General features: G+C 54.6%; 49 protein-coding genes and 2 CRISPR repeat arrays (2 of these 51 running past the window's edge). Of the genes, 26 read left to right on the top strand and 23 right to left on the bottom strand.

Going from position 1 to position 57,671, the window contains the following annotated elements:
* Positions 1-1,616, bottom strand: the 5' portion of a protein-coding gene (cueO, locus tag SD961_RS02675; protein WP_318788853.1) for a multicopper oxidase CueO. 70 nt of this gene lie to the left of the window's left edge; only the first 1,616 of its 1,686 coding nucleotides appear in the window; it begins with the start codon at positions 1,614-1,616; the stop codon falls past the left edge of the window.
* Between the two features lie 188 nt (positions 1,617-1,804).
* On the opposite strand from cueO, the gene SD961_RS02670 reads away from it, so the two are divergent.
* The 3 genes from SD961_RS02670 (at position 1,805) to speD (ending at position 3,954) form a co-directional block, all read left to right on the top strand.
* Positions 1,805-2,152, top strand: coding sequence for a YacC family pilotin-like protein (locus tag SD961_RS02670; RefSeq protein ID WP_318788852.1), 348 nt, complete (start codon positions 1,805-1,807; stop codon positions 2,150-2,152).
* 108 nt (positions 2,153-2,260) lie between these two features.
* Complete coding sequence (gene speE / locus SD961_RS02665; protein WP_318788851.1) at positions 2,261-3,130, top strand: polyamine aminopropyltransferase; 870 nt, start codon at positions 2,261-2,263, stop codon at positions 3,128-3,130.
* Between the two features lie 14 nt (positions 3,131-3,144).
* Positions 3,145-3,954 carry an adenosylmethionine decarboxylase gene (speD, locus tag SD961_RS02660; RefSeq protein ID WP_318788850.1) on the top strand — a complete coding sequence of 270 codons (810 nt, stop codon included), beginning with the start codon at positions 3,145-3,147 and terminating at the stop codon, positions 3,952-3,954.
* Positions 3,955-4,005: 51 nt separating this feature from the next.
* On the opposite strand, the gene SD961_RS02655 is transcribed toward speD, so the two are convergent.
* From SD961_RS02655 to dtnK, 3 genes are read right to left on the bottom strand one after another with little or no spacing between them, the layout of a single operon-like run.
* Positions 4,006-4,770 carry a DeoR/GlpR family DNA-binding transcription regulator gene (locus SD961_RS02655; protein ID WP_318788849.1) on the bottom strand — a complete coding sequence of 255 codons (765 nt, stop codon included), beginning with the start codon at positions 4,768-4,770 and terminating at the stop codon, positions 4,006-4,008.
* A 6-nt stretch (positions 4,771-4,776) separates the two neighbouring features.
* Entirely contained in the window at positions 4,777-5,757 is a 981-nt protein-coding gene (locus SD961_RS02650) for a D-threonate 4-phosphate dehydrogenase (RefSeq protein WP_318788848.1), read from the bottom strand.
* A complete protein-coding gene (dtnK, locus tag SD961_RS02645) occupies positions 5,750-7,060 on the bottom strand; it encodes a D-threonate kinase (RefSeq protein ID WP_318788847.1) in 1,311 nt (436 codons plus the stop codon). Before dtnK ends, SD961_RS02650 begins: the two co-directional genes overlap by 8 nt.
* A 208-nt stretch (positions 7,061-7,268) precedes the next feature.
* On the opposite strand from dtnK, the gene SD961_RS02640 reads away from it, so the two are divergent.
* From SD961_RS02640 to SD961_RS02610, 7 genes are all read left to right on the top strand, one after another.
* On the top strand, positions 7,269-8,417 hold the full coding sequence (locus tag SD961_RS02640) for an iron-containing alcohol dehydrogenase (protein WP_318788846.1): 1,149 nt from the start codon (positions 7,269-7,271) through the stop codon (positions 8,415-8,417).
* A gap of 17 nt (positions 8,418-8,434) precedes the next feature.
* A complete protein-coding gene (locus SD961_RS02635; protein ID WP_318788845.1) occupies positions 8,435-9,319 on the top strand; it encodes a dihydrodipicolinate synthase family protein in 885 nt (294 codons plus the stop codon).
* Positions 9,320-9,368: 49 nt separating this feature from the next.
* Positions 9,369-10,319, top strand: coding sequence for a phosphoglycerate dehydrogenase (locus SD961_RS02630; protein ID WP_318788934.1), 951 nt, complete (start codon positions 9,369-9,371; stop codon positions 10,317-10,319).
* A gap of 84 nt (positions 10,320-10,403) precedes the next feature.
* Positions 10,404-11,723 carry an MFS transporter gene (locus SD961_RS02625; RefSeq protein ID WP_318788844.1) on the top strand — a complete coding sequence of 440 codons (1,320 nt, stop codon included), beginning with the start codon at positions 10,404-10,406 and terminating at the stop codon, positions 11,721-11,723.
* Between the two features lie 80 nt (positions 11,724-11,803).
* On the top strand, positions 11,804-13,135 hold the full coding sequence (locus tag SD961_RS02620; RefSeq protein WP_412916646.1) for an MFS transporter: 1,332 nt from the start codon (positions 11,804-11,806) through the stop codon (positions 13,133-13,135).
* Positions 13,132-14,172: a cyclase family protein gene (locus tag SD961_RS02615; RefSeq protein WP_318788842.1), complete on the top strand. Its 1,041-nt coding sequence runs from the start codon at positions 13,132-13,134 to the stop codon at positions 14,170-14,172. Before SD961_RS02620 ends, SD961_RS02615 begins: the two co-directional genes overlap by 4 nt.
* Before the next feature lie 78 nt (positions 14,173-14,250).
* On the top strand, positions 14,251-15,597 hold the full coding sequence (locus SD961_RS02610) for an Nramp family divalent metal transporter (protein ID WP_318788840.1): 1,347 nt from the start codon (positions 14,251-14,253) through the stop codon (positions 15,595-15,597).
* A 75-nt stretch (positions 15,598-15,672) separates the two neighbouring features.
* Here SD961_RS02610 and yacL read toward each other — a convergent pair whose 3' ends face one another.
* Positions 15,673-16,035 (bottom strand): protein YacL, encoded by a 363-nt coding sequence (yacL, locus tag SD961_RS02605; RefSeq protein WP_306207913.1) that lies wholly within the window; start codon positions 16,033-16,035, stop codon positions 15,673-15,675.
* A gap of 212 nt (positions 16,036-16,247) precedes the next feature.
* Between yacL and SD961_RS02600 the strand changes: the two genes are divergently transcribed.
* The 8 genes from SD961_RS02600 (at position 16,248) to SD961_RS02565 (ending at position 25,361) form a co-directional block, all read left to right on the top strand.
* Complete coding sequence (locus tag SD961_RS02600; protein ID WP_318788839.1) at positions 16,248-17,165, top strand: LysR family transcriptional regulator; 918 nt, start codon at positions 16,248-16,250, stop codon at positions 17,163-17,165.
* 136 nt (positions 17,166-17,301) lie between these two features.
* Positions 17,302-18,729, top strand: coding sequence for a M20 family metallopeptidase (locus SD961_RS02595; protein ID WP_318788838.1), 1,428 nt, complete (start codon positions 17,302-17,304; stop codon positions 18,727-18,729).
* Between the two features lie 25 nt (positions 18,730-18,754).
* Entirely contained in the window at positions 18,755-20,350 is a 1,596-nt protein-coding gene (locus SD961_RS02590) for an ABC transporter substrate-binding protein (RefSeq protein WP_318788837.1), read from the top strand.
* 11 nt (positions 20,351-20,361) lie between these two features.
* Positions 20,362-21,426: an ABC transporter permease gene (locus tag SD961_RS02585; RefSeq protein ID WP_318788836.1), complete on the top strand. Its 1,065-nt coding sequence runs from the start codon at positions 20,362-20,364 to the stop codon at positions 21,424-21,426.
* Entirely contained in the window at positions 21,423-22,358 is a 936-nt protein-coding gene (locus SD961_RS02580) for an ABC transporter permease (protein ID WP_318788835.1), read from the top strand. Before SD961_RS02585 ends, SD961_RS02580 begins: the two co-directional genes overlap by 4 nt.
* Entirely contained in the window at positions 22,351-23,217 is an 867-nt protein-coding gene (locus SD961_RS02575) for an ABC transporter ATP-binding protein (protein ID WP_318788834.1), read from the top strand. The genes SD961_RS02580 and SD961_RS02575 overlap by 8 nt, the downstream gene beginning before the upstream one ends.
* Positions 23,214-23,972, top strand: coding sequence for an ABC transporter ATP-binding protein (locus tag SD961_RS02570; protein ID WP_318788833.1), 759 nt, complete (start codon positions 23,214-23,216; stop codon positions 23,970-23,972). Before SD961_RS02575 ends, SD961_RS02570 begins: the two co-directional genes overlap by 4 nt.
* An 81-nt stretch (positions 23,973-24,053) precedes the next feature.
* Positions 24,054-25,361: an MmgE/PrpD family protein gene (locus SD961_RS02565; protein WP_318788832.1), complete on the top strand. Its 1,308-nt coding sequence runs from the start codon at positions 24,054-24,056 to the stop codon at positions 25,359-25,361.
* A gap of 39 nt (positions 25,362-25,400) precedes the next feature.
* Here SD961_RS02565 and acnB read toward each other — a convergent pair whose 3' ends face one another.
* The 16 genes from acnB to pdhR form a co-directional block, all read right to left on the bottom strand.
* Entirely contained in the window at positions 25,401-27,998 is a 2,598-nt protein-coding gene (acnB, locus tag SD961_RS02560) for a bifunctional aconitate hydratase 2/2-methylisocitrate dehydratase (protein WP_318788831.1), read from the bottom strand.
* A gap of 635 nt (positions 27,999-28,633) precedes the next feature.
* Positions 28,634-28,723, bottom strand: coding sequence for a hypothetical protein (locus SD961_RS21675; protein WP_412916645.1), 90 nt, complete (start codon positions 28,721-28,723; stop codon positions 28,634-28,636).
* Between the two features lie 29 nt (positions 28,724-28,752).
* Positions 28,753-30,428: a CRISPR direct-repeat array (repeat unit 29 nt; unit sequence CGGTTTATCCCCGCATGCGCGGGGAACCC).
* Between the two features lie 84 nt (positions 30,429-30,512).
* On the bottom strand, positions 30,513-30,806 hold the full coding sequence (gene cas2e, locus SD961_RS02555; RefSeq protein WP_318788830.1) for a type I-E CRISPR-associated endoribonuclease Cas2e: 294 nt from the start codon (positions 30,804-30,806) through the stop codon (positions 30,513-30,515).
* Positions 30,803-31,726 carry a type I-E CRISPR-associated endonuclease Cas1e gene (cas1e, locus tag SD961_RS02550; protein WP_318788933.1) on the bottom strand — a complete coding sequence of 308 codons (924 nt, stop codon included), beginning with the start codon at positions 31,724-31,726 and terminating at the stop codon, positions 30,803-30,805. The genes cas2e and cas1e overlap by 4 nt, the downstream gene beginning before the upstream one ends.
* 46 nt (positions 31,727-31,772) lie before the next feature.
* Positions 31,773-32,372, bottom strand: coding sequence for a type I-E CRISPR-associated protein Cas6/Cse3/CasE (gene cas6e, locus SD961_RS02545; protein WP_318788829.1), 600 nt, complete (start codon positions 32,370-32,372; stop codon positions 31,773-31,775).
* Positions 32,363-33,028, bottom strand: coding sequence for a type I-E CRISPR-associated protein Cas5/CasD (gene cas5e / locus SD961_RS02540; RefSeq protein ID WP_318788828.1), 666 nt, complete (start codon positions 33,026-33,028; stop codon positions 32,363-32,365). Before cas5e ends, cas6e begins: the two co-directional genes overlap by 10 nt.
* A gap of 1 nt (position 33,029) precedes the next feature.
* Complete coding sequence (gene cas7e / locus SD961_RS02535) at positions 33,030-34,130, bottom strand: type I-E CRISPR-associated protein Cas7/Cse4/CasC (RefSeq protein ID WP_318788827.1); 1,101 nt, start codon at positions 34,128-34,130, stop codon at positions 33,030-33,032.
* Complete coding sequence (gene casB, locus SD961_RS02530; RefSeq protein ID WP_318788826.1) at positions 34,127-34,603, bottom strand: type I-E CRISPR-associated protein Cse2/CasB; 477 nt, start codon at positions 34,601-34,603, stop codon at positions 34,127-34,129. Before casB ends, cas7e begins: the two co-directional genes overlap by 4 nt.
* Positions 34,587-36,110: a type I-E CRISPR-associated protein Cse1/CasA gene (gene casA, locus SD961_RS02525; protein ID WP_318788825.1), complete on the bottom strand. Its 1,524-nt coding sequence runs from the start codon at positions 36,108-36,110 to the stop codon at positions 34,587-34,589. The genes casB and casA overlap by 17 nt, the downstream gene beginning before the upstream one ends.
* A 153-nt stretch (positions 36,111-36,263) precedes the next feature.
* On the bottom strand, positions 36,264-38,885 hold the full coding sequence (gene cas3, locus SD961_RS02520; RefSeq protein WP_318788824.1) for a CRISPR-associated helicase/endonuclease Cas3: 2,622 nt from the start codon (positions 38,883-38,885) through the stop codon (positions 36,264-36,266).
* A 264-nt stretch (positions 38,886-39,149) separates the two neighbouring features.
* Positions 39,150-39,503 carry a type II toxin-antitoxin system HicB family antitoxin gene (locus SD961_RS02515; protein WP_318788823.1) on the bottom strand — a complete coding sequence of 118 codons (354 nt, stop codon included), beginning with the start codon at positions 39,501-39,503 and terminating at the stop codon, positions 39,150-39,152.
* Positions 39,500-39,763 carry a type II toxin-antitoxin system HicA family toxin gene (locus SD961_RS02510; protein WP_318788822.1) on the bottom strand — a complete coding sequence of 88 codons (264 nt, stop codon included), beginning with the start codon at positions 39,761-39,763 and terminating at the stop codon, positions 39,500-39,502. Before SD961_RS02510 ends, SD961_RS02515 begins: the two co-directional genes overlap by 4 nt.
* 519 nt (positions 39,764-40,282) lie before the next feature.
* Positions 40,283-40,739: direct repeats of the CRISPR family, unit length 29 nt; unit sequence CGGTTTATCCCCGCGCATGCGGGGAATAC.
* 421 nt (positions 40,740-41,160) lie between these two features.
* Positions 41,161-42,585, bottom strand: a complete 1,425-nt coding sequence (gene lpdA / locus SD961_RS02505; RefSeq protein WP_318788932.1) for a dihydrolipoyl dehydrogenase — start codon at positions 42,583-42,585, stop codon at positions 41,161-41,163.
* A gap of 183 nt (positions 42,586-42,768) precedes the next feature.
* A complete protein-coding gene (gene aceF / locus SD961_RS02500) occupies positions 42,769-44,670 on the bottom strand; it encodes a pyruvate dehydrogenase complex dihydrolipoyllysine-residue acetyltransferase (RefSeq protein WP_318788821.1) in 1,902 nt (633 codons plus the stop codon).
* Positions 44,671-44,683: 13 nt separating this feature from the next.
* Entirely contained in the window at positions 44,684-47,347 is a 2,664-nt protein-coding gene (gene aceE, locus SD961_RS02495) for a pyruvate dehydrogenase (acetyl-transferring), homodimeric type (protein ID WP_318788820.1), read from the bottom strand.
* Between the two features lie 144 nt (positions 47,348-47,491).
* The gene (pdhR, locus tag SD961_RS02490) at positions 47,492-48,256 is read right to left on the bottom strand and encodes a pyruvate dehydrogenase complex transcriptional repressor PdhR (RefSeq protein WP_318788931.1); all 765 of its coding nucleotides are present in this window, start codon (positions 48,254-48,256) and stop codon (positions 47,492-47,494) included.
* Positions 48,257-48,761: 505 nt separating this feature from the next.
* On the opposite strand from pdhR, the gene aroP reads away from it, so the two are divergent.
* The 3 genes from aroP (at position 48,762) to SD961_RS02475 (ending at position 52,816) form a co-directional block, all read left to right on the top strand.
* Positions 48,762-50,117, top strand: a complete 1,356-nt coding sequence (gene aroP / locus SD961_RS02485) for an aromatic amino acid transporter AroP (protein ID WP_318788819.1) — start codon at positions 48,762-48,764, stop codon at positions 50,115-50,117.
* Positions 50,118-50,450: 333 nt separating this feature from the next.
* The gene (locus tag SD961_RS02480) at positions 50,451-51,857 is read left to right on the top strand and encodes an MFS transporter (protein WP_318788818.1); all 1,407 of its coding nucleotides are present in this window, start codon (positions 50,451-50,453) and stop codon (positions 51,855-51,857) included.
* Positions 51,857-52,816 carry a family 43 glycosylhydrolase gene (locus SD961_RS02475; RefSeq protein ID WP_318788817.1) on the top strand — a complete coding sequence of 320 codons (960 nt, stop codon included), beginning with the start codon at positions 51,857-51,859 and terminating at the stop codon, positions 52,814-52,816. The genes SD961_RS02480 and SD961_RS02475 overlap by 1 nt, the downstream gene beginning before the upstream one ends.
* Here the strand turns inward: SD961_RS02475 and ampE are convergent.
* A complete protein-coding gene (gene ampE, locus SD961_RS02470) occupies positions 52,808-53,662 on the bottom strand; it encodes a beta-lactamase regulator AmpE (RefSeq protein ID WP_318788816.1) in 855 nt (284 codons plus the stop codon). The two genes, SD961_RS02475 and ampE, sit on opposite strands and share 9 nt — an antisense overlap.
* Positions 53,659-54,234, bottom strand: a complete 576-nt coding sequence (gene ampD / locus SD961_RS02465) for a 1,6-anhydro-N-acetylmuramyl-L-alanine amidase AmpD (RefSeq protein WP_318788815.1) — start codon at positions 54,232-54,234, stop codon at positions 53,659-53,661. The genes ampE and ampD overlap by 4 nt, the downstream gene beginning before the upstream one ends.
* Positions 54,235-54,422: 188 nt before the next feature.
* On the opposite strand from ampD, the gene SD961_RS02460 reads away from it, so the two are divergent.
* The 5 genes from SD961_RS02460 to ppdD all read left to right on the top strand — a co-directional run.
* The gene (locus tag SD961_RS02460) at positions 54,423-54,983 is read left to right on the top strand and encodes a fasciclin domain-containing protein (protein ID WP_318788814.1); all 561 of its coding nucleotides are present in this window, start codon (positions 54,423-54,425) and stop codon (positions 54,981-54,983) included.
* Positions 54,984-55,052: 69 nt separating this feature from the next.
* Complete coding sequence (locus SD961_RS02455) at positions 55,053-55,616, top strand: RNA polymerase sigma factor (protein ID WP_318788813.1); 564 nt, start codon at positions 55,053-55,055, stop codon at positions 55,614-55,616.
* On the top strand, positions 55,613-56,275 hold the full coding sequence (locus SD961_RS02450) for an anti-sigma factor domain-containing protein (protein ID WP_318788812.1): 663 nt from the start codon (positions 55,613-55,615) through the stop codon (positions 56,273-56,275). The genes SD961_RS02455 and SD961_RS02450 overlap by 4 nt, the downstream gene beginning before the upstream one ends.
* Before the next feature lie 91 nt (positions 56,276-56,366).
* The gene (gene nadC / locus SD961_RS02445) at positions 56,367-57,257 is read left to right on the top strand and encodes a carboxylating nicotinate-nucleotide diphosphorylase (protein ID WP_318788811.1); all 891 of its coding nucleotides are present in this window, start codon (positions 56,367-56,369) and stop codon (positions 57,255-57,257) included.
* A 193-nt stretch (positions 57,258-57,450) separates the two neighbouring features.
* Positions 57,451-57,671 carry the start of a prepilin peptidase-dependent pilin gene (gene ppdD, locus SD961_RS02440; RefSeq protein ID WP_318788810.1) on the top strand. The gene runs 229 nt beyond the window's last position, so 221 of the gene's 450 nt are visible here — the first part of the coding sequence; its start codon is at positions 57,451-57,453; its stop codon lies beyond the right edge, outside the window.

Raw genomic sequence — 57,671 nt, 5'->3', positions numbered from 1 at the left:
CAATGCGCCATATAGGCGTGCTCTTTACTGGCGGTGTGGTCGAAACGAACCAGCACCTCGCTGCGCCAGCCTTCCACCCGCACGATATCCTTCCAGCCGCTGCGGTGCGGTGCCGGTGGCTTGCCGTTTTCCGAGAGAATACGGAACTGCATGCCGTGAATATGGAACGGATGCAGCATCTCATCCCCTTCACCAGAAATTGTCCACTTTTCGACAACGCCACGTTTTACGTCAAATGAAGGCTGCGACATATTGAAGGCCGCCCCATTAATCTTGTTACCGTTGTGGAAATCATAAGCAGCCGTCTGGGATTTGGCCTCTCCGGACGAATGATCTCTACCAGCCGCAGAATTCTGCTGCATCTGGCTGTGGTCCATGCCAGCCGAAGCACTCTGTTCCGCCATCGTACCGTGGTCCATGCCAGCCATCTCGCTCTCTCCGCCAGCAGCCTCATCATCATGCGCATCGCCACTCATACCCGCCATGGCCGCATGGCCATATTTTTCCATCAGCGCCAGCATGCCGCGGCGATCGAGTTCAGGGTCCATGGTCAGCTGAAGCCAGCGCTCTTTAACTCCCTGAGTAGCCGGTAAGGCTGGCAGATCGACCAGCTTATCAGGCAGCGTACCGCTGGCTAAAATTTGCAGCGGAAGGATATGCAGCACCGGCAGCGGCTGATTGAAAGGCGCCAGCGACATGCCCATCTGACGCACGGGCAGCGTTTGTAGATCGAAGGCTTTGCCGTCGTGAGTATCAACAAGGATTTCAAAGCGCTCACCGGGCATCATCGCCAGCTCGCTCATCCGCACCGGCTCAGCCAGCAGTCCGCCGTCGCTGGCAATCACATACATTGGACGACGATCGCTGGTAGTCAGATTCAGCGAGCGTGCATTGCAGCCGTTCAGCAAACGGAGGCGTAGCCAGCCCCGTGGCACCGCGTGCTGAGGAAAGATCTCGCCATTGGTAAGCATGGTATCGCCAAACCAGCCTACCGCCGCGCTCATAACGTCCAGCTCGTACTCTATTTTACTGCCGTCGTTGCTTAGCCGCTTGTCCTGCAAGATGACCGGAATGTCATCCACGCCCCAGATTTTGGGCAGCAGCAGCTTTTCACCCGCGATATCTTTAACAATGATCAGCCCGGCCAGCCCCTGGGCAACCTGATACCCCGTTCTGCCATGCAGATGGGGATGGAACCAGCAGGTAGCTGAGGGTTGATTAGGAGTGAAAGTCACCGTGCGGCTTTGGCCCGGCGCAATGACTGCCTGTGGCCCGCCGTCCACGTCGCCGGGAATAGCTAAGCCATGCCAGTGAACAGTGGTGGCTTCCGGCAGACTATTTCGCACGTTAAGCGTCACCGGTTTACCGCTTTCCAGCGCTATAGCCGGGCCGAGCAGATCGCCGTTGTAGCCCCAGGTTGGAACGGTTTTGCCACGCCACGCTTTACTGCCGGTACGGGCAGTAATATTCATCACGCCGCGTGGATCGGGCGTTAAAAGCTGGGGAATGGGCAGTTCCGGACGGCGATCGTCAGCGAGGGCGGTGCGGCTCCATAAAGGTAGCGCGCTGGCCGCACCCATTGCGGCGGTTAGCTTAATAAAATCACGGCGTTGCATAATTCTAATCCAGACTTAGCAGGAAATTCTTATCGGGAAGCATAAACCCTTCCCTACCGGGAAGGTCAAGCATTGCCGTCCGGCAGCAGATAAAATGACCTTATCCGGCGTTTTCTGCCGCAAAATTGTCTGAACCCTGCGAATAACTGTGCTAACGTCACTCTTATTACAATCGATTGAGATCAATTATGAAGAAGAGCATCAAGGCTCTGTTGTTACTGAGTCTCTTTGGCTTCTCGTCGACAAGTTTCGCACTTAGTGAGTCAGAAGCTGAAGATTTGGCGGATTTGACGGCGGTCTTTGTCTACCTGAAAAATGACTGTGGTTATCAGGAGCTGCCGGATGGCCAGATCCGCCGGGCGCTGGTCTTTTTTGCTCAGCAGAATCGTTGGGATTTAGCGAACTACAGCAGCTTTAATATGAAAGCGCTGGGTGAAGAGAGTTATCGTGATCTCAGCGGTATTGCCGTGCCTAACGACACTAAATGTAAATCTCTGGCACGTGATTCACTCAGCCTGCTCGCCTACGTGAAGTAATCCCCCCTTTTCATCCCCAACTGTTGATAATTTGACCGTGCAACCACGGTCAGAGTTAGCTACTATATTGCGCCCATTTTTTGTGGCAGTGATAAGGAGAATTCCACCTTGGCCGATAAAGAGATGTGGTATGAAACCCTTCATACCGGATTTGGACAATATTTTTCTGTTGATAAGGTTCTGTACCGTGAGCAAACCGGCCACCAGGATCTGATTATCTTTGAAAATGCCGCTTTAGGCCGCGTTATGGCGCTGGACGGCGTGGTCCAGACCACCGAGCGCGATGAGTTTATCTATCACGAAATGATGACGCACGTGCCGCTGTTTGCGCACGGTAACGCCAGGCGCGTGCTGATCATTGGCGGCGGCGATGGTGCCATGCTGCGTGAAGTGAGCCGCCATAAGGGGATAGAGCAGATCACCATGGTGGAAATCGACGCGGGCGTGGTGACCTTCTGCCAGCAGTATCTGCCGAACCATAGTGCAGGCGCTTATGACGATCCCCGCTTCAGGCTGGTGATTGAGGATGGCGTCAACTTTGTCAGCAGTTGCCGTGAAAAGTTTGATGTGATTATCTCTGACTGTACTGACCCGATTGGTCCGGGCGAGAGCCTGTTTACCTCTGAATTTTATCAGGGCTGCCGCCGCTGCCTTAATGAAAATGGCATCTTCGTGGCGCAGAATGGCGTCAGTTTCCTGCAGCAGGATGAAGCCGTTAACAGCCACCGTAAGCTGAGCCGCTATTTCAGCGACGTCAGCTTTTATCAGGCCGCGATCCCGACCTATTATGGCGGCATCATGACCTTCGCCTGGGCCAGCAACAACCCGGCGCTGCGCCAGCTTGATACGGCTACGCTGCAGTCGCGTTTCGACGCGGCAAATCTGACCTGTCGCTATTATAATCCGGCGATCCACACCGGCAGCTTTGCCCTGCCGCAATATTTGTTGAATGCGCTGGCTGACCAGCCGGGCGTTTAAGGGGGTGAACGAAATTGCAAAAGCTTAAACTACATGGCTTCAACAACCTGACAAAAAGCCTGAGTTTTTGTATCTACGATATCTGCTACGCCAACACAGACGCAGAGCGTGACGGATACATTGCCTATATTGATGAGCAATATAATGCTAACCGCCTGACGGAGATCCTGAGCGAGACCTGTTCGATTATCGGGGCAAACGTCCTGAATATCGCACGCCAGGACTACGAGCCGCAGGGTGCCAGCGTCACCATCCTGGTCAGCGAAGAGCCTGTTGATCCGAAAGATATCGATAACTCGGAACATCCTGGCCCGCTGCCAAACTCGGTGGTTGCGCATCTGGATAAGAGCCATATCTGCGTGCATACCTATCCGGAAAGCCACCCGGAAGGCGGACTCTGCACCTTCCGCGCCGATATCGAAGTCTCGACCTGTGGCGTTATCTCTCCCCTCAAGGCGTTGAACTATTTAATACACCAGCTTGAATCTGACATTGTCACCATCGACTATCGCGTGCGTGGTTTTACGCGTGACGTTAACGGCGTGAAGCACTACATCGATCACCAGATCAATTCCATCCAGAACTTCATGTCTGAAGATATGAAAGCGATGTATGACATGCTGGACGTCAACGTCTATCAGGAAAATATCTTCCATACCAAGATGTTGCTGAAAGAGTTCGATTTGAAACACTACCTGTTCAATACCCGACCGGAAGAGCTTAGCCCGCAGGAGCACAAGCGTATTACCGATTTGCTGTGGAAAGAGATGCGCGAGATTTATTACGGTCGTAACATTCCGGCTGTAGGATTAAAAACGCAGTAAGGGTGATAATTCTGAGAAGCGGGTGGCCTGAGGCCGCCCGTTTTTTTTGCTTCAGGAGTGGGTTAGCGTCAGGCTGAAGGCCTGCCCACGTAGCGCCGTAAGCCCCTCTTCGCTAAGATGCGAATCGGTAATGATATCGGTGAGATTTTGCAGCGGCGTAACGCAAAAGAGTGACCAGGAGCCATATTTGCTGCTGTCTGCCAGCAGCACGCGACGGCGGGCATTCCCCAGCAGATCCTCTTTCAGCACCGCCTTCTCCTCCGTTGGCGTGGTTATGCCCTTCTCCAGGCTCCAGGAGTTACAGCTGACAAAGGCCACGTCCGGATAGATATTTTTCAGCAGCCGGCGGCCATGATCGCCCACGCAGGACTGGCTGGAATCATCAATGCGTCCGCCAATAATCGTCACCTCAATTTGCTTAAATTCCGACAGGAACAGCGCAATATGCAAATCAGAAGTGATGACCCGCAGTTGTAAATGGGTCAGCTGGCGGGCCAGCTCCAGCATGGTCGTTCCTGCATCCAGAACCACAGAGTCGCCGGACTTCACCAGACTGGCGGCAGCCAGCGCAATGGCCTGCTTTTCAGCCAGATTGCGCTGCATTTTCTCAAGCGTGGTGGGCTGCGCAGGAATAAAACGGTTCAGCGTGACACCGCCATGCGAGCGGCTGATAACGCCTTCCCGATCAAGCTTGATTAAATCCCGCCGGATGGTGGCTGGTGAGGCAGAAATGGCTGCCACCAGCTGATCGACGGTTACCAGATTATGGCTTTTCAGATAGTCCATAATCTGATCGAGGCGACTTTGTCCCTTCATAGGTCCTTATGCGAGCTGCATGGCTAGCTGGATGGAAATCGCCATGCTCTCAGACTTCGCTTTTCCTGTCCAGGCAATATCAAAGGCCGTTCCATGGTCTGCCGATGTCCTGATAAACGGCAGTCCGGCGGTGATATTTACCCCGTCATAGAAGCCCAGAAGCTTCAGCGGGATATGCCCCTGATCGTGGTACATCGCTACCACAATGTCATACTGTCCTTCGTAACACTGCAGGAAAACCGTGTCCGGCGGGCAGGGTCCAGCCACGTTCAGTCCTTTGGCTTTCATCGCTTCAACCGAAGGGGCAACAATTTTGATCTCCTCATCGCCAAACAAGCCATTTTCGCCAGCATGCGGGTTGACCCCGGCGACGGCAATACGGGGATTTTCAAATCCGACGCGCCTCAGGAAGGTATCTGCCATGCCGATGACCGTTTCAATGCGCTCACGGCCCAGCGTGTCCAGGAACTTACGCAGCGCAATATGGGTGGTAACGTGAATGACCTTGAGACGGTCGGTGTAGAGCACCATCGCATAGTCTTTGCTGTTGGTCAGTTTCGCCAGCAACTCTGTGTGTCCCGGATAGATATGCCCGGCAGAGTGCAGCGCCTCTTTATTCAGCGGCGCGGTAGCGATCGCCTGAACTTCCCCCGCCATGGCCAGCTCCGTTGCGCGTTTTACGCAGCGGTAGGCTAAATCACCCGCCTCCTTCTGCACAACGCCTGGCTTCAGCGCCTCAGGATCGGCCAGCGGCTCGTCGATAATGTTGATAATGCCTGGCGCAAAATGCGCCTCGCTGACCTTATCCAGCACGCGTAGCTCCGCCTGAGGGGTAATGCCCATCGCCATGATGCGACGCAGCGTACTGGCGCAACCTACCACCACAGCTGGCGCCCCGGAAAGCTCGCCTTCAGCCAGTGATTTGATGATGATCTCCGGGCCAATACCTGCCGGGTCGCCCAGGGTAACCGCAATAATTTTACTCACTCGCCTTCTCCTCAATAAAACGAAAAACGTCCACCAGAGTGGTGTCATCACCAAAGCCGCCAGCCTTAGTAAGCACCAGCAGATCCTCTCTTACCTTCAGCAGATGGCCATACGGCACGCAGCCAGCCACCTGCCCTTTAATCTGAAAGCCCTCTGCGCCCAAACCTTTAGCGACGGCGATAGCTACGTCACCGCCTGAGAGATAGAGGGCCGAGGGGGAAAACGCCTGCAACAGCTCGCGCGTCGAATCAGCCAGAAAAGCGCAAATCCGTTCGCCCAACTGCCGGCGGCTCAGGTTATAACGCTCACAGAGTGCGGTAATGTCCTGCCGCTGGCCGGGCTGCTGACAGGTACGGATCACGCAGTGCTGCCCCCGTTGCAGGGCGCTCAACGCGCTCTGACGCCAGCGTCCGGCATCCGGCCAGCCGGTAAAAAGTTGCCGGATATCAACATCCACCACGGTAAAGGGATGATATGAACCAAGCCTGGCTATCTGCCGCTGGGAGATCTCACTCATCGACCCGATAACAGCCAGAACGGGCGCGCGCCTAATCGTGGGTGCAACGGTGGAGCGCGCATGACTTCCACCTGACAGAAAAAGACTCAGAGCATCGCTCAGCCCCGCAGCCCCCGCCAGTAATGGGCGCTGAGGAAGTGCTGCCGCCGCCGCCATGATGCGCTGCAAATCCTCTTCGCTTTCGGCGTCGATCACGATAAACCGTTCGCCACGCGCTATGGCGCTGGTCAGCGCGTGGCAGAGATCCGGCTGGCGAACCTGATGCAGTGAAATCAGCCCGCTGACGAGCCCGCTCTGCTCCGCCAGCCGCTTGCTGATGTTGGCATGGAGGACCGGGGTTTTAGGATCGCTGGCGTATTCCGTTTCGGTCAGCAGCACGCCGTTAATTAAGCACTGCCCTGCTACCGTGGTGCGCCCCAGCTTCGGTACCGCAGGCACCACCAGTGCGGCAGGCGCGCCGCTGGCAAGCAGCGCTGCTTCAATTTCCGCGCCCGGATTACCGCGAAGCGTGGAGTCTATTTTTTTGAATATCCAACCCAGCCGGGCGATATCATGCCAGCGATCGACTGCGGAACAGGTTCGTTCAGCGGCCTTCTCCGCGCTGACAGCCCGACTGTCGGTGCTGATCGCCCAGACGTCCGCCTGCTGTTGCTCAGCCTGCGTAGCAACGTCAAACAGGACGTTAACTCTTGCGCCCGCTCTGGCAAACCCGCTGCCGGCATCGTTGGCACCGGTAAAGTCATCAGCGACTACCAGCACTGGCGTGCTCCACTGCTGCTGCAACATTTCCTCTCCTGAATCGTGGCTGGGCGTGAGTCGCCTTCTCTGGTAATGATTATATTCAATCATGATTGATTATATGTGAGCAAGATCAAATTAATCAAAATCAATTTGTCCTATAAAATTAGGCACTGCTCGTGAGACTAAGGCGAGTAAATGACGAATTACAATCACCCAGCACTTCCGTGGCGTGGGCAGAGATAAGGTAAGAGGAATGAATATCAACAGCACGGTAATCAGTGGCTATCAGACGCTCAATGATATTGGCTATCTGCTTGAGCACAAACAACACGTCCTGTTAGTGACGGACAAAAACATTGCCGGGATCCCGGTTGTACAGGCGTTGATCAAACAGATCTGTGCCAAAGTGGCAACGGTAAAACTGATCGACTCCGTACCGCCAGAACCGAGTCAGCACGATGTCGCCGCTCTTCTCTCCACCCTTAACACCCGGGGCGTTGATATGGTGATCGGCGTCGGCGGCGGCAGCGTCCTGGACGTGGCTAAGCTATTGTCCGTGCTGTGCGTGGAGCAGCCTCCAACGCTGGAAGCGCTGCTGGCGGGTGAAAAACCGCAGAGCCGCACCGCTTCTTTACTGATCCCGACTACGGCAGGTACCGGTTCAGAAGCCACGCCAAACGCGATCCTCGCCATTCCGGAAAAAGAGACCAAGGTCGGTATTATCTCTCCGGTTATGCTGCCTGATTACGTGGTGCTGGCACCTGAGCTGACCACCAGTATGCCTGCCCACATCGCTTCATCCACCGGCATTGATGCGCTGTGCCATTTAATCGAATGCTTTACCGCAACGGTCTCTAATCCGGTCAGCGACAACTATGCGCTGATTGGCCTGAAAAAGCTGTTTACCAGCCTTGAGACGGCAGTGGCCGAACCTCACAACCTGGCGGCACGTCTGGATATGCTCTGGGCCTCTTATTATGGCGGCGCAGCGATTGCCCATGCCGGAACACACCTGGTGCATGCCATGTCCTATCCGCTGGGCGGCAAATACCATATTCCGCACGGCGTGGCAAACGCCATCCTGCTGGCTCCCTGCATGCAGTTTGTCCGTCCGGCCGCCGTAGCCAAATTCGCTCAGGCATACGATCTGATCCCAGGGGCAAATCTTTCGCTGAGTGAAGAGGAGAAATCCGTAGCGCTGGTGGACTATTTCTCTGCGCTGGTGAAACGCCTGCAGCTTCCTGCCAGCCTGGATGAACTGGGGATCAACGCCGATCATCTGCCCTACCTGGTGGAAGCAGCCCTGGAGGTGCAGCGCCTGATGAAAAATGTTCCGGCTCCGGTCACTGCCAGCGACGTCCGCAACGTCTACCTGACGCTGTTCCCGACCCTGACCCACTAACTGATTACGAGGACACCATGAGTAAAAAAATTACTGGCGTGCTGACCGCTATCGTCACTCCGTTCACCGCAGAAGGCGACTACAACGAACCGGCAATGCGCCAGCAAATTCAGCGTCAGCTGGCGGCAGGCAACGGCATTTTCTGCGGCGGCACCAACGGCGAGTTTTTCGTGCTGAATGAGCAGGAAAAGCTGGCCGTAACCAGAACCTGCGTGGCAGAGGTAGCGGGAAAGGCTTCTGTTGTGGCGCACGTTGGCGAGATTTCCACCCGGGAAACAATTCGCCTTGGCAGACAGGTTGCGGCGCTGGGCGTCGATGCCGTTTCGGTCATTACGCCTTATTTTGTCCCGCTTAAACAACAAGAGCTGATCGCCCATTACGAAGCGGTGGCAGATGCACTGGAGGTGCCGCTCTTCCTCTACAACATTCCGGCTCGTACCGGCAATACGTTGCAGCCAGAAACAGTTCGCAAACTGGCCGCGCACCCGAACATCATCGGCATCAAAGACAGCGCGGGCAGCTATGAAAGCCTGAGCGGCTTTCTGAAGGCGGCAGAAGGCATGGAGAATTTTGATGTGCTTAACGGCCCCGATTCGCTGATTCATCAGGGCTTTGTCGAGGGTTGTTCAGCCTGCATCTCCGGGCTGGCTAACGTCGCCCCGAAAGAGATCAATGCTATCTGGGCGCACTTCAGCGCCGGGGATATTGAGGGGTCACGTAAAGCGCAGGAGAACGTAACCGGCCTGCGTACCGATCTCTACAGCGTCGCCTTCTCCCCTGCTGCGGTGAAAAAAGCCGTGGCATTAATGGGCCATGATGTGGGCGAAAGCCGCTATGCCGTGCGCTTCAGCGCTGAAGAAGAGCAGCGCATTCGCCAGATCGTTAATCAGTATACCCAATAATTTTGCGCCAGCGCGCGAGTGCTGGCTGCCCGACACCAGGGAAACCATGATGAAAGTGATTTGTACTTCACCCTCATTCGCTAAATATGACGACCAGCCGATCAGGGATCTGCAGGCGCAGGGATTTGAACTGATCGCCTTGCCTGCCGATGCCCCGCTCAGCGCACTGGCGCCGCATCTGCCAGAGACCGTGGCGATGATAGTGGCGTTTACCGAGATTAACGAGGCGCTGCTGGCGCTGGCGCCGCAGTTAAAGATCGTCTGCAAGCATGGCGTGGGCGTCGACAATATCGACCTGAACGCTACCCAGGCCAGAGAGATTTTTGTTACCAACGTGCCGGATGCCAATAAACATGCGGTAGCTGACTTTGCCTTTGCCCTGATCCTCAATGCCGCCCGCCAGGTTACCACGGCAGCGACAGAGACCCGCGCAGGCAACTGGCCGCGTATCTTTGCCACCGATGTTTATGGCAAAACGTTGGGGATCATCGGCCTCGGTAACATTGGCAAACAGGTTGCACTGCGCGCCAGCGGCTTCGCTATGCGGGTTATCGCCTTTGATTTTTACCCGGATGAAAAGTTTGCCGCTGAACACAATATCGAGTTCGTCACCCTGGATGAGCTGACCGGACAGAGCGACTTCATCACGCTGCATACGCCGCTGACCGATGAAACCCGCAACCTGTTTAATGCCGCCCGGCTCCGGCGCATGAAGAAAACGGCATTTCTGATTAACGTTTCGCGCGGCGGCGTAGTCAGCGAAACCGATCTCTGTCAGGCGCTGCTCGACAATGTTATTGCCGGTGCCGCAGCCGATGTGTTCGACCATGAACCTCTGACAGAACATCCGCTGTTCTCGCTGCCAAACTTTATCCCTACCTCCCATATCGCGGGCTATACCGACGGGGCGATCAGCGCCATTGGCGAGCGCTGCGTGCAGCAGATTATTCAATGCATTAAGCAGCAGCAGCGTCCGCCGAACGTGATGAATGCGCTTTAACGATCCCGGAGCGTCGTTCCCGCTCCCGGCAAGAAAGCTGAACCACGATTCAGCCAATAATAACCTCTGTACCGGGCTATAACTATGAAGACTCAAGCAGGTAACACCCGTGTTCGCTGGTGGATCGCAGGCCTGATGTGGCTGGCGATCGCCATTAACTATATCGACCGTACCGTGCTCTCCGCCGCTGCGCCTCATCTGATTGATGAACTCAGTCTGGATCCGGAGATGATGGGCTTTATCATGGCGGCGTTTTTCTGGTCCTACTCGCTGCTGCAAATTCCGGCAGGCTGGTTTGCTGACCGCTTCGGCCAGAAGAAAGGCCTCGGCCTGGCCGTGGCCTGGTGGTCGATCGCTACCTCAATGATGGGCCTGGCCACCGGCTTTAAATCGCTGCTGGCGCTGCGTCTGGCGCTGGGCGTCGGCGAAGCGGCGGCCTATCCGAGCAATGCCGGGATTACCGCGCGCTGGTTCCCGGACAAAGAGCGGGCAACCGTCTCCGGCCTGTTCGACAGCGCCTCTAAGTTTGGCGGTGCCGTGGCTATGCCGCTGATCGTCTGGATGATCTACATGTTTGACTGGCGTCTGACCTTCCTGATTATTGGGGCGGTCGGCCTGTTCTGGGTTATCGCCTGGTACTTTATCTACTCTGAAAACCCGGAAGAGCATAAGAGCATCAGCGAGCAGGAAGTCCGGCTGATCCGCGACGGTCAGTTGCGCAAGCATGGCGACAAGGACGTCCGGCCAATGAAGTGGTATAAGCTGCTGCGCTACCGCAATATCTGGGCAATGTGTATCGGCTTTTTTACCATCAACTACACCTCCTACTTCTTTATTACCTGGTTACCAACCTATCTGGTGAAAGAAAAAGGCATGGACTTCATTAAGATGGGAATGATCGCCGCGCTGCCATTATTGTGTGGCATGGTGATTGAGGTGATTGCTGGCTGGGCATCGGACCGTATCGTGCATAAAAAGATCCTGTCGCTGACAGCTACTCGTAAGCTGTTCCTGACCATTGGCCTGCTGATGGCGCTGTGCATCGGCTTCGCACCTTTCACCGACTCTGTCTTTATGACCGTGCTGCTGCTCTGTATTGCCAAGTCAGGCACTACCGTGGCCGCTTCCCAGGTCTGGGCGCTGCCGGGCGACGTGGCACCGCAGAACAGCGTTTCTATTGTCGCCGGTCTGCAAAATACCGTTTCCAATATGGGCGGCGCTATTGGTCCTGTCGTCACCGGGGCTATCGTTGCCGCTACTGGCTCCTTCACCTGGGCGCTGGTGTTCTCCGCCGCACTGGTGGTGATCGGCATCCTTAACTATCTGTTCCTGATGGGCAAAGTCGAACCCATCGTGGACCTTGAGCAGATGCACAAACACCAGGCGGTGACCAGCGGGGCCTGATCGCCACCTGACCTGACGCCGCAGGCGTTCTGCCTGCGGTTTTTTCTGTATCCCACTATAAAAATGAATTGGAGGCGATGATGTCGCTGAATTCCAATGGATCGCCTGTTTCGGCAAGTAAAAGTACAGGGAAGTTTCGTTTCGTCATCCTGACGGTGCTCTCCGTGGGCATCGCTATTAACTATATCGATCGGGCAGCAATGAGCGTTGCCATCCCGTTTATGAGCCAGGATTTGCACTTTTCACCCACAGACAGTGGCTTGCTGCTGTCCGCTTTTTTCTGGAGTTACGTCCTGTTTCAGCTACCCGGAGGCTGGTTGGTTGACCGCCTGGGCCCGCGGATTACCTTTGGGCTGAGTAGTCTGGGATGGGGGCTGGCGACGGCAGCCTGCGGGCTGGCCAGCAGTATAGCGGCCTTAGTGGGGTTCCGTGTGGTGCTGGGCGCAGTGGAAGCGCCAAGCTATCCCGCCAGCTCCTCCACAGTGACCCGCTGGTTCCCCCGTCAGGAGCGGAGTTTTGCGGCGGCTACGTTTAATAACGGCAGCAAAATTGGCGGCACCCTCGCTATCCCAATTATCTCCTTCCTGATTGCTATGGTCGGTTGGCGCATGACTTTTGTGCTCTCCGGCGGCGTGGCGATACTCTGGGCGCTGGGATGGTATCTGTGGTATCGGGATCCCCGCGAACATCCGTCGGCAACCGCAGAGGAAGTGAATTTTATCGAAGCTAATCAGGACCCGGAAACTGGTGCCCCGATGAGCATTCGCCAGCTGCTTGCACAACGCACCGTGCAGGCGATGATGGCGGGCTTTTTCTGCATTAACTTCGTTTCGTACTTCTTTTTCACCTGGTTCCCGACCTATCTGGTGGAAACGTTTCATCTCTCGCTGATGAAATTCGGCCTGCTGGGCATGCTGCCCGGACTTGCTGCTATCGTGGGCGGCTGGTGCGGCGGCCTGCTGTCAGACAGCCTGGTTCGTCGCGACTACTCGTTGAGTACGGCACGTAAAATTCCGCTGGTGGGCGGCATGCTGGGCAGTGCCACTATCGGGCTGGCGGCCTTTTCACCCACGGTAGGCCTGGCGCTCACCGCGCTCTGTTTCGCTAACTTTGCCGCTACCTTTGCCTCCGCAGCGCTGTGGGCATTACCCTCGGATGTGGCTCCCAACCGCGCTAACGTGGCGACTATTGGTGGTATTCAGAATATGGCGGCGAATCTTGCCGGTATCATCTCGCCGATCATGATTGGCATCATCATGCAGTACACCCACTCCTTTACCCTCCCGCTTGAGATCGCCGGCGTGGTTGGAATTGCAGGTGCACTGATTTATGGCTTCTGGCTCCCCCGAGTAAAACCGATGGCGCTGGACACTACAGGTCCCGCCGACTCATCCGTAAGGAGTGGAATATGACAACCCGCTGGAAAAAACGTCCGCCGCTGTCAACCTGGGGCGATTTTGGACCCGACGATCAGTTGGGGAGGCTGAATTTACTGACTGCCGAAAAGGTACTTGAAGGCGTTGCTGAAGTTCATGAAGGGCAAACGTTCTGCCTGAGTTTGCCGCTGGATTTACCCGGCGGAACCGGCATGAATCCTCGTCGCCCACCGCCGCAGCTGGCCGCCACTCGCCGTGGTGAGCATGCCAATATGACCTATCCCCTTTCGCGTGATGACGCGCGTCTCAGTGATGTAATTTGCGACGATACCGTGACCCTGGCGCTGCAATATTCCACACAGTGGGACAGCCTGGCGCATATGGGTCAATGGTTTGACGTCAACGATAACGGCAAGCCAGAGATGGTGTTTTACAACGGCTATAAAGCCGGAGTGGATATCGTGGGTGAGACGGACTACCGCAGCAGCTGTTGTAAAGGCGGCTCGCATCTGGGAGCGAAAGCGCTGGGAATAGAGAACATGGCGCAGCACGGGATTCAGGGCCGGGCGGTGATGATCGACATCAAGCGCCATTTTGGCATTAAGCGCTTCGCTTTTGGTTATGCTCATCTGCAACAGATCCTTGAGGCGGACAACATCACTATCCGCCCCGGCGATCTGGTCTGCTTCCGCACCGGCATGGATGAAGCCATTCTCGCCATGAACGGCGAACCGGATATGGCCTTTCTCAACGGCCATTTTGCCGGGCTGGACGGCAGCGATGCCCGGTTGCGCCAGTGGGTATATGACAGCGGCGTCGTCGCGCTGCTGGCTGATAACCCGGCAGTAGAAATCCTGCCCGCCACGCCGCTGAATGACGATTTCTATCCCTCTCATCCTTTGCACGACCTCTGCCTGTTTCGTCTGGGCGTTTACCTGGGCGAACTCTGGCTGATGAGCCCGCTGGCTGAATGGCTGGCGGCTAATCATCGGCATGCTTTCCTGCTGACCGCACCGCCTTTACGTCTGCCTGGCGCCGTGGGATCGCCGGCAACGCCTGTCGCTACCGTGTAGCGCTTTTACCCTAACCCCTACCGTGAACGGCAAAAGAGCACAATGCCATGCCGTTCGCCCTCATCGTGAGGTGTCACCATGAGTACATCGCAACAGGAAGTGAACATCCCGGCGGCAGATCACCACCTGCCCACCAATGTGCGCGGCTACGTGCGCAGTTTTGGGCCAGGATTAGTGCTGGCCATGACTTTTTTAGGCACCGGCGATCTCGTCGCCTCCACCGTGGCGGGCGCCAACTATGGCTATGACCTGCTCTGGACGCTGGTGATCGCCCTGCTGGCCCGCGGCTTTATGATCTCTTATATCGCCAAATACACGCTGATGAACCGCTTCGGTGATAATGACATCGTGCAGGGCTATAAGCGGGTCTGGCGGGGATTCCCGCTGTTTTTCGGTATCCTGATCGCCATCGTGGCGCTGGTGGTGCAGATGAGTTTTCTGCGTGCGGGCGCGGTGGGACTCTATCAACTTTTTAATAAGACGGGCGGAGAAACCTGGGGCGTCTTTTTGTGGAGCGTGGTGATTGTTGCCATCACGCTGCTGATGATGATGACCCGCAATCAGTATCGCCATCTGGAAACGCTGGCGCGCATCGCTTCGGTGATCATGATTGGCTCATTCCTGTTTGCGATGTACAAAGTCGGCCATTTTGATTTCAGCAGCTTTATGAAAGGGCTGACCTTCGGCCTGCCGGAAAATGCCGGTCCGTTTTTTGCGGTGTTTATCGCCGTCTCCACCATCGGCGCCATCGGTGGCTCCACCAGCAACCTGCTCTACCCGGGTTTTATGCGTGATAAGGGTTGGGTCGGCCCGAAATACCGTAAGCTTCAGCAGCTGGATCTGCTGTTTGGCATGCTGCCGATGCTGGTGATCAACGTGCTGTTCTGGAGCGTGGCGGCGGAGGTGATGCACGGCTCCGGCAACACTATCGCGGATGAAAATGATCTGTCGGCCATGATGTCCAGTGTGGTGGGGCCAGCCGGGCCCTGGCTGCTCTGGACGTGCATCTTCCTTGCCAGCTTTACCAGCTTCCCTTCTCAGGCGAGGGGCTTCTGCTCTCTGATTTTCAGTTGCGTGCACCATGCAGGCAAACTGAGCGAACGTTACGCCACGCCGGATGATAATCCCTGGTTCAAGCGGGTACAGATTGCGGTCTATATTATTCTGCCGGTGATCGTTACCTTGCCCGGTGCGCCAGATTTAGTGGTGCTTAATATCCTGGGCACCAGCGTGGCTACTTCGCTGGTATTGCCACCGCTACTCATTGGGCTGTTTCTCATGACCAGCCGTAAATCCTTTATGCTGCCGGGCCAGGCAAACCGTCTGTGGGAGCAGGGGCTGCTGGGGATTATCTCCCTGATTGGTATCTGGTCGACGTTCGAAATCGTGCGCAACTTCTTCCGGCAGGTGCTGCATATTCTTTAAGCGTCACGCCTTCGGCCCCAGCTTTATGCCTGAAGCCGTGATAACAGATCAGAGAGCGGATATCTGCTCTCTGTTTTAACGCCCCTGCAAAAACGCCCGGTAAGCGGCGATCACCGCCAGGAAATCCTCCACGCCGCAAAAGCAGAGGCTCTCTTCGTCATAGTAGTTCATTCCCTCCTCCATCTCGTCACCTTCCACGCTGAGCAGGTTGGCCCGGACGATGACCTCTTCCTCATCCAGCCACAGCGTATATTCATGGCCGATGCGCTGCCATTGCCGTTCGCTGCCTTTCACCTCTTTAACAGCGGCCTCTACCTCATCCAGCAAAGCCAGGTTGCCTTCCACTTCTTCATTAAACCAGTGGCCGACGGCTTCATGTCCCATCGACATGCGCACCTTCACACCGCCGGTTAGGTCGCGTAAAAATTCATATTCCATGTTGCTGTCCTCTTGCCTGCCTGACTTTTCCTGCACTGACAGAGTGCATTTTCCGCGCATTGTGCGCTTTTAATGGGGGATGTCCCGCATTATCGCAGTCTGACCGGCGAAAAACAGCGATTTCAGGCCGTTTCTCACAGTGGCGCGTTTTTTGCGTGTTTACTGCGTCAGTTGAAAACCCCTTCCCTTTTCATCCAGAACGAGGCTTTCCTATGGAATTGAAATGGTTCGAAGATTTCCTGAGTGTTGCACGCTGCTCTACCTTTACTCGCGCTGCCGAAGAACGGCACATTACCCAGTCCGCACTCAGTCGCCGTATTCGTCAGCTGGAGGAGTGGCTGGGCGTCCCGCTGTTTTGCCGTAAGACTTACCCGGTAACCTTAACGCCTGAAGGTCAGGCCTTCCTGATCACCGCCAGCGAAACGGTGTTCTCCCTGGGCCATCTGCGCAGCGATCTGCATCAGCGCTATGAAAAGCGTACCTCCGTGCTGCGCTTTGCCATGCTCAATACCCTGTCGCTGACCTTTTTCCCCGACTGGATAGAGCAGTTGAAGCAACAGAGGCAGTTGGGCTATATCCGGCTTTGCGATCAGAAACCCACTTTTGTAGAGCATATTGCCCTGCTGCACTCGGACGAGACGGACTTCCTGCTGACCTATGCCCACGACTCGGTGGCGTTGATCCAGCAGTTAAAACACTATCCGATGCTGCAACTCGGCACGGAGCGGGCCATTGCGGTCTGTCGTCCGGACGGTGCAGGCAAGCCGCTCTATCCCATTGGCGTGAATAACGATCCCATTCCGTTCCTCAGCTATGGTCATCACTCCTTCTTCGCCCATGCGCTGGCCCGCTCAGAGCCGATCAACTCGCTGCCGCTGGAAGCTATTTATGAAAACGGCATGTCGATCAACCTTAAGGCAATGGCTATGGCTGGCAGCGGCGTGGCCTGGCTGCCGGAGAGCCTGCTCACGGCTGAACTCGCCAGCGGTGCGCTGGTGCGGGCAGGCGGGACCTGCTGGGATATGCCGCTGGATATCCGGCTTTATCGCCAGCCGGTGCTTCGGGCGGGATCGGCAGAAACGTTCTGGCAATGCGCGCTGGAGTGCGAGCAAGCGCCGTCTGCCGCCTGACGAGCAAAAACTATGCAGTTCCGGAATGGGTCAGGCAAATTGCTCATTGGTAATTGGCCGCCTCTCTCTTGCATGCTGAAACCAGCCGGGCCATACCGGCTCCTTTCTCACCCAATCACGTTCTCTGGGGACAGCCATGCAAAACAAAGAGTTAGTCTGGAAGTTAGTGGATGAACACCGTGCCGAATTCTGCGACCTGAGCGATCGCGTCTGGGGTATGCCTGAGATTTGCTATACCGAATACCGGTCGGTGGCGGAACATACCGCCATGCTGAAACAGCAGGGCTTTCGCGTCACGGAAAATGTGGCCGATATTCCCACGGCTGTGATGGGCGAAGCGGGAGAAGGCGGTCCAGTGATTGCCATTCTGGGGGAATACGATGCGCTGCCGGGGCTGAGCCAGCAATCGGGCGTGGCTTATCACTCTCCATTACCAGGCAACGGTCAGGGCCACGGCTGTGGTCATAATCTGCTGGGTTCTGCCGCGATGCTGGCGGCAACGGCACTGAAAGAGTGGCTGGCAGAAAGCGGCCTGCCGGGGCGCGTTCGCTATTATGGCTGCCCGGCGGAGGAAGGCGGCGCGGCGAAATCATTTATGGCGCGTGCCGGCGCCTTTGATGGCGTTGACGTGGCGATCACCTGGCACCCCAGCGGGCATCATGAGGTGGCTAAAGCGCTGTCGCTGGCTAACACCCGCATGGACTTCTTCTTTACCGGCCGCTCTTCACATGCGGCCGCCTCTCCTCATCTGGGACGCAGCGCGCTGGACGGCGTGGAGCTGATGAACGTGGGCGTCCAGTTCCTGCGTGAGCATGTGCCGCAGGATTCGCGTATTCACTATGCAATGCTCGATTCAGGCGGCATTGCGCCGAACGTCGTGCAGGCTAAAGCGGCGGTACGCTACGCCATCCGCTCCCGCGATGTACAGGGTATGTTCGACCTGAACGAACGCGTGAAGCGTGTGGCACAGGGCGCCGCGATGATGACCGATACTCAGGTCGGGATCAGCATTATGAGCGCCGTCTCTAACCTGTTGGGCAACCGTCCGCTGGAAGAGGCGATGCAGCGTAATTTTGAAGCGCTGGGAACCGTGCAGTTTGACGAAGCAGATTTGGCATTTGCCGCCGAGATCCAGGCCACGCTCAGTGCGGAAGAGATCGCCAGCGATTACCGTAAAGCTGGGGTTAAGCCCACCCATCCAAAACCGCTCAGCGACTTTATCATTCCTCTGGATACCCACGGCGAAACCATGATCGGCTCAACTGACGTTGGCGACGTAAGCTGGGTGATCCCTACCGTTCAGGCGCACGTGCCTACTATGGCGCTGGGCACGCCGGGCCACTCCTGGCAGTTAACAGCGCAGGGAAAGATGCCTGCTGCGCATAAAGGCCTGACCCACGTTGCCAAGATTATGGCCGCTACGGCCATTGACGTACTGACCGACAAGGTTCTGCTGGCGCAGGTGAAAAAAGCCCATTTTGAGCAGACCAGCGAAACCCCTTATCACTGCCCTATTCCTGCAGAGGTGAAGCCGCCGGTTCAGCCGCGCCCCGAAACCCTGTAATTCGCTTTTCCTCCGGGAGTTATCAATGCCTAAAATAACGACGCTTGCCGCAGCCCTGATGGCTACGGCTGTTTTCAGCGCGGCCTCTGAGGCCGCCACGCCGCCAGATTCGCTGGTGATGGCCTGGAATATTGATGCAATCAGTACCTGGGATCCGGCACAGATTGGCGAAGTGGTGACCAATGAAATTGTGTTAAATACCTGCGATACCCTGGCAGCCTTTGACAGTCAGGATGAGAAGAAAGTGGTGCCGGATCTGGCGAAAAGCTGGGACGTTTCTGACGATCGTAAGCAGATCACTTTCCACCTTCAGCCCAACCTGAAATTCCCGGACGGCTCCGCCGCCAGCGCCGGTGATTTTGCCTGGTCGCTGCAACGCGTGGTGAAGCTGGGGTACGGCAACGCCGCTACCCTGAAGGAGTATGGCTTCACCAAAGAGAACGTTGACCAGACTATTATCGCGCCGGACGCCTCCACGCTGGTAATGAAGTTCGACAAAGCCTATCCGACCACGCTGATCCTCCAGGCCATTGCCGCGAATAACGTTGCTACGCTGCTGGACCGTAAGCTGCTGGAAAAACAGGCGGTTGGTAATGATCTTGGACATAAATATCTCTCCACGCACACCGCCTGCGTTGGCCCTTATCAACTGATGCGCTGGAATGCGGGCGAAGGGGTGGTATTACAGGCTACCGCTCACTACTGGGGCACGCAGCCGAAGCTGAAGCGCATCCTGATCCGCCACGTCGCAGAAACTGGCACGCAGCGCCTGCTGTTAACTCAGGGGGATGTGGATATCGCCCGCGACCTCTCCGCCGATGACCTGAAAACACTGGATGAAGGTGGCAAGGTGAAGGTAGAGAAAGTCCTTAAACCGCAGCTCTTCTTCTGGACCTTTAACAACGAAGATCCCATCTTCAAAAATGAGAGGGTCCGGCTGGCGATGCGCTATTTGATCGATTATGACGGTCTGGCAAAAAGCGTCATGCCTTATCTGGGCGTGCCACGCGCCAGCTTTGCGCAGCAGGGCGCATTTGGCGCACTGGATGCCAAAGAGGGGCAGCCGTTCAGGCTCGATTTGGTTAAAGCCAAACAACTGCTGACCGAAGCGGGCTATCCCGATGGCTTCTCAGCCTCGGTGATTTTCGGCACCCTTCCCCACTCCGCGCCTATAGCGCAAAGCATTCAGCAAAACGCGGCGAAGGTCGGCGTAAAGCTCACGCTGGAACGCATGGCGAATGCTCAGCTGTTCAGCCGTGCGCGCGGGCGGGAGTTTCAGAGTGCGATGATGGCCTGGCAGACCTCGGTACCGGACGCCTACGGTAACGCTTCCCGCCTGGTCTATAACCCCGATAATCGCAAAGAAGCCCGCGCCACGCAGTATCCGAGCTGGCGAGCCGCTTACTACGACGAAGCGATGAACAAAGCAGTTAACGCCGCACTGCTGGAGCCTGATGAGAGCAAACGTATCGCTAAGTATGCTGACTTGCAGCGTGAGCAGATGCAGAAAGGCCCGATGGCGATCATGTTCCAGATGTATAACTCCGCAGGCATCAGCCCGGCCGTGAAGAACTGGACGTGGAACGGGTTCCGCGTCTGGTACGGCGCTGCGGCTAAATAAAGGGGGCGGTCATGTCGCAAGTTTTTACTGAGGTGTCAGAACCTTCGCCGTTGTTCAGGCGGCTGAAACGGCTGCTGAAAGGCGCATTCTCCATCTTTTGCACGCTGCTGGGACTGGCGGCACTGACTTTCTTTATTGGCCGTTTGTTGCCGATCGATCCCGTTGTGGCGGTTATCGGCGACAATGCCAGTCAGGAAGCATACAACCAGATGTTTCATCAACTGGGGCTGGACCAGCCACTGTGGAAACAGTTTACCGACTATTTGTGGCAGCTGGCGCAGCTGGATTTTGGCACCGCGCTGACCACCAGCCAGCCAGTGGCGCAGGATATCGCCCGCGTCTTTCCAGCTACGCTGGAGCTGGCGACGGTGGCGGCTATTATCGGCGTGGGTCTTGGCATTCCGGCAGGCGTGCTTTCCGCTATGTATCGCAACTCCTGGTTTGACCATCTGATCCGCTTTATTGGCCTGCTCAGCTACTCCACGCCGCACTTCTGGCTGGGGCTGATGGGGCTGCTGCTGTTCTACGCCTCGCTGGGCTGGACCGGTGGGCCAGGCCGCATCGATTTTATCTATGAATTCGACCTGCAACCGGTGACCGGCTTCTGGCTGATCGACAGCGCCCTGAGCGGCAACATGGCGATATTCAGGAACGTCTTTGGCCATATCATCCTGCCTGCCGCCATTCTGGGTCTCAGCTCGCTGGCCTACATCAGCCGCATGGTACGCAGCTTTATGATCGAACAGCTGTCGCAGGAGTACATCATTACCGCCCGCGTCAAAGGCTTATCCTGGGCGCGCTGCGTTTGGGTTCATGCGCTACGCAATATCGCCGTTCCTACGCTCACCGTGGTCGCGCTCTCCTGGGCCTGGCTGCTGGAGGGTGCCGTGCTGACGGAAACGGTGTTCGCCTGGCCGGGATTTGGCCGCTATCTTACCAACGCCCTGCTGGCGGGAGACATGAATGCCGTTGTCGGCTGCACGCTGCTGACCGGGGCGATTTTCGTGGCGCTCAACCTGGTTTGCGACCTGCTTTATCGCCTGTTCGATCCACGTACACGTCAGGAGGATCAATGACCGACTCTGTGAACAAATCGCTGCCGGTAGCTGCCCGTATAACCTTACGCAGCTGGCTCAGCGCGCCCGTCCCCGGCACCCCTTTTCAGGCACGGATACAGCAGCTCTGGCTCCAGTGGCTGCGCTTTTGCGCCAACCACTCCGCGCTGTTTGGCCTGGTGGTACTGCTGGTGATTATCTTTGCCGCCCTGTTCGCGCCCTGGCTCAGTCATCACGACATCTTTACCCAGGATCTGGCGCATCGCCTGCAGCCACCCAGCGCCAGCTTCTGGCTGGGCACCGATGAGCTGGGGCGCGATATCTACAGCCGACTGCTCTATGGCGCACGGATTACGCTCTATATCGCCTGTCTGACCGCTGTCATCATCACGCCGCTTGGTCTGATTGTCGGCACCAGCGCCGGCTACCTGGGCGGCTGGGTGGACAGGGTGCTGATGCGCCTGGTTGATATTTTCCTCGCCTTCCCCAGCCTGATCCTCGCGCTGGCGTTTGTGGCCGCCTTAGGGCCGGGGATCGAGAATGCAATTATTGCCATTTCGCTCTCTTCCTGGCCGCCGATTGCCCGTCTGGCGCGGGCCGAAACGCTCTCAATCCGCAAAATGGACTATATTGCCGCCGTACGTTTGCAGGGTGCCAGCTCGCTGCACATCATCCTTCGTCACATCATACCCATGTGCCTGCCTTCGGTGGTGGTGCGCGTCACGCTGAATATGGCCGCCATTATTCTGACCGCGGCCGGACTCGGTTTCCTTGGACTGGGCGCGCAGGCGCCCAGTCCGGAATGGGGAGCGATGCTCGCCTCTGGTCGTGAATTTATGCTGAACAATGGCTGGATAGCCGCCATTCCGGGTCTGGCTATTCTGTTCACCAGCCTGGCCTTTAATCTGCTGGGCGATGGCCTGCGTGACGTAATGGATCTCCGCCATGACTGATACTCTGCTACAGGTTGAGAACCTGAATATCGTTTTCAAAGGGGCGCATCAGGATCACCACGCGGTGCGCAACGTCTCTTTTACCGTGGGCCGCGAGAAGCTGGCGATTGTAGGCGAGTCTGGCTCCGGCAAGTCGCAAACCTGCCGGGCGCTGCTGAAGCTGACGCCGAAAATTGGCCGCATCAGCGCCGATGTGATGCGCTTTGGCGATATCGATCTGCTGAACGCCAGTGAACGCCAGATGAGAACCGTGCGTGGAAACCGCATTTCGATGATCCTGCAGGACCCCAAATTTTCCCTGAACCCACTGATGCGCATTGGAGACCAGATCACCGAAGCGTACCGCCTGCACAGCAAAGCCTCTAAAAGCGTGGCGAAAGCGCGGGCGCTGGCGATGCTGGAGTCGGTTCACATCCGCGAAGTAGAGAAGGTTTATCGCCTTTATCCCCATGAAATTTCCGGCGGCATGGGTCAGCGCGTGATGATTGCGATGATGCTGATCCCCGAACCCGATCTGATCATTGCCGATGAGCCGACTTCCGCGCTGGATGTCACCGTGCGTCAGCAGGTGTTGAGTATTCTGGACGAGCTACTGGCGCGGCGAAATACCGGCCTGCTGTTTATCACTCACGACCTTAATCTGGTATCACGCTTTTGCGATAGGGTACTGGTGATGTACGCCGGACGCATTGTCGAAGAGATAGCCGCAAACCGGCTGCATGAAGCGCAGCATCCTTACACCCAGGCGCTGTTAGCCAGCCAGCCGCGCCTGCATCACCCCATCGCGACGCTGAGCGTACCAACGCGCGATCCCGCCTGGCTGAATGGCCCCGCTTTTCGTCATGGAGTCGCGCTATGATCCCCTCTCATCAACGCAGTATTGAAACCGTGGATCTCACCATCGCCTTTGGTCAGGGCAGCCAGCGCCGTCACGTGGTGGAGAGGGTCAGCTTTACCCTGGCTGCCGGAGAAGCTTACGGATTGATTGGCGAGTCCGGCTGCGGTAAATCCACTATCTTGCGCGCGCTGGCCGGGTTGAACAGCGATTATCAGGGCGCGATCCTCTTTGATAACAAAGAGCAGCAACCGCTGCGCGACAAACCTTTTTACCGCCAGGTGCAGATGGTGTTTCAGGACCCCTATGCCTCGCTGCACCCGCGCAAAATGGTCTGTAACGCCCTGCTGGAGCCGCTCAAGCTCCACGGCATGGACAGGCAGCAGGAACGCATCAGCGAGGTGCTGCACTCGGTTGGGCTGAGCGATGCATTTCGCTATCGCTATCCGCATCAGCTTTCTGGCGGTCAGCGGCAGCGCGTGGCTATCGCGCGCGCGCTGATTATGGAGCCTTCCGTATTGCTGCTGGATGAGCCTACCTCGGCGCTGGACGTCTCGGTGCAGGCGGAGATCCTTAATCTGCTCTCCAGCATGCGCAAACAGCGGCAGCTTACCTATCTGCTGGTGACTCATGACCTGGCCGTAGTTACCCATCTCTGCCAGCGGGTAGCAATTATGCACCAGGGAAAACTGCTGGAAGAGCTGACGGCGGAGGCCATCCGCCACGGCCACGCCCGTGAGGCTTACACACAGCGTTTCCTTGCCGCCAGCGAAGCCTGAGGAAACCATCCGCGGAACGGAAGTAAACCGTTTGCGGATGAGCCTACGGCAACTGCTGCTGAACGATCCTGAGGATGAAAAATGACCGTGATTGAAACCATTGCCGCCTGGTGTGCCCGTGAGCCTCGCTTCAGCACCACCGCTCACCGACTGGCACGCGAAGCTATCAGTGACACCCTGGCCTGTCTCTGTGCAGGAAGGAGAGACTTTTCCACCCTGGCGGTGAAACAGGCGTGGAAATATGATGCTCATTCTTCGCCAGCGGTCATGGCGCTGGTCAATGCCACCGCTGCCCATGCCATTGATTATGATGATAACTTTGGGCCGGGCATGAGCCACGCCTCGGCGGTGCTGGTTCCCGCCCTGCTGGCCGTGGCGCTGGAACAAAAGGCCAGCGGCGAGGCTCTGGTAAAAGCTTATCTGATTGGCCTTCAGGCTCAGGCCTTTGTCGGCGATGTGGTCAGCCCTTCTCATTACACCGCAGGCTGGCACGGCACCTCCACCATCGGCTGTATTGGCACCGCGGCAGGCGTTGCCTGGCTGAAAGGGCTGGATGAAGCCGGGATCGCCAGAACGCTCAGCATTGCCGTGAGCCTGGCCAGCGGCGTTAAAGGCCAGTTTGGCACACCGCTCAAACCTTTTCATGCGGGCATGGCGGCGCGCAACGCGGTGGAAGCGGCCCAGCTGGCGGCTACTGGCATGAGCGGGAGGCTGGATATCCTGGAAGGCGCAATGGGCTTCTGCCAGCTCTTTGCTGGCTCGCCATTTTCGTCAGAAAAAGTGCAGGCGTGGGCAGCAACCGATCAACATATTATTGAAACCGTTGGCGTGATGCCGAAAAAGCATCCCTGCTGCGGTTCTACGCATCGGGTGCTGGATGCGATTGCTGACCTGCAGGCACAACACCGCTTCAGTGCGGCAGAGGTGGAGTCGGTGAGCTGCAAAGTTGGCCTCTCTAACCTGCGCAATCTGGCCTATCCCGCGCCGGAAGATGAGATGCAGGCGCGCTTTTCCATGAACTATTGTGTGGTGAGAATGCTGGAGGCTGGCTCGCTGAGCGTGGCTGATTTCACGCCTGAGCAGGTAAGCATGCAGGCCGGCCATCCACTGATGAGGCGGATAACGATGCAAAGCTGGCAGCCGGAAGAGGAAGCGGAATCTGCGGATCTGCCGCATCTGGTCAGCATTACGCTGCTGGATGGGCGCGTACTGCACCATCAGCGGTTCAGCGCGAAAGGATCGTTGTCCGAGCCGTTTAGTGAACGTGAACGGCAGGAAAAATTCGCCGACTGCTGTGCGCCGTTATCGGGAGCGGAAGCGCTTTATCAGCGTATCGGGAAACTGGAGAAAGAGTTCGATCTCGCATTTCTGCAAGAAATGTTGGTCTGACAGGCGAAAAAAAGGGAGGTCAGCGACCTCCCTTCTCTGTTACACGGCGGTCTGGAAGATCACGCCGTCAGCTTTGTCCGTATACTGCGACAGCTGATCGAAGTTCAGATAGCGGTAGGTATCTACCGCCGTCTTATCAACCTGTAACATAAACTGCTGATACTCGTCCGGGGTCGGCAGCTTGCCTAACAGTGAAGAGACGGCAGCCAGCTCGGCTGAGGCCAGGTAGACATTGGCTCCCGTACCGAGACGGTTCGGGAAGTTACGGGTTGAGGTGGAGACCACCGTCGCACCGTCTGCCACGCGCGCCTGGTTACCCATGCACAATGAACAGCCCGGGATCTCAATACGCGCCCCGCTCTTACCAAAGACGCTGTAGTAGCCCTCTTCCGTCAGCTGCGCGGCATCCATCTTGGTTGGCGGAGCCACCCAAAGACGCGTCGGCAGCTGGCCTTTATGGCTGTCCAGCAGCTTACCGGCCGCACGGAAGTGGCCGATATTGGTCATGCACGAGCCGATAAAGACTTCATCGATCTTCTCGCCCTGCACATCAGAGAGCAAACGGGCATCATCGGGATCGTTTGGTGCGCAGAGAATTGGCTCTTTGATTTCCGCCAGATCGATCTCGATCACTGCCGCGTACTCTGCATCCGCATCGCCTTCCAGCAGCGTTGGCGCAGCCAGCCATTTTTCCATGCCCTGGATACGACGCTCCAGCGTACGACGGTCGCCGTAGCCTTCGGAAATCATCCACTTCAGCAGCACGATGTTGGAGTTGAGGTACTCGATAATCGGTGCCTGACCCAGCTTGATGGTACAACCGGCAGCAGAACGCTCGGCAGAGGCATCGGAAAGCTCAAACGCCTGCTCCACTTTCAGATCCGGCAGCCCTTCGATCTCCAGGATGCGGCCAGAGAAGATGTTTTTCTTGCCTTTCTTCTCAACGGTCAGCAGACCCTGTTTGATAGCGTAGAGCGGGATGGCGTGAACCAGATCGCGCAGAGTGATCCCTGGCTCCATTTTCCCTTTGAAGCGCACCAGCACTGACTCCGGCATATCCAGCGGCATTACGCCGGTAGCAGCCGCAAAGGCAACCAGACCGGAACCTGCCGGGAAAGAGATGCCGATAGGGAAACGGGTGTGGGAGTCGCCGCCGGTGCCAACAGTATCCGGCAGCAGCATACGGTTCAGCCAGCTGTGGATAATGCCGTCGCCAGGACGCAGCGAAACGCCGCCGCGGTTCATAATGAAGTCTGGCAGCGTGTGGTGCGTGGAAACGTCCACAGGCTTAGGATAGGCCGCGGTGTGGCAGAAGGACTGCATCACCAGATCCGCAGAGAAGCCCAGACACGCCAGGTCTTTCAGTTCATCACGGGTCATTGGACCGGTGGTGTCCTGAGAGCCGACAGAGGTCATTTTCGGCTCGCAGTAGGCACCAGGACGAACCCCTTCGGTACCGCAGGCACGGCCAACCATTTTCTGTGCCAGCGAGAAGCCACGGGTACTTGGCGCCACGTCTTTCGCTATGCGGAACACCTTGCTCTCTGGCAGCCCCAAAGCTTCACGGGCTTTGGTGGTCAGGCCGCGACCGATGATCAGTGGGATACGGCCACCTGCGCGAACTTCATCCAGCAATACTTCGGTTTTCAGTGAGAAAGTTGCCAGCACTTCGCCGGTTTCATGGTTCTTCACTTCACCTTTGTAGGGATAGATGTCGATAACATCGCCCATGTTCAGGTTTGACACATCCACTTCAATCGGCAGGGCGCCTGCATCTTCCATAGTGTTGAAGAAGATAGGAGCAATGTTGCTGCCCAGCACCACGCCACCGCCTTTTTTATTCGGCACGTAGGGGATGTCATCGCCCATAAACCACAGCACCGAGTTGGTGGCAGATTTACGGGAAGAGCCTGTTCCTACCACGTCGCCCACATAAGCCAGCGGGAACCCTTTTGTCTTCAGCGCTTCAATCTGTTTGATGGGGCCTACGTTGCCCGCCTCGTCTGGCTCAATGCCTTCACGGGCATTCTTGAGCATCGCCAGCGCGTGCAGCGGAATATCAGGACGTGACCAGGCATCCGGTGCCGGAGAGAGGTCGTCGGTGTTGGTTTCGCCAGTGACTTTGAAGACGGTAACGGTGATTTTCTCTGCCAGCTCGGGACGTGACAGATACCATTCAGCTTCAGCCCAGGATTTCAGAATTTGCTGAGCGTGCAGGTTATCGGCTTTGGCTTTTTCTTCAACGTCGTAGAAGTTGTCAAACATCAGCAGCGTATGAGAAAGCGCTTTTGCCGCGATAGGGGCCAGCTTCTCATTATCAAGCGCATCGATCAGGGGATGAATGTTGTAGCCGCCCTGCATGGTGCCCAGCAGTTCTACAGCTTTTTCCGGTGTAACCAGAGGAGAGGTTGCTTCGCCTTTGGCAACAGCGGCCAGGAAACCCGCTTTAACGTACGCCGCTTCATCGACGCCGGGTGGGACACGGTTGACCAAAAGATCGATCAGAAATTCTTCTTCACCCGCAGGTGGATTTTTTAGCAGTTCAACCAGCGCGGCCATTTGGGAAGCATCTAAAGGCTTAGGTACGATCCCTTCGGCTGCACGCTCGGCAACGTGCTTACGGTATTCTTCTAGCACGACGTTCTCCTCGCTCTCATTATGTAGGGCTTTCCGACCACCTTGCTCACTTATGGAGAACAACCTTCCCTTTTAATGTCCAGGTTGAGGTGCCCGGTTTCGCGGAGGGCAGAATAGCAGGATTTCGGGTGTTTGTTAATCTGTTTACAAAAATACAACATTAAATGCATATCCATTCCTGCCGGTTTATTCCCCCTGGCAGCAGGTGAGTTAAGCAGAGCGAGAGTCAGAAAATGAGGGTGGTAGGCTGGCAGACAGCGCGCTGGTTTAGCTGGGCGCCAGTCAGTTCAGGTCAGGGCTTAACAGGGACTTATTTATCTGAAATGCATAACGAGCAGGAATAGAACGCTGAACAGAATGAAATTTTTTGGCGACAAGCGAAAGGATAACCGCACTCATATCAAGCCAGCGGAAAGGGAAATGATGGATAGCAGGTTAACAGGAGATCTGTAATGGGCCGGGTTGTGCGGGTGCCCTTCTCTTTTAACACTTTTTTTACCTCAGCAGTCGGTTTTAAAGTCAAAGGCGTCATTGACGTCCTCAGCTACCGGTCTGTAACAGAGGATCTCTGTCGATAACGCCATTTTTCATTCTCAGCCATCAGAAGGACTCATCGAAAGCTCTTCTGACCCCGCTTAATTTTGCAGGTTGGCCGGGAAATCGGCAGGCAGCTCGCTTGCCGGGCAGGCAATCACAGTGTCATTATTTTCACCCGCGTCGCGGATAAAGGTCAGGGTCGCGAATTCATCAATAACGGTTTATCCCCGCATGCGCGGGGAACCCTTCGTCTGCCGCCAGCAGCCTGTCCGCGAATCCGGTTTATCCCCGCATGCGCGGGGAACCCCATTATTGAGGCACTGGAAAACGGCGTTAAGCCGGTTTATCCCCGCATGCGCGGGGAACCCGTAACCGGTCTGGAATAGCGCATTGTCCTGTAGGGTTTATCCCCGCATGCGCGGGGAACCCATGGCGGCCTGGACCTGTCCGGTTCGCGAGACCGGTTTATCCCCGCATGCGCGGGGAACCCTTAATTATCAGGTTGTTTATCGGGGGGAGCGCCGGTTTATCCCCGCATGCGCGGGGAACCCGTACAGACCAATCAGTGTATCAAATATCGTTTCGGTTTATCCCCGCATGCGCGGGGAACCCACTCTGGGAAAGCAAAAGGCCGGTTGCCACACCGGTTTATCCCCGCATGCGCGGGGAACCCTACGTCTGTATTACCATGGCCTGTACGCGCGGCGGTTTATCCCCGCATGCGCGGGGAACCCGTATAAGGCGCATCGCGATCATATACAAAGGGCGGTTTATCCCCGCATGCGCGGGGAACCCGTATAAGGCGCATCGCGATCATATACAAAGGGCGGTTTATCCCCGCATGCGCGGGGAACCCCCTGGATTCCGATTCCGGCGCTTAACGACAGGCGGTTTATCCCCGCATGCGCGGGGAACCCGCCGGTTTTTGCGTTTTTTTTTTGTCATGCTGCGGTTTATCCCCGCATGCGCGGGGAACCCAGGCCATCGTTCCACGCCTGTAGATAAACCCACGGTTTATCCCCGCATGCGCGGGGAACCCGTGATGCCGTGATGTTGCAGGAACCAGCGCCGCGGTTTATCCCCGCATGCGCGGGGAACCCCGGGCGCTACCGACGACATCAACCCTGAAAATCGGTTTATCCCCGCATGCGCGGGGAACCCCCGGCCGATGATGAACCGGAACAGGATAACGACGGTTTATCCCCGCATGCGCGGGGAACCCTCCCGGTAATACTCACGAAGCGTCTCTGGTTGCGGTTTATCCCCGCATGCGCGGGGAACCCTTCGCTTTGCTATGCGCGCAGACACTCCAGACCGGTTTATCCCCGCATGCGCGGGGAACCCACTGGCTGAACAAGTAACGCGAATCTCTAACGCGGTTTATCCCCGCATGCGCGGGGAACCCTTACCGGTACAGGCTCGGGAATAATCCCCCGCCGGTTTATCCCCGCATGCGCGGGGAACCCTAAGCGATGATGTTCTGGATCTACGCACGACTCGGTTTATCCCCGCATGCGCGGGGAACCCAATATTTTGCTGGAACCCGCCGGCAGTTTGATCGGTTTATCCCCGCATGCGCGGGGAACCCCAGGTAAAACAGTGACCTGGCGAGCGGTGAGACGGTTTATCCCCGCATGCGCGGGGAACCCATGTCCTGTATCCGTGCCTTGTCCTGCTCTGTCGGTTTATCCCCGCATGCGCGGGGAACCCCAGTACAGCAGCCGGGATGATTATTTTGAAACAGGTTTATCCCCGCATGCGCGGGGAACCCTCGGTTGCGATAAAATAGCGCTCCCGCGCCAGCGGTTTATCCCCGCATGCGCGGGGAACCCGCTGGGCCTCAAGCGTCGAGGGTATGAACCTGCGGTTTATCCCCGCATGCGCGGGGAACCCTCTAAACATAAAGAGCTAATTTATAAAGGTTTTTAGTCGTCCCAAAAATCTACCAGGTTATTTGTATTTTTCCAAAACAGTAACCTATTGATTTTCAAAGGGGCTAAATGACACCAACCTTATTCCATCCATCTCCACCGGCAACCGACGGTTTTCTCCCAGCGTTTGAAACTCAAAACCGGACTCGTTATTACTGGCCCAGGCCATAACCACATTGCCTGGCTCATATAAACGCACAATCTGCTGCCAAACCATCTCGCGGCTTTTGCGGGAGAGATCGCCCACATATACGCCCGCCCGCACCTCCAGCAACCAGATGGCAAGCCTTCCACGTAAACGCGGCGGAACATTTTCCGTTACAACCATCAGCAGACTCATAACGACTTGCTCCTGTGACCAGAATCACTGATAGATGCAGGCTCAGGAATGGCAATGGGCTGAACATATTCTGGAGGTGGTGGTGGCGAGATGCCTCCAGCAGCCAGAACCTCATCAATCAAGGGAATAAGTCTGGCTAAAGTTCTGCTGGTTCTAAAAAGATCGCGGCATGCGAGCCTGACCTGTTTTTCGGCATCCGCTGGCTTGCGGGCGGCAATCTGAAAAGCCAGAGGGACAACGGTTTCAAACTTAAGGATATCGGCAATATCATAAACAAAAGATAAGGGCTTACCGCTATGGATAAAACCGATTGCAGGTGCATAACCTGCCGCAAGCACGGCTGCTTCAGTGATCCCATATAAGCAGGCCGTAGCGGCACTGATGCACTGATTAATAATATCGCCTTTTTCCCAATCTTTGGGATCGTAACGGCGTCCCTGCCACCTGACGCCATATTGTTTCGCAAGCAATTGATATATTCCTTTAACTCTTACTCCTTCGATACCACGTAGCTGTTCAACGGAGCGACGCGCTGGCGCTTCTTCACCAAAACGCATTTCGAACATTTTACGCACGACTTTAAGCCGGAGGCTCTCATCCAGCGCCAGCTGCGCCTGGTAAAGCAGTTTATCGGAGCGCGCGCCGCCGGGCTGCCCGGAGGCATAGAGCCTAACACCCGCCTCCCCAACCCAGACCAACAGCGTTCCTGCTGTTGCGGCAAGCCGTATAGCGGCATGGGAAACACGGGTTCCCGGCTCCAGCATAATGCAGGCTACATTTCCTATCGGGATATGAGTGCGTATGCCGGTTCCATCAATCAGAACAAACGCCCCGTCTATGACGTCGATTTGTCCAAATCTCAGGAAAATCAGGGAAATACGATCTTTTAACGGAAGGGGAACTAAAGGCACCCAAGTCATGGCTAACATCCTGTTAAGGCGGCACAAGGCCGCCATATTTTCCCTTTCAGGCGCGGGCGAGAGAGAGCAAACCACAGCCCATACTCTTGGCAGGCCCGATGCCTGCTCGTACCAGCCCGGCAAAAGTTTCTGTCGACTGAACCCGAAGCACTCCTTCAAAGCAAAGGGGCTGGATTTTTCCGCTTATCCCTTTTTTATGGAATATCAGCGAAGGCTCTTTTTCTATTCTTGCAGACTTAAGCTCTGCTGCTCCCTCCAGTTTGCGTACCAGCCATGCCATACACTCTTCTTCTTTCAACAATGGCACCCGACAGGTTTTAATTTCCCCATGCCTGTTCATTCGCCCCTGAGCGTCCCTGATGGTTTTCACGGGATTAACACGCAGCCGGAAATAAAAATCATCTCCTTCAGGTAAAGCGAAGTTCACCGCTTTGCTTGCCAGTACAGTGGCTACCTCCGCCTGCTGTGGGGGTTGAACAGACTGGAGTAACACAGTCAGCCCCCTGCTTGCGTTCCCCTCTTCGGCCCGAAACAGAAAATCGCGCTGATCCTGCGGACGATCGGGAAACAGTTGCCACAGCGCACGATGCAACTGATAAGGATCTTTCGCCCAACGCCAGTTCACTATCACTTTGCTCAGGAACATGTTTTATCTCCCTGAATGACATACCAGTTTCGCCGGCCAAACTGACGCGGCAGATGAATCAGTGGTTCATCACGCACCGACAGACGTCGCTCTTTACCCGTTAAAGGTTCTTCGCTATAGACAGCACCGCTTCCGGGTGTCACAAGATCAAAAGCTGCACAGGGATCGGCTGCCTGCTGCACGCCTCTGAAGAGCGGCTTTGAAAGAGGGCAGCTGCGGCGGCCCAGATAAGGTGTGTAAACAGGCTTGATCACGGCTTCACTCAGTTGTCTCAGAGTGTACCCCTCCCGCTCAGCAGATGTCGTCCAGACCGCGACAGAGAAACTGGCGTCACACAGATAGTCCCGTCGGGTGATGATAGTGTCGTGCATGTTCAGCCCGCCATGCTGTTCCCTGGCTTCTTTCACTGTGTGGAAATCTGTCAGCGTTACTGGTTTGAATCCCTGGTGGTCATCACAGCGAACCGCAAAACGCGTGCCGCCAGCCAGTTTTTGTAGCAGGCTGCTCTGGTTTCGTTTTATTCCCAGGCACGCTCCCAGCAAGCCAAGCAAACCGCTGCGGGTGGGAAAAGGTGCGCAAGGTCGAATGCCTTCAAAAGTGGGAAGCCCCCAGAACTGCATAGGGCCAGCCAGCTGCAAAATCAGATAATCCTGCATCTCAGACCTCGCCGTTTTCACCAATCCATTTTTTAAGCGCATTCAAATCCGATACTTTTTCCACAAACTCTGCGCCAATGACTTCTCCAACCACAAATTGTGCAGCAGGGCCGGTCAGACCATAGCCACGAGAAATATCTCTCCAGTAACTATTTAACGCCGCTATTGAAGGTTGTAAGAACCCCTCTTTTTTTGCTGCTACCGGTTTTTCGAATGCATTAGCCAGGGAAACAGGCAAGTCGGAGAAATTAACCATGACAAGATCGGCCGGATTAAAGGCCGCAAAGCTGTGCTGTTTCGCGCCCGGAACCTCGGTAGCCAGCATATGCATCAGATGGGCAGCGACAGATAGCGCCTGCTGGCGTGATGCTCCTCCCAGATTCTCCTGTAACTGCCCAATATTAAGGCTGGCATAGCGATAGAAGACGCCTGAAGAGAATTCCTGAGTGTTTAAATGCGCTGCTCCGCCCCCATCATTTAAATCATCCACTGCCGAGAACCAGTCAATATCAGATTCTACGGCATGGGTGGTAATAGAGTGTGCCAGTGAAAGAGCGCCATCAATCTCACCTATCTTACTCATCAAGCCATTGGTTGCCATGCGCCCGCTTAATGCAATATCTACTGCACTATTTAACGTGGTTCGCAGACCCGTGAGCTGATCTTTAAGCACTTTGGCCCATTTCTTTTCATCAATGCCTAAAGAGGCATATTCAGGTTTACTTACCTGCTGACAAAACCAGTCGATCTCTTCAATCAACCAGGGAGAGATAGCGCCGCCATCAATTTTATCGGCGTTATCAATAGTTTTTCCACTCAGCAGAGTTAACGTTTTATCTATTACTTCAGGCGAATACTTTTCGCTTAAATGCTGATGAACCACGTCACGCAATAATTCAAGATGAATAGTACGGATACTCGATCCGCCTATATGGCGCTTATAATATTCGCTTTTCCGTATTGCACGTTTAAGGCTCTGGCTGGATATCCTTACGCGCCGCTTGCCGCCAAAAACCGCATCCTTTTGCATATTCATATCGTCGCGATTCAGGCAGGAAGGGCTGTGTGAAATCAGGACGTGGAAATTAATAAAATTGTTCATCGTGTATCCTTACGCGTTTGTTTTTTGAAAGAGGAGATAACATAGTTTTCGAGTAGCGAACGCCGATCGTATTTCCCCCACCACTCCAGCTGCTTTGCCAGCAAGGGCCAGTGCACATTTACCGGTTCAGCCTGAATCAGAAGACGTCGTAGCTGTATCATATCTGACGGAAACTCTTGCCTTATCAGCTGCATTACCCTCTGCTGGCTGATCTTGCCGTTGTAGCCCAACGCTCTGCCCAGACTCAGTGTCTCGTCCTCACTGTTTTGAATCGCGCCGCTGGTCAGACAAAAGACCATACGTTGTAAGGCATATCGCTGTTCAGGCCAGCCAAAGGGGGCAACCAGCAAGTAAAACTCGGGAATATCCAGCAGTTCCTCAGGCTTAGTGGCGCGCTTCATTTTCGCCCGGCTCCCCGGTTCCAGCTCAGTCCAGGCGGTATAAAGTTTCATTGCATCAAACGAGGGGTCCATCTGTTTGCTCTCCTTGCGTTTTCAAAATGGATAACTGTTCAACTAATAGTTTTCTGCTTTTAGCCAACGTCAATATCAACTTTGGATGATGATTATAGGGTTCGGTAACACTCTCAAATAATTTGTGGCAGAGAGAATAGAGTCGCTGATGCAATATCTGTAATTGCGGCAGTGGCTGTTCATAATTAATGGTCGCCAGAAGAGAGGTAATAAGGGTATTGCTCTGTTGGAAATAGCGAGGTTCTACCGTTTTATTTACCTGAACGCCAGCACCAGGGATGTGCATTTTGCTGTCTCCTTTAACGAAATAATTCAACGCTTTTTTAAGCGCGTCCAGATACGCCAGCCCCAACCGGGCAATCTCACCCACGATCTCAGGATGGCGCTCCCATCCCTGATTAAAAACCATGATTTCATGTCTTCGCTCCAGAATTGAAGCCTGGTTATTACGATAACCACCAATGCTGAGATGTAGCGTTCTGCCGTTTACCAGTTGGCGGGCTTGCACGACAACCAGTGCAGGAGTGCGGCCCTCCTGATTCCCCTCTAATTGCCGCTCCAACAGTAAACGACCTGTTTGTGTCCAGCAGGGTGTGGGAAGCGTAAAGCTGATATGACGCCGTTCAAGAATCTCTTTTTTAGACTGATGCACTACCGGGGAGTGGGGATGTAGCCAGAAGCCTTCGATGGTGTAATTAAATTTTGCTTTGAAAAAACCGGAATAACGTTGTTCAACAATTGCCCCACAGGCGCAGCACTTTCCACCTGAATCTGGCGAGCTTAACTCGATATGTGCCGGTTGCCAGAACAGGCCCCGCGCCAGGCCAATTTCATGAGCAAAAATACGTTGGCCGCTTACAATGGGTCGTTGCCAGGTAAAGTTGTGCCGGGGTTCTTCGCGCCAGCCGGAGTAGTGCTTATCCAGCATGCTTTGCGTTAAGACATTGGCCCAGACAGTAGTCCGCAGGCAGGGCTGCTGCACCAGGGTAGTAACCGGAATCTCGCCTCGTATTCCACTTTTAAATCCTCCACCGAACCCCGGCGCATTAGATGCCTGATTAAATAACGCGATGGCCGCACACCCACCACATACGGTATCGCCCTGCCCCGGCTGATTAAGGAAAGCACAGTTTTTGGAGCCGGTTAATCCCACCATTAGCTTGTCCATTGTGGTGTTTTTTTTGGCGACAACACCGCTGACCTGCATAAAGGGGAATTCGGGGTGGGCTAAATCAAAGTCATCTTCTCTTCCTGCTATGCCGGAGATGAACTCTTCTTCACTAAGAGGATCTCGAATACGCTGAAGCAGTTGGCTGGCATCGGCAGGTGGCCATAAGATTTGTACCAGGCAAATCAGTAGCTGACAGGCCGCCATCTCCATATCATCACGCGGCAGGCACAGCACATAGGGTTCCCTGGCGCACAACAGCGTTTTCAGTGTAATAGTGATAACGCTCGAGTCTGAAGCAGAGCGAACCGGAATCCAGGCTTCGGTGAGCAAATTCATCGTTTTCCTCCTTGAAATGTTTATCCTTTTAAATTCAATACCACTGTGATGTTGAATATTTTTTCATCACAGGTAAGTTATAAGCAGTTCTCCACTGATGGGGATAAACCGCATGTGTTCTCAGGCGGCCAAGCTTCCCCAATTTTTTGGGGATCAGGTGGGAATGCCAGCCATTCCCACCTCCTTCGAATAACGGAGCCTGCATTTAGATGTCCCGGCCTCCCACCAATCTTCTCGTTGTATGCCAGCTATCCAGACAAGGCCCTTTTCATCCGGTTCAAGTTTGAAGCGCTTTCTCCATTGTCCCGGCACGTTCACCCGATTTAACGCCAATGCTTCCGGTATCGCTAATTCGGGAAGCCTCTCCAGGATCTGCCCATCCAGAAGCCGTTTTCCTTCACTTGTCTCAACATAAGGAATCAGCGGCAGACTCATTTCGCCATCACGGGTGACGGCACGAATATGAATGTCATCGTCTCTGAAGGGAGAAGCCTGGTCAGACTCATTTAAAATCATCCGGGCACTATTGCGTTTTAACAGCTCCTGACATTCAAATTTCTCTATGCCATCCTTTACCCAGAGAGGCTCATCACGCGCTATTTCTTGCTGATAAACTTCTTCAATCCACAGGCGGTAAGCCTGTGGAAATTGCAACGGTGTAGAGCCTGCCCTTTCAAGAAGCTGCTGTGTACGCCACATTGCACGGGTGTTGGTATAGATGTGATTGCTCAAGCCGTAGTCCGTTTTATCAGGCAGTATTACGGTCAGAACCGGCTTCCTGAAAGTAGCAGGACGGGAATTCCGGGAATGCCTGTGCAGGCGTCCTGCCCGTTGAAACAGGAGATCGGCAGGACAATGCTGCGTTATAAGCCAGTCGAAATCCACGTCCAGAGATTGTTCAACCACCTGGGTAGCGACCAGAATGCGCCCGACAGAGCGATCGCCGGAAGGTGAAAAAGAGTCCAGGATATGTCGTTCTTTCTCAGTCCGATCTTTTAACGTGTAGCGCGAATGAAACAGGATCACGGGCAAATCGGTGTAGCCTATTAATTGCTGATAAACCTGCTGTGCAATATCCACCAGATTAAAGATCAGGCAAACTTGTGCTCCGGCCTTAGCAGCGGCAATCGCTTCGTTTAATAATTCCTGGTCCGGCTGCATGTCGCTAAGATAACGCCGGTCAATATTAAGGCTATAGGGTGTGGGTAAGTGCTCTGGAGTAGTGCTGAGATCGAAACTTAATTGTCTGTCCTGCTGCTGCCAGACGATTTGAGGATACTCTGCACCTGGCGTCGGCGTTTTCTCACTGCCATAGGTTGACAGTAAACGCTGCTTTAATCCTGAGGGAAGCGTGGCTGAAAGCAGAAAAGTGCTCTGGCCTGCCAGATATTGCTGATGCAATACCTCCTCAAGCAGACTCTGCATATAAGTATCATAAGCATGGACTTCATCAACGATAAGCACACTCCGGCTGATCCCAAAGCTACGGATAAAGCGGTGCTTTACCGGCAGCACAGAAATGAGCACCTGATCGACAGTACAAACACCTATCTGTCCCAGAAATGCCCGCTTATTACTGCTACTGAGCCAGTTACAGCACTGTGCCCAGGCTTCATCCGGTTGAGCGTTTGCACCACGGCTTTTTATTGCAGCAAATTCATGGCTAAAACGTGAATTACCGTGAGCCAGTATCAAGTTAGGTTTTTTAAAAAGTCGCGTCGCAAATTTTTCCAGGCGCTCTAACATAGCGTTGGCGGTTGCTTGTGAAGGTAACGCAAAAATAATACTGTCGGCGTAACCTTGAGCCAGTAACCGCCATGCATAACCCAGAGCTGTTTCAGTTTTTCCCGAACCGGTAGGTGCTTCAACAATTGTCAGCCCCGGCTCTTTGGGTAGCTCATCAACCAGTACCTGTAATTGGCGAGGCTTAAAACCAGGATCTAATAAAAACTGCCCCCCTTTCCAGGCATTAATACTTCCGTTTAACCCACTACGTTCCAAAACTACAGGTGCATCTTCGGCGTAGCGTTGCATAAAATAATCGGCCAGGGGTTCAAATTTTGACTGATAACGGAATGTCTCATCCGTACACCAGGAACCCAGCCAGTCGCAAACAGAGCAAAATCCAGCCAGAAGAGGTGAGCCGGGGGGAGGATTATCATTTTGCGATAGCCCAACGGGTTTTAAAAACAGCTCTTCCAGCGCATCAAGCCAGTCGACACGGGCCTGTTTATCTTTTCTTCCCCGCCCTTTAAGGGCGGGGAATAGCGCCAGGCTGTCGTCATAATAGATATTCTCATGACGTTGAATAAAACCATGATGCCCGGCCACAGCCTCCATCCAGCTAAGCCAGGTTAGTTTGGGATGCGATGCGTACTCAATTAACCCGAAATAGTTTTCCTCTTCCGTATCAAAGTCTTTTTTCAGCCAGTACAGGCCTCCCAACCCATGATCCCACTTCGCTTTAACAGGCGCACCTGACTCATTGGGATTCAGGCTCTGCCAGGCGGGCCAGCATTTAGACTGGAAACGGATATCCCATTTACCAAAATCGTGCAGCGCAACAAAAAATAGCATCCACGCTCTGTAAAGAGATTCAGAATATCCCTGACAGAATCGGTTTCTTATTCCGGGAGCATGATCCCACCAGTAAGCGGCAACAGCAGCTACATCCAGACAGTGGTAAGGAAGGAGATGACAGCTTATTTCAGTTCCCCCCTCGTTTCTTACTGCTTTCCCCCAATAACGATACATCTCCAGTACCTGGGAAACCATCAGTGCTATTTCCTTGCAATCTAAGATGCTTCAAAAATACCCATCAATTAGCAAATTGAAACTATTATTTAGCTCAAATTGTCATAATTTTGATAAAAATCTATTTTTTTATCATTTTCAGACAAACCACGAAAGTTGGGGTTGCCAGCGCGATCTCTTCTACCTTCTCCAGGCACCGTTCTAAACAACAGTACGAAGTTAATTTAATACAGACTAAAAAAAACCTCGCTTCCGCGAGGTTTGCTACTGAGAAAACATTGTATGTCAGGCATGGCCCACGCGTTCTTCAAGCGTTTCAATAATAAATGTATTCAACGACTTATTATTCTCAGCAGCAGCATGGGTAAGCCTCTCAGCAAGAGACTCGTTATAACGTAGCGTAAGCGTTTTGATTTTTTCTTTCCGGGCATAAGGATCTATTCCTGCTTCGCGGCAGTCCTCAAGATACTCACGTAACGAGAGTTCCCCTTCTTTAATTAAACCTTCAACGCTATCGGCAACAAAATCACAGTAACCGCTCAGACCTAAAAATTTCCCGCGAAACGCATTAATCTCTGGCACAAAGCTAATCACTGCGGGCTGCCCCGCAACTTCGTATTTCGGATTTACTGTGCTCATGGCTTTATTCCTGTACTTTCTAACCATTCACGGAGGCTGATAACCGCGCCCTTATCCGTCTCGGGTAAAGGATGCGGTCGATGAAATTTAGCAATACTTCCGTTAAGAATGAAACGACACCGGGAGCCTTTCCCTTCACTGATTTCGCCGCCCAAAGCCCGGATCAGTGATTCAATATCCGACCATTTGATATTAGCGGGCACTGGTACATCGAAAATTTTCTCTAATGTGCTCTGATGTTTTTTTCTTAGTTGCTTCATAGTTCACAGCCTTTCCATGGCTTCATATGATGAAGCTATTATGTTATTCAAGCAGGAATGAGTCAACTCTTGAGTATGATTAAGAAGGTGTCCTTAAGAGCATAAGGACGAAGATTTTCATCTAAACGCGCATGGAATAGCAGGCACCCGCTCTTTATGAAGAGCGGTTAAAGTGATTTTTTCCGTGCTTATGGGGAACACGCGAATGAGGACGCTGTAACCTGTGGGAGCTACGGTTTATCCCCGCGCATGCGGGGAACACCCGGTGATAAGGCCCGCATTGCTGATAGTGAACGGTTTATCCCCGCGCATGCGGGGAACACCGAGCATGGAAAGAAGGAGAAAGGTCATCTGGCGGTTTATCCCCGCGGTGCGTTCCACGGGAAAATTCCGGCAGGCGGTTTATCCCCGCGCATGCGGGGAACACTTCATAGATAGAGACTCAACTCTCTCCGATGGCGGTTTATCCCCGCATGCGCGGGGAACCCGGAGCTGCAAAGCATTCTGCTCCGTAATATGCCGGTTTATCCCCGCATACGCGGGGAACCCGCCCGCTGGCAAAATTGGTTCGATGTTGAATTCGGTTTATCCCCGCGCATGCGGGGAACACACCCCATTGCGAACCCACGGACACACCCAGGGCGGTTTATCCCCGCGCATGCGGGGAATACCGGTGAATATGCCAACCCTACCGCCCTGTAGCCGGTTTATCCCCGCGCATGCGGGGAATACCGAAGGCGACGCCCCCGGCAACGTGGGACGACCGGTTTATCCCCGCGCATGCGGGGAATACCCTGGCCTCAACCAGTTTAGTCGCGATATGTTCGGTTTATCCCCGCGCATGCGGGGAATACTTTCACCGCACCAGTTCATTCGGCGTGTTTCACGGTTTATCCCCGCGCATGCGGGGAATACGAACGCGTATTAACTACACGCCGGAACAGAAAGGGTTTATCCCCGCGCATGCGGGGAATACTCTAAATTTAACCTCTTGATTAAAATCATATTTTATGCACCATTAAAATCTACCACGTGAAGCCCTTAAATTAAACCCTGTCTGACCTCTCTGGTTTGATGCAAAACAGGACAGCGATATTTCCCATAAAAAAACCAAAAACAGAGAAGGTTGCGGATTCTTATTTAATCGGCAGCGTAGGCTCATCTGCCTACCCTGGCGGCATCAGATGCTTATCAAACTTTGAGCTGTGGTTTTTTAGCAATTTCCAGCGCATCACTGGTTTTGTCAGCGGGAGATTTGAAACAGAGTAAAGGCAGGAATTCGCGCGTTAAAAAACAGGCATAAAAAAATCCGGAAACGAGGAACGTTTCCAGATTCAGATACGGCTGCCAGGTTAACTTAACAGGTTAACTATGCAGCCGTAGACTCCCCAGGCGGCTTACTTCTTCTTCGCTTTCGGGTTTGGCAGGTCGGTGATGCTACCTTCAAAAATCTCGGCAGCCAGACCCACAGACTCATGCAGCGTCGGGTGAGCGTGGATGGTCAGCGCGATATCTTCAGCATCGCAACCCATCTCAATAGCCAGACCGATTTCACCCAGCAGCTCACCGCCGTTGGTGCCGACAACCGCGCCACCGATAACACGGTGCGTCTCTTTGTCGAAAATCAGCTTGGTCATGCCGTCTGCACAATCGGAAGCGATAGCACGGCCTGAAGCCGCCCACGGGAAGGTCGAGGTCTCATAGCTGATCCCTTTCTCTTTCGCTTCTTTCTCGGTCAGACCGACCCAGGCAACTTCTGGCTCAGTGTAGGCAATGGATGGGATAACTTTCGGGTCGAAGTAGTGCTTCTTACCGGAGATCACTTCAGCCGCTACGTGGCCTTCATGCACGCCTTTGTGGGCCAGCATCGGCTGACCAACAATGTCACCAATCGCATAGATGTGCGGCACATTGGTACGCATCTGCTTGTCGACGCGGATAAAGCCACGGTCGTCCACTTCCACGCCAGCTTTGCCCGCATCCAGACCTTTACCGTTTGGCACACGGCCAATCGCTACCAGCACCGCGTCATAACGCTGCGCTTCTGCAGGTGCTTTCTTGCCTTCCATCGAAACGTAAATGCCATCGTCTTTAGCTTCAACGGCGGTGACTTTAGTTTCCAGCATCAGGTTGAACTGCTTAGCGATGCGCTTGGTGAAGACTTTCACCACGTCTTTATCGGCAGCCGGAATAACCTGATCAAACATCTCAACCACGTCGATCTGCGAACCCAGCGCGTGATAGACGGTTGCCATTTCCAGACCGATAATGCCTCCGCCCATTACCAGCAGGCGCTCAGGCACCTCTTTCAGCTCCAGCGCGGCGGTAGAGTCCCACACGCGAGGATCTTCATGAGGAATAAACGGCAGCTGAATCGGACGGGAGCCGGCAGCGATAATGGCGTTGTCGAAGTTGATGGTGGTGGCACCATTCTCGCCTTCAACCACCAGCGTGTTAGCGCCGGTAAATTTACCCAGACCGGTGACCACTTTAACTTTGCGGCCTTTCGCCATACCAGAGAGACCGCCGGTCAGCTGGTTAATGACTTTCTCTTTCCAGGAGCGAATCTTGTTGATATCGGTTTGTGGCTTACCAAACACGATACCGTGCTCTTCCAGCGCTTTGGCTTCTTCAATCACTTTCGCCACGTGCAGCAGCGCTTTGGAAGGGATACAACCCACGTTCAGACAAACCCCGCCCAGGGTGCTGAAACGCTCAACGATGACGGTCTCCAGACCTAAATCGGCTGCGCGGAAGGCTGCAGAGTAGCCTGCAGGACCTGCCCCAAGTACCACGACCTGAGTTTTAATTTCTGTACTCATCATGACCTCTTAGTTAACCGCTGGGATATTCATTCATCCACCGGTACGTATTCACCGCAAGAGTTTACAGAATTGTTAATGAACTGCAAACCGCTTGATACGAAACGTTTTCAACTACCTTGTCGACTCAACACATCGCAAGTCGGCTATGAAAAGGCCGGCAAACGCCGGCCTTAAGACTTCTTACATCACCAGACGGCGGATATCAGCCATGATAGTGGCGATATAGGCCGCGAAGCGAGCGCCTGCCGCACCATCGATCACACGGTGATCGAAGGAGAGTGACAGAGGCAGCATCAGGCGAGGAACGAACTCTTTACCGTTCCAGACCGGCTCCATCGACGATTTGGAGACGCCGAGGATCGCCACTTCCGGCGCGTTGACGATTGGGGTAAACGAGGTACCACCAATGCCGCCAAGGCTGGAGATGGTGAAGCAGCCGCCCTGCATATCACTGGCGGTCAGCTTGCCGTCACGCGCTTTTTTGGAAATCACCGACAGCTCATTCGACAGCTCAACGATGCCTTTACGGTTCACATCTTTAAAGACCGGAACCACCAGGCCGTTTGGCGTATCAACCGCCACGCCGATGTTGATATATTTTTTCAGCGTCAGCTTCTGGCCATCTTCAGAGAGCGAGCTGTTGAAGCGTGGGAACTCTTCCAGCGCTTTGGCAGCCGCCTTCATGATGAACACCAGTGGGGTGATCTTCAGATCCAGCTTCTTCTTCGCGGCTTCTTCATTCTGTTGCTTACGGAAGTTTTCCACTTCGGTAATGTCAGCCTTGTCGTGCTGGGTAACGTGAGGGATCACGATCCAGTTACGGCTCAGGTTGGCACCAGAAATCTTCTGGATGCGGCCCAGCTCGACTTCTTCAATCTCACCGAACTTGCTGAAGTCGACCTTCGGCCACGGCAGCATGCCAGGCATTCCGCCACCAGCGGCAGCCGCTGGAGCTGATTCGGCACGCTTAACCGCATCCTTCACGTAAGACTGAACGTCTTCTTTCAGAATACGGCCTTTACGACCGGTGCCTTTAACCTTCGCCAGATTGACGCCGAACTCACGCGCCAGACGACGAACAACCGGCGTTGCGTGCACGTAAGCGTCGTTCTCTGCGAACTCAGCTTTAGCTTCCGCTTTCGCAGGCGCTGCTTCGGCCTGTTTAGCCGGGGCAGCTTCTTCCTGTTTCGCGGCAGGCGCGGCGGCGGGTGCGGCACCCTCCACTTCAAAGACCATGATCAGGGAACCGGTGCTGACTTTGTCGCCGGTGCTGATTTTGATCTCTTTCACGGTTCCCGCGAACGGCGCAGGCACTTCCATTGAGGCTTTGTCGCCTTCAACGGTGATCAGCGACTGTTCGGCAGCCACTTTATCGCCCACTTTTACCATCACTTCAGTGACTTCAACTTCATCGCCACCGATATCAGGCACTTCAACGTCTTTTACGCCGCTGGTCGCCGTTGGTGTCGCTGCTGCTTCTTCTTTCATCGCAGGTTTAGGCGTTTCGGCTGGCACTGCGCCTTCCGCTTCAAAGACCATGATCATGGAACCGGTGCTGACTTTATCGCCGGTGCTGATCTTAATCTCTTTCACAATACCCGCGAACGGTGCAGGCACTTCCATCGAGGCTTTGTCGCCTTCAACGGTGATCAGCGACTGCTCTGCTTCAACCTTGTCGCCCACCTTGACCATGATCTCAGTGACTTCAACTTCGTCAGAACCGATATCCGGCACGTTCACATCTTTGCTTTCTGACGCGGCGGCTGATTCTTTTTTCTCTTCAGCTTTAGCCGGTACGGCGGCTTCTTTTTTCTCTTCAGCTTTAGCTGGTGCGGCTTCGGCTGCACCCTCAGCGGCTTCGAAGATCATAATCAGTTTGCCGGTTTCAACTTTGTCACCGGTGCTGATTTTGATCTCTTTCACCACGCCAGCCTGCGGAGAAGGCACTTCCATAGAGGCTTTATCGCCCTCTACGGTGATCAGCGACTGCTCTACTTCTACCTTGTCACCCACCTTGACCATAATCTCGGTGACTTCAACTTCGTCTGCACCGATATCCGGTACGTTAATTTCGATAGCCATTAATCTTTACCTCTTATGCCAGACGCGGGTTGACTTTATCGGCATCGATATCGAATTTAGCGATCGCTTCCGCCACCACTTTTTTATCAATCTCACCGCGTTTAGCCAGTTCACCCAGAGCCGCTACCACCACGTAAGATGCATCCACTTCGAAGTGGTGACGCAGGTTTTCGCGGCTGTCAGAACGTCCGAAACCATCGGTGCCCAGTACGCGATAGTCGCTGGCTGGCATGAAGGTACGGATCTGCTCGGCGAACAGTTTCATATAGTCGGTTGACGCAACGGCAGGTGCATCGTTCATGATCTGAGCGACGTAAGGCACGCGCGGCTCTTCCGTTGGGTGCAGCATGTTCCAGCGCTCACAATCCTGACCATCACGCGCCAGCTCAGTGAAGGAAGTCACGCTGTAGACGTCGGAACCTACACCATAATCTTTCGACAGGATCTCAGCCGCTTCACGCACGTGGCGCAGAATAGAGCCGGAACCCAGCAGCTGCACTTTTCCCTTGCTGCCTTCAAGCGTATCCAGCTTGTAGATACCCTTACGGATACCCTCTTCCGCACCCTGCGGCATCGCAGGCATGTGGTAGTTTTCGTTCAGCGTGGTGATGTAGTAGTAAATATTTTCCTGCGCTTCGCCGTACATACGCACCAGACCGTCATGCATGATGACTGCCACTTCGTAAGCATAGGCCGGATCGTAAGAGATACAGTTCGGGATAGTCAGAGACTGAATGTGGCTATGACCATCTTCGTGCTGCAACCCTTCACCGTTCAGGGTAGTACGACCGGAGGTACCGCCCACCAGGAAGCCGCGCGCCTGCTGGTCGCCTGCTGCCCAGCACAGGTCGCCGATACGCTGGAAACCAAACATTGAATAGTAGATGTAGAACGGGATCATCGGCAGGTTATTGGTGCTGTAAGACGTTGCCGCCGCCAGCCAGGAGGCGCCTGCGCCCAGTTCGTTGATCCCTTCCTGCAGGATCTGCCCTTTCTCATCTTCTTTGTAGTAAGCAACCTGCTCGCGGTCCTGCGGGGTGTACTGCTGACCGTTCGGGCTGTAAATACCAATCTGACGGAACAGACCTTCCATACCAAAGGTACGCGCTTCATCGGCGATGATCGGCACCAGACGATCTTTGATCGACGGGTTCTTCAGCATCACGTTCAGGGCGCGCACAAAGGCGATAGTGGTGGAGATCTCTTTGTTCTGCTCATCCAGCAGCTGACGGAAATCTTCCAGCGCCGGCAACGAAAGCTTCTCGCTGAAGTTTGGCTGGCGGGTTGGCAGGTAGCCACCCAGCTTCTCACGCTGACCGTGCAGGTATTTGTACTCTTCAGACTCTTTGTCAAAGGTAACGTACGGCAGGGTTTCGATGCTGGCATCGTCAACCGGCACGTTGAAACGATCGCGGATATAGCGCACGCCATCCATGTTCATTTTCTTGACCTGGTGCGCGATGTTTTTGCCTTCCGCGGATTCACCCATACCATAACCTTTGATGGTGTGGGCCAGAATGACCACAGGTTTCCCTTTGGTATCCTGCGCTTTTTTCAGTGCCGCGTAGACTTTCTTCGGATCGTGACCGCCACGGTTCAGTGACCAGATCTCATCGTCAGACATATCTTTGACCAGCGCTGCGGTTTCCGGGTATTTGCCAAAGAAGTGCTCACGCACGTACGCGCCATCGCGGGATTTAAAGGTCTGATAGTCGCCGTCAACGGTTTCGTTCATCAGCTGAACCAGCTTGCCGCTGGTATCTTTGCGCAGCAGCTCATCCCAACGTCCGCCCCAGATAACTTTAATCACTTCCCAACCGGCGCCAGCAAAGATGCCGTCCAATTCGTTGATGATTTTGCCGTTACCGGTAACCGGGCCATCCAGGCGCTGCAGGTTACAGTTGATGATGAACACCAGGTTGTCCAGCTTCTCACGGGTGGCGATGGTGATCGCCCCTTTCGATTCTGGCTCATCCATTTCACCGTCGCCCAGGAAGGCGTAAACGGTCTGCTGGGAAGTATCTTTCAGGCCGCGGTGCTCAAGGTATTTCAGGAATTTCGCCTGATAGATCGCGCCGATTGGCCCCAGCCCCATCGATACGGTCGGGAACTGCCAGAAATCAGGCATCAGTTTAGGGTGCGGGTAAGACGAGAGGCCTTTACCATGCACTTCCTGACGGAAATTGTTCATCTGCTCTTCGGTCAGACGGCCTTCAAGGAAGGCACGAGCGTAGACGCCCGGAGAGATGTGGCCCTGGAAGTAAACCAGATCGCCGCCATCTTTTTCGCTACGCGCACGGAAGAAGTGGTTAAAGCACACTTCATAGATGGTGGCAGAAGACTGGAAGGAGGACATGTGGCCACCCAGCTCCAGATCTTTCTTCGATGCACGCAGAACGGTCATGATGGCGTTCCAGCGGATAGCGGAACGGATACGACGCTCTAAAGAAGTATTGCCCGGATAGTCCGGCTCGTCTTCAACGGCAATAGAGTTGACGTAGTTGCGGGCGCTGAGACCTGCCGCCACTTTTACGCCACCTTTACGTGCTTCATTCATGACCTGGTCGATCAGGAACTGTGCGCGCTCAACACCTTCTTCACGGATGACCGATTCGATCGCCTGTAGCCAGTCGCGAGTTTCGATCGGATCCACGTCATTGTGTAAACGTTCTGACATGGGGGTATTCCTTATCTGTGTCTAATACGTTGAATTGTCTGGAGCCTGTCTCGTTGTGCTAACTCTGAAGTAAAGCACACTGAGACAGGCTCGTCGTTTATGCCTTGCCTGCGACAAGGCACAGTTCCGCGTTATGGTTACGCGTTAGTCCTTACGTTGCTGTAATCGTCGTAAGGAGCGCTCTCGGCGACTCTGCTCGCGACTTCTGTCCAGCAATATTTCCTCAATAAACGCCAGGTGACGGTGTGAGGCTTCGCGGGCCTGTTCCGGCTCACGTGCCACAATCGCCTCAAAAATACTGGCGCGATGACCGCTCACTTTTGCCAGCATTTCCCGGCGCGAGTAGAGCAATTCAAAATTCTGTCGGACGTTCTGTTCCAGCATCGGCCCCATACTGCGGAGCAGATGCAGCAGTACCACATTATGCGCGGCCTCTGTGACAGCGATCTGATACTGCATCACCGCACCCGCTTCGGCATCAAGATCACCGCTCTCCTGCGCCGTCTGGATCTGAATATGGCAATGGCGAATGCGTTGTAAATCTTCATCTGTCCCACGCAGTGCGGCGTAATAGGCCGCTATCCCCTCCAGCGCATGGCGGGTTTCCAGCAGATCAAACTGTGATTCCGGGTGACCCGCCAGCAGCTCGACCAGCGGATCGCTCAGGCTTTGCCACAGGCTGGTTTGCACAAAGGTCCCACCGCCCTGACGGCGTAACAGTAAACCTTTGGCTTCCAGACGCTGGATAGCTTCACGCAGAGAAGGACGGGAGACATCGAACTGTTTAGCCAGCTCGCGTTCTGGGAGCAGCTTTTCACCCGGACGCAAGGTCCCTTCCATAATCAGGGACTCGAGCTGCTGCTCGATAGCATCGGATAGCTTTGGTTGGCGGATTTTGCTGTAGGCCATCATCCCTTCTTCTGCCAGTTGCATGAGTAAATTGGTAATACCAATTGCAAAAAGGTGCCCGTAAAGTAACAAAGTATTCACCTCATGTCCATATGGCAACCTGGTGAAACAGGACGCTGGTCTCGTTTTGCTATAAAGGTTTACCCCGCCTCAAACGCCGGAAAAACCGCCCTGTTTGAATGTTAAATTTTTTAACTTTTCTCAAATCCGGCAGACGTTTAGTGCGCAAAAAAACGGCTTACCATAAGAGAAAACTATGCCCTGAAGGGTGCCTTTGTAACCAAAACAGGTAATCTTACTGAGCGCTTTTTTTTTAAGCACTCTCCCGCACAAAAAGAGAAAGCGAGTGCATTAGAGGGCGCTTATCACTATTCTTGTCGCGAAGGTAGCCTGAACCTCTTTTTCATGCCTCTGGCACTGTAAATTTTTCAATACGTTACCTGGAAGAACTGACTTACGAAGGCGCGTCTTCGTAGAGAATAATAACGACATCATGAGGTTTACTATGGAACAACTTCAGGGCGACACGCTGAAACGGGGGCTAAAAAACCGCCATATTCAGCTTATCGCGTTGGGCGGTGCCGTGGGCACCGGCCTGTTTCTGGGCATTGCCGATACCATTCGTATGGCCGGCCCGTCGGTGTTGCTGGGCTATGCTATCGGCGGCTTCATTGCCTTTCTGATTATGCGTCAGCTCGGCGAAATGGTGGTGGAAGAGCCGGTAGCGGGATCGTTCAGCCACTTTGCCTATAAATACTGGGGCAATTTTGCTGGTTTTGCGTCCGGCTGGAACTACTGGATCCTCTATGTGCTGGTAGCAATGGCTGAACTCACCGCCGTGGGCAAATATATTCAGTACTGGTATCCCGAAATCCCCACCTGGGTTTCCGCAGCGGTATTCTTTGTGCTGATTAACGCCATCAACCTGACTAACGTGAAAGTCTATGGTGAGATGGAGTTCTGGTTCTCAATCATTAAAGTGGCTGCCGTGGTGGGCATGATCCTGTTCGGCTGCTGGCTGCTGTTTGGCGGCCATGCAGGCCCGGATGCGAAAGTTTCTAACCTCTGGGACCGGGGCGGCTTCTTCCCTAACGGCATTTCCGGGCTGGTGATGGCGATGGCGGTCATTATGTTCTCCTTTGGCGGTCTGGAGCTGGTGGGAATTACCGCCGCAGAAGCCGATAACCCGGAAAAGAGCATTCCCAAAGCGACAAATCAGGTGCTGTACCGCATCCTGATTTTCTATATCGGCTCACTGACCGTGCTGCTTTCACTCTACCCGTGGACCAAAGTGATTGGTGGCGCCAGCCCGTTCGTGATGATTTTTCACGATCTCGGCGACAGCCTGGTAGCGAATGCGCTGAACGTGGTGATCCTGACGGCGGCACTCTCGGTCTATAACAGCTGCGTTTACTGCAACAGCCGTATGCTGTTCGGTCTGGCGCAACAGGGCAATGGCCCGAAAGCGTTGTTGAAAGTCGATGCGCGCGGCGTACCGGTGACGGCTATTGGCGTTTCTGCCGCCGCTACCGCGCTCTGCGTATTAATTAACTACCTGATGCCGGGCGAAGCCTTTGGCCTGCTGATGGCGCTGGTGGTCTCTGCACTGGTGATCAACTGGGCAATGATCAGCCTGGCGCACCTGAAATTCCGCCGTAAAAAGGATCAGCAGGGCGTGGAAACCCGCTTTAAAGCGCTGCTCTATCCGCTGGGTAACTGGATCTGCCTGCTGTTCCTGGCAGGTATTCTGGTGATTATGGCAATGACGCCGGGCATGGCGATTTCCGTCTGGTTAATTCCGGTCTGGATAGCCATTCTGGGCGTGGGCTATATGATTAAGTCCCGCACGCAAAAAGCATAATGATCAGAGGGCACTTCGGTGCCCTCTTGCTGATTTGCTCGCCCCACTCCCGCACCTTTACCATCGCCTGGCTTCCCGCTGCCGCTTCACCTTTTACCTTTCACGCTCCCAGCTTCCTCTTCCTGATTCCTGCTTATTATCTTATTACCTGCCATATTCTCCAGCCGCTCTTACTAATGCCTTTACCTCCGTTAGCGGAAAGACTTAAGTGTTATCCTACTCACACTTTTAAACCCACAGGCGATTTGTCCATCTCTGTGACGCTTTCTGCCAGCGCAAAGCGGGCCTAAGTCATTAATAATGCACTTCATGATTCCAGTGAGAGAAAAATCCATGAAGAGCGCGGCGCTGACGGTTAGAGAAAAGATTGGGTATGGCATGGGCGATGCAGGCTGCAACATGATTGGCGGGGCGATCATGCTGTTCCTTAATTATTTCTACACAGATGTGTTTGGCCTGGCGCCTGCGCTGGTTGGCGTGCTGCTGCTTTCGGTGCGGGTACTGGATGCGGTTACCGATCCCATTATGGGTGCAATTGCCGACCGGACGCAGAGCCGGTGGGGACGTTTTCGTCCATGGCTGTTGTGGATCTCCCTGCCTTATGTGGTATTCAGCGTGCTGATGTTTACCACGCCCGACTGGACTTATAACAGCAAAGTTATCTATGCCTTTGTGACCTATTTTCTGATGTCGCTGACCTATACCGCCATCAATATCCCTTACTGCTCGCTGGGCGGTGTGATCACTAACGATCCTGGTGAGCGCGTCTCCTGTCAGTCCTATCGCTTTGTTATGGTCGGCATTGCCACGTTAATTCTCTCCCTTTCGCTCCTGCCAATGGCGGAGTGGTTTGGCGGCGAGAACAGAGCGCGCGGTTATCAGATGGCGATGAGCGTGCTGGCTCTTATCGGCCTCTGTATGTTCCTGTTCTGCTTTGCGACCGTGCGTGAACGTATCCGGCCCGCCGTGCCAAGCAACGATGACATGAAGGCGGATTTACGCGACGTGTGGAAAAACGATCAATGGGTACGTATCCTGCTGCTGACCTTTTGCAACGTTTGTCCGGGCTTTATCCGCATGGCCGCAACCATGTATTACGTTACCTGGGTGATGGGCCAGTCCACCCACTTTGCTACCCTGTTTATCAGCCTTGGCGTGATTGGCATGATGGTAGGCAGCACGCTGGCCAAAGTGCTCACCGACCGCTGGTGCAAACTCAAAGTCTTTTTCTGGACCAATATTGCACTGGCGATCTTCTCCAGCGGATTTTACTTCCTTGACCCGCAGGCTACCGTGCTGGTGGTAGTGATGTACTTCTTCCTTAATATCCTGCACCAAATCCCTTCGCCGCTGCACTGGTCATTGATGGCCGATGTGGATGACTATGGCGAATGGAAAACCGGCAAGCGCATTACCGGCATCAGCTTCTCCGGTAACCTGTTTTTCCTGAAGGTGGGCCTGGCGGTAGCGGGTGCCATGGTTGGCTTCCTGCTCTCCTGGTATGGTTACGATGCGGGTGCAAAAACCCAGGCGCCGAGCGCCATCAACGGCATCGTGCTGCTGTTTACGGTGATCCCTGGTGTGGGATATCTGATTACCGCAGGCGTAGTCCGTCTGCTGAAGGTTGACCGCCCGATGATGAGGCAAATCCAGCAGGATCTGGAAAAACGCCGCACCAGCTTCCAGGAGCTTAATGACTATCATGACAGCAAAGCCGCTGTTAAACCGGTGAATACATAATGACGACTTCCCTGTGGCAAAACCCGTTTATTGAGCAACGCGCCGATCCCTTCATCCTGCGTGAAAACGGCCAATATTACTTTATCGCTTCCGTTCCGCAATACGACCGGCTGGAGATCCGCAGTGCGGATACCCTTAATGGCCTGGCCTCTGCCCGACCGGTTGTGGTCTGGCGCAAACCCGAACAGGGGCAGATGAGCGAGCTTATCTGGGCGCCAGAGCTGCACAAAATCGGCGGAACCTGGGTGATTTACTTTGCCGCTGCGCCCACCAGGGCGATTAAAGATGGGCTGTTCCAGCACCGGATGTTCGCACTGGCCTGCACGGATAGCGACCCGATGACGGGGGAATGGCGCGAATGTGGGCAAATTGTCACGCCGATCGACAGCTTTGCCCTGGATGCCACCCATTTTGTGCATCAGGGTAAGAACTGGTATCTGTGGGCGCAAAAAGATCCGTACATTGCCGGCAACTCCAACCTTTATCTGGCCGAACTGGCGTCACCCTGGGCGATAAAAGGCCAGCCGGTGATGCTCAGTAAGCCAGAATATGAGTGGGAATGCAGAGGGTTCAGCGTCAATGAGGGGCCTGCGGTGATTCGACACGGAGAGCGGCTGTTCGTCAGCTATTCTGCCAGCGCAACCGATGAGAACTACTGCATGGGCTTATTGTGGATTGCGGCGGAGGCCGATCCGCTGAATCACGCAAACTGGCATAAATCCCCGCATCCCCTGTTCACCACCAGCTATGAAAACCGACAGTTTGGCCCCGGACACAACAGCTTTACGGTAACGGAGCAGGGAGAGGATGTGCTGGTCTATCATGCCCGTAATTACACAGAGATTGAGGGCGATCCGCTGTACGATCCTAATCGTCATACGCGCCTCAAAACCTTCAGCTGGAACGCGGAAGGCATGCCGGAATTTGGCACGCCTCCTGCCGATACGGTGTCAGACTAATGTGCCGTAGATCGTCAACAGCGCGACCACAACGACCATAACCAGCGAAACCTTCTTCGCCAGCGCCACGGCCACGCGAGGGGTTTCAACTTTGTCGGTATGCGGGTCGCGGGCCAGAGAGAACTGGGCAAGGCGTGTCAGTACCTGGTACTGCGGAGTATGACGATCGGTGAGTGAGGCAAACCAGGCCGGAAGCGCCCGCTCACCATGCCCTAACAGCGCATAGGCCACACCAACCAGCCGTACCGGCAGCCAGTCAACCACATGCAGCACGGCATCCACGCCGGACTGCGAGCGCTCCAGCGGCGAGTGGTGGCGCGCCAGCCAGGATTGCCAGGCGCGCAGAAAAGCGTAGCCCACCAGCAGCACCGGCCCCCAGGCGCCGCCGACCACAAACCAGAAGAGCGGTGCCAGATAGTAGCGGAAGTTAATCCACAGCAGCGCATTCTGCAGCGCACAAAGGTACTCACGCTCATCACATTCAACAGGCAGCCCATGGATCAGCGACAGCTCTTCCGCCATCGCCTGATGGGTATCCTGGTCGTTGCGGCTCGCCGCTTTAAGATAAGCATGATAGTGCAGACGAACAGAACCAGCGCCGATACAGAGCAGACCTACAGCAATCCAGAACAACAGCTGTAGCACGCCAAAAAATAGTCCTTTTAACGCCAGCAGGCACGCCAGCACCACAGCCATTGCTGCCAGTGTCATCAGCAAGGTGCGAAACAGGCTGTATTTATGTCGACGGCGAAACATCCCGGCAAGGTGGTGATCGAACTGCCAGTGCTCACCCATCTTGAAAAGACGTTCCCAACCCAGAACTAACAATAAACTAAAAAGCGTCATGCCTGTGGCTCCTGTACTGACGCATCCGGCGTTAAGCCTGACGCGCCCCGAAATCGGTTCCAGTCAAAAGCCGGACCGGGGTCGGTTTTTCTGACCGGCGCAATATCACTGTGTCCGGTAATATGCTCAGCCATTTGTGGATAGTGTGAGATCAGCAGTTGGGTGACGGCCTGCAGAGCCTGATACTGCTCGTCGGTATAAGGCAACGTATCTGTGCCTTCCAACTCAATGCCTATTGAAAAATCGTTGCAGGCTTCACGGCCCTGATAAGTGGAAACGCCGGCATGCCAGGCGCGGAGATGAAAAGGGACATACTGAATAATTTCGCCATCGCGGCGGATAAGGCAGTGTGCAGAAACCCGAAGATGCGCGATTTCGGCAAAAAAGGGATGAGCCTGCGGATCAAGGTTTCCGGTAAACAGCGCATCGATCCACGGACCGCCAAATTCCCCCGGCGGTAAACTGATGTTGTGAATAACCAGTAACGATGGCGTTTCATTGTCCGGACGCTCATTGAAATGCGGCGAGGGAACCCGCTTCACTCCTGCAATCCAGCCCGCTTGCAGCTGCATGCCCTGCTCTCCTTTTATAACGTAATCATCAGAGTAGCATGAATCATTTTCAGAAAAACAAACTTCTGGTGCGCCTGAAAAAGGGCGCTGAAAAATAAAATCGTTTTTTTTGCATCCGGTTTGCTGCCTCCGCCGTAAATAGCTTTGTAAGGCAACCCTGCCTTCTCTTACCCTCAAAGGAATAGATCATGAAAACACTCGTTCGTACGGCTCTTTGCGCGTCATTACTGTTCAGCGGTGTAGCAATGGCGGACTCAATGACCAGCACGGTAATGGTCGGCGGCTCTGCAATGTTTCCTTCAAAAAATATTGTCGAAAATGCGGTGAACTCAAAAGATCACACCACGCTGGTCGCGGCAGTTAAAGCGGCTGGTCTGGTAGATACGCTGCAGAGCAAAGGTCCTTTCACCGTCTTCGCGCCTACTAACGCTGCCTTTGCTAAACTTCCTGCGGGCACGGTAGATAACCTGTTGAAACCAGAAAATAAAGCGATGCTGACCAGCGTCCTGACTTATCACGTGGTCTCCGGCAATCTGGATATGAAGCAGTTAGAAAAAAAAATTAAGCAAGGTAATGGCCGTGCAGAGTTGAAAACCGTTAACGGGCAGTCGCTCTGGATCATGAACAACGGCCCGCACAATATTCAGCTAAAAGATTCCCAGGGAAATATCGCCAACATCAGTACCTATGATGTGCACCAAAGCAACGGCGTTATCGATGTTATCGATACTGTACTGATGCCAAAATAAGAAATAAACGTTATACCAGGTGCAGCAGGATTCATCAGAATTCTCTGCACCTTATTGACAGGAAGCTTCATGACGGACGACGTTATCGACAGTCAGATCCTTTTGCTTCAGGCGGTCGGCCAGGGTGACCGGCGAGCGTTTGAACAGCTGTACCGCCAACACTCTTCGTACCTTTTTGCTATTGCCCTGCGCATGCTGCGTCGACGCGGCTGGGCAGAAGAGGTGTTGCACGACACGATGCTGGCTATCTGGCAGCGGGCAGCCACTTACGATCCAACACTCAGCGCCCCAAAAACCTGGATGACAACATTCATTCGCCACCGGGCCATTGATTATCTCCGACTGAAAGCCAACCAGGTCACGCCGCTGGAAACGCTTGATGTGGCAAGAATGGAGGAGGCTGAAGGGCTTGCCTGCACGTTTGCAGACGCTCTGCCTTCGACATCTGAAGCGCGCCGGCTGGCGGGCTGCCTGGAGAATCTGCCAGGGGAACAGCGACAAAGCGTGATGCTGGCCTACTATCAGGGGCTTTCACACAGTGAGATTTCAGCGCATATGGAGCAACCGGCAGGCACGGTGAAAAGCTGGATCCGTCGTGCGTTGGCCCATTTGAAAGAGTGTGTGGGAATATGAAAACAGGCAACCATGTTGATTCGGCTCTCGCCGCAGAATATGCCCTCGGTACGTTACGCGGCCCCGCACGTCAGCACTTTGAGCGCCGCCTGCAGCAGGATCGCGCCCTGCAGGAAGAGGTCAGCCGCTGGCAAACTCAGCTTGGCCACATGGATACTTCCCTTAAGCCGGTGACGCCTCCTGCCGAGGTGTGGCAAAAAATTCTGCGCAGTTTGCCTGTAGAGCAACGCGTGCGGATGCCGTTCAGATGGCACTATCTGGGCTGGGCGCTGGCGGCCTGTTTTGCCGGTGCTTTGCTGGTGAATATTTATCAGCAGCCCGCCTCGCTGCAGGCGATTGCCGTGCTGAACAGCAGCGGCAGTCAGCACGGATCCTGGGTGGTTGCCTTTGATCGCGCCAAAAGCGAGCTGACCCTGCAAGCGGTTAATACCGGTACGTTGGCCGACCGTCAAAGTTTTGAGCTATGGCTGATCCCGCCGGGACAAAAACCGCAATCGCTGGGTGTGGTTAATCCTGCCAGCGTGACCCGCATCAGCGTGGATAAAACACGCCTGAACGTCTTGCCGCTGCTGGCTATCAGCCTGGAGCCAAAAGGCGGTTCGCCTACCGGTCAACCTACCGGACCGGTCGTATTCAGCGGGAAAGTCGCACAGAGCTAATTTGTCACCCAACGGCCCACGCTGGCTGGCAAGCCGACGTTAAAAAGGCTAGCATGACCGGACTCTCTTCCCGACTTTTCGGAGTTCGACCATGACGACCCGCCGCTACGATCCGGACAGCCGCCGCACGGCGTTGCTGGAACGTATTGAGGATGATATTCCACCAAGCGTTGCTCAGGCTCTGCGTGAAGACCTGGGTGGCGAAGTAGATCCCTGTAAAGATATCACTGCCAGCCTGCTGCCAGCTGAGGCTACCTCTCATGCCATCGTAATTACGCGTGAAGCAGGCATTTTTTGCGGCAAGCGCTGGGTAGAAGAAGTGTTTATTCAGTTGGGTAATAAAACCGAAATTACCTGGCATGTGGATGACGGCGATAAGATCATGGCCGATCAGATCCTCTTCGAAATTACCGGCCCCTCGGCTTTGATCCTCACAGCTGAACGCACCGCGCTGAACTTTGTCCAGACGCTTTCCGGCGTGGCGACCGAAGTTAGCCGTTATGTGTCAATTCTGGAAGGCACCCGCACGCAGCTGCTGGATACCCGAAAAACCTTGCCAGGTCTGAGAACCGCCCTGAAATATGCGGTGCTTTGCGGCGGTGGCGCAAACCATCGCCTCGGGCTTTCCGACGCTTTCCTGATCAAAGAAAATCACATCATCGCCACCGGCTCGATTCGGGATGCCGTAGAAAAAGCGTTCTGGCTGCACCCGGACGTACCGGTTGAAGTGGAGGTGGAATCGCTGGAGGAGCTGACTCAGGCTCTGGATGCGGGCGCAGATATCGTAATGCTCGACAACTTTACCGTTGACCAGATGCGTGAAGCGGTAAAACTAACCGATGGGCGTGCACAGCTTGAAGTCTCTGGCAATGTTACGGATGAAACGCTTCGCACCTTTGCAGAGACCGGCGTGGACTATATCTCCGTTGGCGCACTGACCAAGCACGTCCGTGCCCTGGATCTGTCGATGCGTTTCAAATAGACCCCTCTCACGCCATCCTTCTGTGATGGCGTGACGCTAAAGCGCGCTCTGCGCACTCGCTTGCAAAAATTTGCCTCCAACTGCAATAACCGCTGATTCTTTTCGGCACACCACGGCGTTGCCTGCTTTGCCGATGGTTCAGCGTTCCTGCTGAGGCTATCTTGCCAACTTCTTAACTACACGGAGGTTTAGCATGAAGCAGCAGCAAGGATTTACCCTGATTGAACTGATGATTGTGATTGCCATCATCGCCATCCTGAGCGCCATTGGCCTGCCCGCTTACCAGAACTACCTGCAAAAAGCCGCCCTCACCGATATGTTGCAAACCGCCATCCCCTATAAAACGGCAGTGGATCTCTGCATCATTGAGCAGGGAGGAAGCGGCACCTGTAGCGAAGGCAGCAACGGTATCCC

It is taken from the genome of Erwinia sp. MMLR14_017, assembly GCF_033657285.1.
Lineage (GTDB): Bacteria > Pseudomonadota > Gammaproteobacteria > Enterobacterales > Enterobacteriaceae > Erwinia.
The sequence above is the reverse complement of the archived record's forward strand: the minus strand, read 5'-3'. Positions and strand labels throughout refer to the sequence as shown.

What these genes read in the sequence shown, in the direction of transcription:
- casB (WP_318788826.1), bottom strand. Translation starts at nt 34,603, where the DNA reads ATGGACCCCTCGTTTGATGCAATGAAACTTTATACCGCCTGGACTGAG.
- SD961_RS02595 (WP_318788838.1), top strand. Translation starts at nt 17,302, where the DNA reads ATGCAAAACAAAGAGTTAGTCTGGAAGTTAGTGGATGAACACCGTGCC.
- SD961_RS02640 (WP_318788846.1), top strand. Translation starts at nt 7,269, where the DNA reads ATGAATATCAACAGCACGGTAATCAGTGGCTATCAGACGCTCAATGAT.
- SD961_RS02450 (WP_318788812.1), top strand. Translation starts at nt 55,613, where the DNA reads ATGAAAACAGGCAACCATGTTGATTCGGCTCTCGCCGCAGAATATGCC.
- SD961_RS02590 (WP_318788837.1), top strand. Translation starts at nt 18,755, where the DNA reads ATGCCTAAAATAACGACGCTTGCCGCAGCCCTGATGGCTACGGCTGTT.
- SD961_RS02510 (WP_318788822.1), bottom strand. Translation starts at nt 39,763, where the DNA reads ATGAAGCAACTAAGAAAAAAACATCAGAGCACATTAGAGAAAATTTTC.
- cas3 (WP_318788824.1), bottom strand. Translation starts at nt 38,885, where the DNA reads ATGGTTTCCCAGGTACTGGAGATGTATCGTTATTGGGGGAAAGCAGTA.
- ampE (WP_318788816.1), bottom strand. Translation starts at nt 53,662, where the DNA reads ATGACGCTTTTTAGTTTATTGTTAGTTCTGGGTTGGGAACGTCTTTTC.
- SD961_RS02620 (WP_412916646.1), top strand. Translation starts at nt 11,804, where the DNA reads ATGTCGCTGAATTCCAATGGATCGCCTGTTTCGGCAAGTAAAAGTACA.
- SD961_RS02630 (WP_318788934.1), top strand. Translation starts at nt 9,369, where the DNA reads ATGAAAGTGATTTGTACTTCACCCTCATTCGCTAAATATGACGACCAG.
- SD961_RS02480 (WP_318788818.1), top strand. Translation starts at nt 50,451, where the DNA reads ATGAAGAGCGCGGCGCTGACGGTTAGAGAAAAGATTGGGTATGGCATG.
- cas2e (WP_318788830.1), bottom strand. Translation starts at nt 30,806, where the DNA reads ATGAGTCTGCTGATGGTTGTAACGGAAAATGTTCCGCCGCGTTTACGT.
- cas7e (WP_318788827.1), bottom strand. Translation starts at nt 34,130, where the DNA reads ATGAACAATTTTATTAATTTCCACGTCCTGATTTCACACAGCCCTTCC.
- casA (WP_318788825.1), bottom strand. Translation starts at nt 36,110, where the DNA reads ATGAATTTGCTCACCGAAGCCTGGATTCCGGTTCGCTCTGCTTCAGAC.
- SD961_RS02655 (WP_318788849.1), bottom strand. Translation starts at nt 4,770, where the DNA reads ATGAAGGGACAAAGTCGCCTCGATCAGATTATGGACTATCTGAAAAGC.
- lpdA (WP_318788932.1), bottom strand. Translation starts at nt 42,585, where the DNA reads ATGAGTACAGAAATTAAAACTCAGGTCGTGGTACTTGGGGCAGGTCCT.
- SD961_RS02575 (WP_318788834.1), top strand. Translation starts at nt 22,351, where the DNA reads ATGACTGATACTCTGCTACAGGTTGAGAACCTGAATATCGTTTTCAAA.
- SD961_RS02600 (WP_318788839.1), top strand. Translation starts at nt 16,248, where the DNA reads ATGGAATTGAAATGGTTCGAAGATTTCCTGAGTGTTGCACGCTGCTCT.
- yacL (WP_306207913.1), bottom strand. Translation starts at nt 16,035, where the DNA reads ATGGAATATGAATTTTTACGCGACCTAACCGGCGGTGTGAAGGTGCGC.
- pdhR (WP_318788931.1), bottom strand. Translation starts at nt 48,256, where the DNA reads ATGGCCTACAGCAAAATCCGCCAACCAAAGCTATCCGATGCTATCGAG.
- SD961_RS02455 (WP_318788813.1), top strand. Translation starts at nt 55,053, where the DNA reads ATGACGGACGACGTTATCGACAGTCAGATCCTTTTGCTTCAGGCGGTC.
- SD961_RS02615 (WP_318788842.1), top strand. Translation starts at nt 13,132, where the DNA reads ATGACAACCCGCTGGAAAAAACGTCCGCCGCTGTCAACCTGGGGCGAT.
- SD961_RS02625 (WP_318788844.1), top strand. Translation starts at nt 10,404, where the DNA reads ATGAAGACTCAAGCAGGTAACACCCGTGTTCGCTGGTGGATCGCAGGC.
- SD961_RS02475 (WP_318788817.1), top strand. Translation starts at nt 51,857, where the DNA reads ATGACGACTTCCCTGTGGCAAAACCCGTTTATTGAGCAACGCGCCGAT.
- SD961_RS02460 (WP_318788814.1), top strand. Translation starts at nt 54,423, where the DNA reads ATGAAAACACTCGTTCGTACGGCTCTTTGCGCGTCATTACTGTTCAGC.
- SD961_RS02580 (WP_318788835.1), top strand. Translation starts at nt 21,423, where the DNA reads ATGACCGACTCTGTGAACAAATCGCTGCCGGTAGCTGCCCGTATAACC.
- aceE (WP_318788820.1), bottom strand. Translation starts at nt 47,347, where the DNA reads ATGTCAGAACGTTTACACAATGACGTGGATCCGATCGAAACTCGCGAC.
- cas5e (WP_318788828.1), bottom strand. Translation starts at nt 33,028, where the DNA reads ATGCAGGATTATCTGATTTTGCAGCTGGCTGGCCCTATGCAGTTCTGG.
- cas6e (WP_318788829.1), bottom strand. Translation starts at nt 32,372, where the DNA reads ATGTTCCTGAGCAAAGTGATAGTGAACTGGCGTTGGGCGAAAGATCCT.
- SD961_RS02635 (WP_318788845.1), top strand. Translation starts at nt 8,435, where the DNA reads ATGAGTAAAAAAATTACTGGCGTGCTGACCGCTATCGTCACTCCGTTC.
- SD961_RS02570 (WP_318788833.1), top strand. Translation starts at nt 23,214, where the DNA reads ATGATCCCCTCTCATCAACGCAGTATTGAAACCGTGGATCTCACCATC.
- ampD (WP_318788815.1), bottom strand. Translation starts at nt 54,234, where the DNA reads ATGCAGCTGCAAGCGGGCTGGATTGCAGGAGTGAAGCGGGTTCCCTCG.
- aceF (WP_318788821.1), bottom strand. Translation starts at nt 44,670, where the DNA reads ATGGCTATCGAAATTAACGTACCGGATATCGGTGCAGACGAAGTTGAA.
- aroP (WP_318788819.1), top strand. Translation starts at nt 48,762, where the DNA reads ATGGAACAACTTCAGGGCGACACGCTGAAACGGGGGCTAAAAAACCGC.
- SD961_RS02565 (WP_318788832.1), top strand. Translation starts at nt 24,054, where the DNA reads ATGACCGTGATTGAAACCATTGCCGCCTGGTGTGCCCGTGAGCCTCGC.
- nadC (WP_318788811.1), top strand. Translation starts at nt 56,367, where the DNA reads ATGACGACCCGCCGCTACGATCCGGACAGCCGCCGCACGGCGTTGCTG.
- SD961_RS02610 (WP_318788840.1), top strand. Translation starts at nt 14,251, where the DNA reads ATGAGTACATCGCAACAGGAAGTGAACATCCCGGCGGCAGATCACCAC.
- dtnK (WP_318788847.1), bottom strand. Translation starts at nt 7,060, where the DNA reads ATGTTGCAGCAGCAGTGGAGCACGCCAGTGCTGGTAGTCGCTGATGAC.
- SD961_RS02585 (WP_318788836.1), top strand. Translation starts at nt 20,362, where the DNA reads ATGTCGCAAGTTTTTACTGAGGTGTCAGAACCTTCGCCGTTGTTCAGG.
- SD961_RS02670 (WP_318788852.1), top strand. Translation starts at nt 1,805, where the DNA reads ATGAAGAAGAGCATCAAGGCTCTGTTGTTACTGAGTCTCTTTGGCTTC.
- SD961_RS02515 (WP_318788823.1), bottom strand. Translation starts at nt 39,503, where the DNA reads ATGAGCACAGTAAATCCGAAATACGAAGTTGCGGGGCAGCCCGCAGTG.
- cas1e (WP_318788933.1), bottom strand. Translation starts at nt 31,726, where the DNA reads ATGACTTGGGTGCCTTTAGTTCCCCTTCCGTTAAAAGATCGTATTTCC.